This window comes from Stenotrophomonas sp. 1L-E-5-B-C3, from assembly GCF_057292075.1.
Window position 1 is genome coordinate 1 of the sequence record NZ_JBXAWS010000018.1, and the last position, 57,059, is coordinate 57,059.

Annotated in this window: 48 protein-coding genes and 1 tRNA gene (1 of these 49 running past the window's edge); 24 read left to right on the forward strand and 25 right to left on the reverse strand. The window is 67.0% G+C overall.

All coding sequences use genetic code 11. The features are described from left to right. Window positions 1-114: 114 nt before the first annotated feature. Window positions 115-1,425, reverse strand: coding sequence for a PQQ-dependent sugar dehydrogenase (locus AC0Z6F_RS18705; protein ID WP_485617432.1), 1,311 nt, complete (start codon window positions 1,423-1,425; stop codon window positions 115-117). Next, window positions 1,418-1,858, reverse strand: a complete 441-nt coding sequence (locus AC0Z6F_RS18710; RefSeq protein WP_012512368.1) for a DUF2231 domain-containing protein — start codon at window positions 1,856-1,858, stop codon at window positions 1,418-1,420. The genes AC0Z6F_RS18705 and AC0Z6F_RS18710 overlap by 8 nt, the downstream gene beginning before the upstream one ends. Window positions 1,859-2,168: 310 nt before the next feature. Here AC0Z6F_RS18710 and AC0Z6F_RS18715 point away from each other — a divergent pair, with 310 nt between their 5' ends. Beyond that, window positions 2,169-3,935, forward strand: a complete 1,767-nt coding sequence (locus tag AC0Z6F_RS18715; RefSeq protein WP_049400824.1) for a S8 family serine peptidase — start codon at window positions 2,169-2,171, stop codon at window positions 3,933-3,935. After that, entirely contained in the window at window positions 3,935-4,528 is a 594-nt protein-coding gene (locus tag AC0Z6F_RS18720) for a S8 family serine peptidase (protein ID WP_485617430.1), read from the forward strand. Before AC0Z6F_RS18715 ends, AC0Z6F_RS18720 begins: the two co-directional genes overlap by 1 nt. Before the next feature lie 126 nt (window positions 4,529-4,654). On the opposite strand, the gene AC0Z6F_RS18725 is transcribed toward AC0Z6F_RS18720, so the two are convergent. The 5 genes from AC0Z6F_RS18725 to cyoA all read right to left on the reverse strand — a co-directional run bounded on the left by AC0Z6F_RS18725 (window position 4,655) and on the right by cyoA (window position 9,323). Then, window positions 4,655-5,326, reverse strand: coding sequence for an SCO family protein (locus tag AC0Z6F_RS18725; protein ID WP_032973547.1), 672 nt, complete (start codon window positions 5,324-5,326; stop codon window positions 4,655-4,657). Window positions 5,327-5,469: 143 nt separating this feature from the next. Continuing rightward, window positions 5,470-5,802 carry a cytochrome o ubiquinol oxidase subunit IV gene (gene cyoD / locus AC0Z6F_RS18730; RefSeq protein WP_006399830.1) on the reverse strand — a complete coding sequence of 111 codons (333 nt, stop codon included), beginning with the start codon at window positions 5,800-5,802 and terminating at the stop codon, window positions 5,470-5,472. 1 nt (window position 5,803) lies between these two features. Beyond that, window positions 5,804-6,439 carry a cytochrome o ubiquinol oxidase subunit III gene (cyoC, locus tag AC0Z6F_RS18735; protein ID WP_012512371.1) on the reverse strand — a complete coding sequence of 212 codons (636 nt, stop codon included), beginning with the start codon at window positions 6,437-6,439 and terminating at the stop codon, window positions 5,804-5,806. Then, a complete protein-coding gene (gene cyoB / locus AC0Z6F_RS18740; RefSeq protein WP_180837690.1) occupies window positions 6,436-8,412 on the reverse strand; it encodes a cytochrome o ubiquinol oxidase subunit I in 1,977 nt (658 codons plus the stop codon). The genes cyoC and cyoB overlap by 4 nt, the downstream gene beginning before the upstream one ends. 5 nt (window positions 8,413-8,417) lie before the next feature. Then, complete coding sequence (gene cyoA, locus AC0Z6F_RS18745; RefSeq protein WP_485617426.1) at window positions 8,418-9,323, reverse strand: ubiquinol oxidase subunit II; 906 nt, start codon at window positions 9,321-9,323, stop codon at window positions 8,418-8,420. 183 nt (window positions 9,324-9,506) lie between these two features. On the opposite strand from cyoA, the gene AC0Z6F_RS18750 reads away from it, so the two are divergent. Genes AC0Z6F_RS18750 through AC0Z6F_RS18765 form a run of 4 tightly spaced genes read left to right on the forward strand, consistent with a single transcriptional unit; the run spans window position 9,507 to window position 13,378 of the window. Then, window positions 9,507-10,922 (forward strand): aminotransferase-like domain-containing protein, encoded by a 1,416-nt coding sequence (locus AC0Z6F_RS18750; protein WP_485617425.1) that lies wholly within the window; start codon window positions 9,507-9,509, stop codon window positions 10,920-10,922. A 54-nt stretch (window positions 10,923-10,976) separates the two neighbouring features. Then, window positions 10,977-11,255, forward strand: coding sequence for a hypothetical protein (locus AC0Z6F_RS18755; protein ID WP_005414763.1), 279 nt, complete (start codon window positions 10,977-10,979; stop codon window positions 11,253-11,255). After that, window positions 11,255-11,854, forward strand: a complete 600-nt coding sequence (locus tag AC0Z6F_RS18760; protein WP_012481503.1) for a DUF6436 domain-containing protein — start codon at window positions 11,255-11,257, stop codon at window positions 11,852-11,854. The genes AC0Z6F_RS18755 and AC0Z6F_RS18760 overlap by 1 nt, the downstream gene beginning before the upstream one ends. 9 nt (window positions 11,855-11,863) lie before the next feature. After that, a complete protein-coding gene (locus tag AC0Z6F_RS18765) occupies window positions 11,864-13,378 on the forward strand; it encodes an aminotransferase-like domain-containing protein (protein ID WP_485617422.1) in 1,515 nt (504 codons plus the stop codon). A 78-nt stretch (window positions 13,379-13,456) separates the two neighbouring features. On the opposite strand, the gene AC0Z6F_RS18770 is transcribed toward AC0Z6F_RS18765, so the two are convergent. Continuing rightward, the gene (locus tag AC0Z6F_RS18770; RefSeq protein ID WP_012512374.1) at window positions 13,457-14,758 is read right to left on the reverse strand and encodes an aminotransferase class V-fold PLP-dependent enzyme; all 1,302 of its coding nucleotides are present in this window, start codon (window positions 14,756-14,758) and stop codon (window positions 13,457-13,459) included. Further along, a complete protein-coding gene (locus AC0Z6F_RS18775) occupies window positions 14,758-17,160 on the reverse strand; it encodes a TonB-dependent receptor plug domain-containing protein (protein ID WP_012512375.1) in 2,403 nt (800 codons plus the stop codon). Before AC0Z6F_RS18775 ends, AC0Z6F_RS18770 begins: the two co-directional genes overlap by 1 nt. 240 nt (window positions 17,161-17,400) lie before the next feature. Between AC0Z6F_RS18775 and AC0Z6F_RS18780 the strand changes: the two genes are divergently transcribed. Next, window positions 17,401-18,072 carry a VOC family protein gene (locus tag AC0Z6F_RS18780; protein ID WP_485617420.1) on the forward strand — a complete coding sequence of 224 codons (672 nt, stop codon included), beginning with the start codon at window positions 17,401-17,403 and terminating at the stop codon, window positions 18,070-18,072. A gap of 25 nt (window positions 18,073-18,097) precedes the next feature. Here the strand turns inward: AC0Z6F_RS18780 and AC0Z6F_RS18785 are convergent, their stop codons facing one another. Together AC0Z6F_RS18785 and AC0Z6F_RS18790 are read right to left on the reverse strand one after the other, a co-directional pair. Beyond that, entirely contained in the window at window positions 18,098-19,945 is a 1,848-nt protein-coding gene (locus tag AC0Z6F_RS18785; RefSeq protein WP_012512377.1) for a M3 family metallopeptidase, read from the reverse strand. Between the two features lie 73 nt (window positions 19,946-20,018). Then, entirely contained in the window at window positions 20,019-20,531 is a 513-nt protein-coding gene (locus AC0Z6F_RS18790) for a hypothetical protein (protein WP_012512378.1), read from the reverse strand. An 82-nt stretch (window positions 20,532-20,613) separates the two neighbouring features. Here AC0Z6F_RS18790 and AC0Z6F_RS18795 point away from each other — a divergent pair, with 82 nt between their 5' ends. After that, entirely contained in the window at window positions 20,614-21,231 is a 618-nt protein-coding gene (locus AC0Z6F_RS18795) for a YiiX/YebB-like N1pC/P60 family cysteine hydrolase (RefSeq protein ID WP_012512379.1), read from the forward strand. Window positions 21,232-21,285: 54 nt separating this feature from the next. Here the strand turns inward: AC0Z6F_RS18795 and AC0Z6F_RS18800 are convergent, their stop codons facing one another. The 3 genes from AC0Z6F_RS18800 to ubiA form a co-directional block, all read right to left on the reverse strand. After that, window positions 21,286-21,447, reverse strand: coding sequence for a hypothetical protein (locus AC0Z6F_RS18800; protein ID WP_167796845.1), 162 nt, complete (start codon window positions 21,445-21,447; stop codon window positions 21,286-21,288). Between the two features lie 273 nt (window positions 21,448-21,720). Next, on the reverse strand, window positions 21,721-23,145 hold the full coding sequence (locus AC0Z6F_RS18805; RefSeq protein ID WP_012512380.1) for a short-chain fatty acid transporter: 1,425 nt from the start codon (window positions 23,143-23,145) through the stop codon (window positions 21,721-21,723). 372 nt (window positions 23,146-23,517) lie between these two features. Further along, the gene (ubiA, locus tag AC0Z6F_RS18810; protein WP_041864600.1) at window positions 23,518-24,411 is read right to left on the reverse strand and encodes a 4-hydroxybenzoate octaprenyltransferase; all 894 of its coding nucleotides are present in this window, start codon (window positions 24,409-24,411) and stop codon (window positions 23,518-23,520) included. A gap of 149 nt (window positions 24,412-24,560) precedes the next feature. Between ubiA and AC0Z6F_RS18815 the strand changes: the two genes are divergently transcribed. From AC0Z6F_RS18815 to AC0Z6F_RS18825, 3 genes are all read left to right on the forward strand, one after another. Beyond that, window positions 24,561-24,637: transfer RNA gene (locus AC0Z6F_RS18815), tRNA-Arg, on the forward strand. Between the two features lie 49 nt (window positions 24,638-24,686). Further along, window positions 24,687-25,841, forward strand: a complete 1,155-nt coding sequence (locus AC0Z6F_RS18820) for a helix-turn-helix transcriptional regulator (protein ID WP_232053991.1) — start codon at window positions 24,687-24,689, stop codon at window positions 25,839-25,841. Between the two features lie 82 nt (window positions 25,842-25,923). Next, window positions 25,924-27,801, forward strand: a complete 1,878-nt coding sequence (locus AC0Z6F_RS18825; RefSeq protein ID WP_485617417.1) for an aspartyl protease family protein — start codon at window positions 25,924-25,926, stop codon at window positions 27,799-27,801. A gap of 43 nt (window positions 27,802-27,844) precedes the next feature. On the opposite strand, the gene AC0Z6F_RS18830 is transcribed toward AC0Z6F_RS18825, so the two are convergent. The 4 genes from AC0Z6F_RS18830 to AC0Z6F_RS18845 all read right to left on the reverse strand — a co-directional run bounded on the left by AC0Z6F_RS18830 (window position 27,845) and on the right by AC0Z6F_RS18845 (window position 36,296). Then, the gene (locus AC0Z6F_RS18830; RefSeq protein ID WP_012512384.1) at window positions 27,845-28,252 is read right to left on the reverse strand and encodes a hypothetical protein; all 408 of its coding nucleotides are present in this window, start codon (window positions 28,250-28,252) and stop codon (window positions 27,845-27,847) included. Window positions 28,253-28,406: 154 nt separating this feature from the next. Then, window positions 28,407-29,762 carry a Gfo/Idh/MocA family protein gene (locus AC0Z6F_RS18835; protein WP_012512385.1) on the reverse strand — a complete coding sequence of 452 codons (1,356 nt, stop codon included), beginning with the start codon at window positions 29,760-29,762 and terminating at the stop codon, window positions 28,407-28,409. Window positions 29,763-29,827: 65 nt separating this feature from the next. Next, on the reverse strand, window positions 29,828-32,803 hold the full coding sequence (locus AC0Z6F_RS18840; protein ID WP_485617415.1) for a TonB-dependent receptor domain-containing protein: 2,976 nt from the start codon (window positions 32,801-32,803) through the stop codon (window positions 29,828-29,830). Between the two features lie 133 nt (window positions 32,804-32,936). Continuing rightward, window positions 32,937-36,296 carry a TIM-barrel domain-containing protein gene (locus AC0Z6F_RS18845; RefSeq protein WP_485617414.1) on the reverse strand — a complete coding sequence of 1,120 codons (3,360 nt, stop codon included), beginning with the start codon at window positions 36,294-36,296 and terminating at the stop codon, window positions 32,937-32,939. Between the two features lie 322 nt (window positions 36,297-36,618). Here AC0Z6F_RS18845 and AC0Z6F_RS18850 point away from each other — a divergent pair, with 322 nt between their 5' ends. The 6 genes from AC0Z6F_RS18850 to AC0Z6F_RS18875 all read left to right on the forward strand — a co-directional run bounded on the left by AC0Z6F_RS18850 (window position 36,619) and on the right by AC0Z6F_RS18875 (window position 44,034). Further along, entirely contained in the window at window positions 36,619-37,773 is a 1,155-nt protein-coding gene (locus AC0Z6F_RS18850; RefSeq protein WP_153676154.1) for an SIS domain-containing protein, read from the forward strand. Next, a complete protein-coding gene (locus AC0Z6F_RS18855; protein WP_006399924.1) occupies window positions 37,766-38,704 on the forward strand; it encodes an ROK family protein in 939 nt (312 codons plus the stop codon). The genes AC0Z6F_RS18850 and AC0Z6F_RS18855 overlap by 8 nt, the downstream gene beginning before the upstream one ends. Window positions 38,705-38,720: 16 nt before the next feature. Beyond that, window positions 38,721-40,055 carry a D-tagatose-bisphosphate aldolase, class II, non-catalytic subunit gene (locus AC0Z6F_RS18860; RefSeq protein WP_485617412.1) on the forward strand — a complete coding sequence of 445 codons (1,335 nt, stop codon included), beginning with the start codon at window positions 38,721-38,723 and terminating at the stop codon, window positions 40,053-40,055. Between the two features lie 34 nt (window positions 40,056-40,089). Then, complete coding sequence (locus tag AC0Z6F_RS18865; RefSeq protein WP_012512390.1) at window positions 40,090-40,866, forward strand: DeoR family transcriptional regulator; 777 nt, start codon at window positions 40,090-40,092, stop codon at window positions 40,864-40,866. Beyond that, window positions 40,863-41,990: an N-acetylglucosamine-6-phosphate deacetylase gene (nagA, locus tag AC0Z6F_RS18870; protein WP_012512391.1), complete on the forward strand. Its 1,128-nt coding sequence runs from the start codon at window positions 40,863-40,865 to the stop codon at window positions 41,988-41,990. The genes AC0Z6F_RS18865 and nagA overlap by 4 nt, the downstream gene beginning before the upstream one ends. A gap of 241 nt (window positions 41,991-42,231) precedes the next feature. Beyond that, window positions 42,232-44,034 carry an MFS transporter gene (locus AC0Z6F_RS18875; RefSeq protein ID WP_012512392.1) on the forward strand — a complete coding sequence of 601 codons (1,803 nt, stop codon included), beginning with the start codon at window positions 42,232-42,234 and terminating at the stop codon, window positions 44,032-44,034. Between the two features lie 52 nt (window positions 44,035-44,086). On the opposite strand, the gene AC0Z6F_RS18880 is transcribed toward AC0Z6F_RS18875, so the two are convergent. The 5 genes from AC0Z6F_RS18880 to AC0Z6F_RS18900 all read right to left on the reverse strand — a co-directional run bounded on the left by AC0Z6F_RS18880 (window position 44,087) and on the right by AC0Z6F_RS18900 (window position 47,959). After that, a complete protein-coding gene (locus AC0Z6F_RS18880) occupies window positions 44,087-44,557 on the reverse strand; it encodes a SecDF P1 head subdomain-containing protein (protein ID WP_041864601.1) in 471 nt (156 codons plus the stop codon). Further along, entirely contained in the window at window positions 44,554-45,105 is a 552-nt protein-coding gene (locus AC0Z6F_RS18885; RefSeq protein ID WP_012512394.1) for an HdeD family acid-resistance protein, read from the reverse strand. The genes AC0Z6F_RS18880 and AC0Z6F_RS18885 overlap by 4 nt, the downstream gene beginning before the upstream one ends. Window positions 45,106-45,163: 58 nt before the next feature. Further along, window positions 45,164-45,859 carry a ComF family protein gene (locus AC0Z6F_RS18890; RefSeq protein ID WP_012512395.1) on the reverse strand — a complete coding sequence of 232 codons (696 nt, stop codon included), beginning with the start codon at window positions 45,857-45,859 and terminating at the stop codon, window positions 45,164-45,166. A 97-nt stretch (window positions 45,860-45,956) separates the two neighbouring features. Next, on the reverse strand, window positions 45,957-46,619 hold the full coding sequence (locus tag AC0Z6F_RS18895) for a hypothetical protein (RefSeq protein WP_012512396.1): 663 nt from the start codon (window positions 46,617-46,619) through the stop codon (window positions 45,957-45,959). Then, a complete protein-coding gene (locus tag AC0Z6F_RS18900; protein WP_012512397.1) occupies window positions 46,616-47,959 on the reverse strand; it encodes a chloride channel protein in 1,344 nt (447 codons plus the stop codon). Before AC0Z6F_RS18900 ends, AC0Z6F_RS18895 begins: the two co-directional genes overlap by 4 nt. A gap of 341 nt (window positions 47,960-48,300) precedes the next feature. Here AC0Z6F_RS18900 and AC0Z6F_RS18905 point away from each other — a divergent pair, with 341 nt between their 5' ends. The 6 genes from AC0Z6F_RS18905 to bioC all read left to right on the forward strand — a co-directional run bounded on the left by AC0Z6F_RS18905 (window position 48,301) and on the right by bioC (window position 54,703). Continuing rightward, window positions 48,301-49,707: a hypothetical protein gene (locus AC0Z6F_RS18905; RefSeq protein ID WP_012512398.1), complete on the forward strand. Its 1,407-nt coding sequence runs from the start codon at window positions 48,301-48,303 to the stop codon at window positions 49,705-49,707. Between the two features lie 158 nt (window positions 49,708-49,865). After that, window positions 49,866-50,909: a biotin synthase BioB gene (gene bioB, locus AC0Z6F_RS18910; RefSeq protein WP_006400133.1), complete on the forward strand. Its 1,044-nt coding sequence runs from the start codon at window positions 49,866-49,868 to the stop codon at window positions 50,907-50,909. Window positions 50,910-50,976: 67 nt separating this feature from the next. Continuing rightward, on the forward strand, window positions 50,977-52,200 hold the full coding sequence (bioF, locus tag AC0Z6F_RS18915; RefSeq protein WP_012512399.1) for an 8-amino-7-oxononanoate synthase: 1,224 nt from the start codon (window positions 50,977-50,979) through the stop codon (window positions 52,198-52,200). A 17-nt stretch (window positions 52,201-52,217) separates the two neighbouring features. After that, a complete protein-coding gene (gene bioH / locus AC0Z6F_RS18920) occupies window positions 52,218-52,997 on the forward strand; it encodes a pimeloyl-ACP methyl ester esterase BioH (RefSeq protein ID WP_012512400.1) in 780 nt (259 codons plus the stop codon). Window positions 52,998-53,026: 29 nt separating this feature from the next. Beyond that, entirely contained in the window at window positions 53,027-53,806 is a 780-nt protein-coding gene (locus AC0Z6F_RS18925; protein WP_012512401.1) for an SDR family oxidoreductase, read from the forward strand. Between the two features lie 12 nt (window positions 53,807-53,818). Continuing rightward, window positions 53,819-54,703 (forward strand): malonyl-ACP O-methyltransferase BioC, encoded by an 885-nt coding sequence (bioC, locus tag AC0Z6F_RS18930; RefSeq protein ID WP_012512402.1) that lies wholly within the window; start codon window positions 53,819-53,821, stop codon window positions 54,701-54,703. A 154-nt stretch (window positions 54,704-54,857) separates the two neighbouring features. On the opposite strand, the gene AC0Z6F_RS18935 is transcribed toward bioC, so the two are convergent. Together AC0Z6F_RS18935 and AC0Z6F_RS18940 are read right to left on the reverse strand one after the other, a co-directional pair. Further along, a complete protein-coding gene (locus AC0Z6F_RS18935) occupies window positions 54,858-55,502 on the reverse strand; it encodes a YdcF family protein (protein ID WP_041864602.1) in 645 nt (214 codons plus the stop codon). Further along, the gene (locus tag AC0Z6F_RS18940) at window positions 55,487-56,449 is read right to left on the reverse strand and encodes a pyridoxal-phosphate dependent enzyme (protein ID WP_012512404.1); all 963 of its coding nucleotides are present in this window, start codon (window positions 56,447-56,449) and stop codon (window positions 55,487-55,489) included. Before AC0Z6F_RS18940 ends, AC0Z6F_RS18935 begins: the two co-directional genes overlap by 16 nt. A 159-nt stretch (window positions 56,450-56,608) precedes the next feature. On the opposite strand from AC0Z6F_RS18940, the gene AC0Z6F_RS18945 reads away from it, so the two are divergent. Then, window positions 56,609-57,059, forward strand: partial view of a hypothetical protein gene (locus tag AC0Z6F_RS18945; RefSeq protein ID WP_012512405.1) — the 5' portion only. Its footprint extends 35 nt past the window's final position; only the first 451 of its 486 coding nucleotides appear in the window; its start codon is at window positions 56,609-56,611; the stop codon falls past the right edge of the window.

Here is a 57,059-nt window from a genome sequence, read left to right on the forward strand (position 1 = left end):
TGTCTTTTGTGGGGGTCGACCCGGTTTTGCTTTTTGCGGAAAAAGGCGGTGGGGCTTGCCTCGACTCTACACAGGCCAGTTCAAAGCAGCCGAGCGTGGCTCGACTCTACAGAGCTACTTGGCTGACACCCGCCACACCACGTCGCCCACGTCGTCGGCGACCAGCAGTGCGCCTTCGGCATCCATCGCCATGCCTACCGGTGCGCCCATCAAGGTCTTCTCGTCCTTGGAGGCGAAGCCGCTGACGACGGTCTGCGGCCGCCCGGTCGGCTTGCCGTCCTTGAACGGTACGTAGACCACTTCGTAGCCGCTCAATGGTGAGCGATCCCAGCTGCCGTGCTCGCCGATGAAGGCGCCGCCGTGGTACTGCGCCGGCAGTGCCTGGCCGGTGTAGAACAGCAGGCCCAGCGGTGCCACGTGCGAGCCGATGGCGTAGTCCGGCGTGATGGCTTTCGCCACCAGGTCCGGCCGCTGCGGCTGCACGCGCTCGTCCACGTGCTGGCCGCAGTAGCTGTAGGGCCAGCCGTAGAAGCCATCCTCCTTCACCGAGGTGAGGTAATCAGGCACCAGGTCGGCACCGATTTCATCGCGTTCGTTCGCTACGGCCCACAGCGTGCCGGTGCTCGGCTCCCAGTCCAGCCCGGTCGGGTTGCGGATGCCCGACGCATAGATGCGGCTGCCACGGGTGGCCACGTCCACTTCCAGCACCACTGCGCGGCGGTATTCAACGGCCAGGCCATTCTCGGTGATGTTGCTGTTGGAGCCCACGCCCACGTACAGCTTGCTGCCATCGCGGCTGGCCAGCAGTTCCTTGGTCCAGTGGTGGTTGATGGTGCTGGGCAGGTCGGTGAACTCGCGGCCCTTGTCGGACATGCGGGTTTCGCCCGGCACGTAGTGGTACTGCATGATGTTGCCGGTGTTGGCCACGTACAGCGTGTCACCGATCAGTTGGATGCCGAACGGCGAATGCAGGCCTTCGATGTACACGTGCTGGGTCCAGGTGTTCGTGCCCGGTGTGCGGCGCAGCAGGGTGACCCGGTTGCCGCCCTTGCCGGCCTTGCCCGAGCGCGCCTTCACCTTGCCGGCGATCCACTGCTTGGGCGTGGTGACCGGTTCTTCACCGGGGCCATTGCCTTCCACCACCAGCACATCGCCGTTGGGCAGGGTCAACAATCGCCGCGGATGCTGCAGGTTGGCGGCGATGCGTTCGATCTTCAGGCCTTCGGCCACGGTGGGTGACTGGCCGTCGGCCCAACCCACGCCTTTGGGCACCTGCATCGGCGGCATCAGGAAGTTCTTCGGTGCCGGCAGAGGCGGCTTCGCACCCGACTGGTCGGTGGGGTGGTATTCGGCCTTGCCGGCACAGGCCGACAGCATCACGACCAGCGCCAGGGCGCCCACGGTAGGCAGGATGTGCTTAGCCATGACGACCTCCCTGCAGCACCGGCGGCTGCAGCGACAGCAGGATCAGGCCCAGGGCGATCAGGGCCACGGTCAGCGCCGACAGGATCGTGCCCGGCACCGCGACGGCATACGCATCGCGGCTGTGCACGAAGGCGTTCCAGATGGCCAGCAGCACCGCGACCAGGTTGAGGAAGAAGTCGATGCGGTCGATGCGGGTGGCGGTGCCGTTGCGGCGCCAGACCGCGAACAGGTTGATCAGGCGCGGAATGATGGCGATCAGCAGGCCGAAGGTGATCAGCCAGGCGGCGGACTTGCCCCACATCACCTCGGCGCTGTTGAGGTAGATCGCGTCGAAGATCAGCGCGCCGACGAAGAAGCCGAAGGGTATCGGGTTCAACAGGCTGAACAGCGTAGTGCCGAGGCCGCGATGGGCCTGGGCCAGAGGGTTGACCATCATCGTGCTCCGATGCGGAAGGGTGCACGGGCTGTAGTAGCACAGCCGGATGTGAGGGCGCGCGATGACACCGGGTAGATCCACGCCATGCGTGTATACGCGTGCCAACCAAGGTTGGCACCTACCAGATGCGGGACACGGCAGTCGTCATTCCCCCACGACATAAGTGTTTGTGACGCAATCGGCACATCTGCAGATTGGTTCCGTGAAGAGGTAGGGGGTTCTTCGTTGTGTCGCGTTTGGCTCGTTGCGATGGGGCAGTTCCGCCCCGCCGTCCTGCCATGCCGATTCACAACAGAAGGATTCGTGTATGAAGCGACACACGCAACGCTCCGCGCCACCGCGCTCCGCGCGCCTGGCCCTCGCCACTGCCCTGGTGCTGGGCAGCCTGGCCGTCACCGCCCAGGCCCAGCAGGCCGATCCGCTGGCCGGGCGTCAGTGGCATCTGCTCAACACCGGACAGGCCGTACTGGGCGATACCCTGCCGGTGGCTGGCAACGATCTGAACGTGGATGGCCTGTTCCGCAATGGCATCCGTGGCCAGGGCGTCACCATCGCCATCGTCGATGACGGCCTGCAGATCGCCCACCCGGACCTGGCCGCCAACGTCGCGGCGGTCGCCGGCAAGAACTTCGCCAACCAGAGCAACAACCCTTCACCGTCCAATCCCGACCGCGACAATCACGGCACCATGGTCGGCGGCATCGCCGGTGCGGTCGGTGCCAACAACCTGGGCGTGCGCGGCGTAGCCTCAGCGGCCACACTCAAGGGCTTCAATTTCCTGGCCTCCAATGCCCAAGGCAATTCGAATTCCAACATCGAGTACTCGTGGTGGGACGGCGCCGAAGTGGCCGACGTGGGGGTCTTCAACAACAGCTGGGGCTCCAGCCCGGGCAACCCCAACCTGCCGCTGGCCTACAGCCAGAACGACATCGCCGCCTATGAGCAGGCCATGTCCGGCACCCGTGGCGGCCGCGGTGGCATCTACGTGAAAGCCGCCGGCAACAATCACAACAACGGTGCACGCTCGGATGGCACCGACATCTGCTCGGCAGACACCAAGAACCGCAACACGGGTTGCATTCCGGCCGGCCGCGACCCGCGTAACAACCTGTTCAACGTGATCACCGTTGCCGCCGTGCGCGCCGATGGCGTGCGCTCGTCCTACTCGTCCACCGGCTCGGCGCTGTGGGTGTCCGGCTTCGGCGGTGAGAATGGCTGGCAGCGGCAGGTCGTGCCGGGGCAGCTGGCGATCCGCTACGATCCGGCCATCCTCACCACCGATGTCACCGGCTGCGCGCAGGGCAGCAACAAGAACACGAGCCTGCGCAACACCTTGGACGGCGACCAGTCTGCCATCGACAGCACCTGCAACTACACAGGAAAAATGAACGGCACCTCGGCGGCCACGCCGATGGTGTCGGGCGTGGCGGCGCTGCTGCTGGAGACCAATCCGAACCTGTCCTACCGCGATGTGAAGTACATCCTGGCCACCACCGCCACCCGCACCGATCCGAACCGGGCAGCGGTGACCCACTCCGACGGCCGCGTGCTGGTGCCGGGCTGGACGGTGAATGCCGCCGGCCGTGCCTACAGCAACTGGTACGGTTTCGGTGTGGTCAACGCGGCACGCGCGGTACAGGTCGCAGAAGACTTCCAGCCGCTGGGTGCACTGGTGGATAGTGGCTGGCGCAACACGACGCGTACCGTGGCCATCGGCAATACCTCGGCGGCCGCGGCGCGCCTGACCTTCCAGCTGGCCAACGGTGCGCGCAACATCGAGAGCGTGCAGCTCGGCTTCCGCGTCAACCACAGCAACACCCGCCAGCTGCAGTTCGTGCTGATCTCGCCCAGCGGCACCCGCAGCGTGGTGCAGCCGGCATTCACCGCGATCGGCTCTGGCCTCAATGGTGTGCAGCGCAACTTCACCAACTGGGACCTGCTGTCCAGCAATGCCTTCCTGGATGAGAACGCCACGGGCACCTGGACACTGGAAGTAACCGACCTGGGGCAAGCCGCGAACGCAGCATCGCGTGGCAACCTCGAATTCTTCAAGATCCGCGTTCTGGGGCACTGATGATGAAGACGACCATTCTGTTGAGCACCCTCGCCCTCGCGGCGATGACCACCACCGCCTGGGCACAGAGCTCGGGCCAGACACCTCCGGCGAAGACCTTGTCGACCGTAGACACGCAGCAGTTGAAGGCGGAGGCCACCGGCCGTTCGTTCAATGTCGGCGGCTCGCGCTTCCAGCTGGCGCCGTCGGCAACCGTGCGGCAGGCCAGCGGCGGCCAGTTCAGGATCACCACCGGGGCTGATGCCAGCGCGGCGGCCGTCGGCACCCGCAGCAAGCGGTCCACGGATGCGTCTACCGGTGTGGCCGCACGTGCGGATGCCGGTGCCAGCAAATTTGCGGCCGCCGTCTCCAACGATGGCGCACCGGTCGTGGCGACCTCGCGGGTCAAGGTGTTCTTCACCGATGCGGCCTCCGCCCAGCGTGCGGCCACCGCCACCGGCGGCACCGTGGTGAAGGTGTCCAAGGCCTCGGGCCGCGCGATTGTGGAGTACCCGTCGGTGAATGCTGCACTGGATGCGACCACCAAGCTGCTGTCGACCGCCGGCATCAAGGCGGCCGAGCCGGACGTGGTGCAGTGGGAAGAAACCAAGTAAGGCGTTGAGTGGTGCCCCTGGCCGGTTGGCTCTCCTGGCCGGCCGGGGGATTGGTGTGTGGGGGTGTGCCGACCAACAGTCGGCACCCACCAGATTCATTCACTGCGTGTCGACCAAGGTCGACCCCTACCGGGCGGCGAGCGTGTCGCTGTGCTTGAGGTGGCAGCTGGCCAATGCATCGTTGCCGGCGGCCGGGTGGCCCGGCTCCAGCAGCAGGCGCTGCACGTCGGAGAACAGCTTGTCCACCGGCATGCCGTAGGGTGCGAACAGGCGGAGGCGGCCTTGACGATCAAACACGTAGCCGCCGGCGATGTGGCTCATGGTGTAGGTCTCCGGCACCTGGCCGGGTTCCTTTTCGTAGAACGCCTTGAAGTCGCTGGCCATCGCGGCCAGTTGCGCTTCGTTGCCGACCAGTGCGATCGCCTTGGGGTCGAAGGCTTCCACGTAGGTGCGCGCAACCTCCGGCGTATCACGCGCTGGGTCGACACTGACGAACACTACCTGCAACTGGTCGGCATCCTTGCCCATCAGGTGCTTGACCTGGCTGAGCTCGACCATGGTCGTCGGGCAGACGTCCGGGCAGCTGGTGAAGCCGAAGAACAGATAGGTCACCTGCCCCTGCAGGTCCTTCGGCCCACGCACGGTGCCGTGGCTGTCGGGCATCGACCACTGCTGGCCGAGCTCTTCGCAGGCGATGTCCTTGGAATAGAAGTCCATGCGCGACTGCGCACTGCAGCCGGCCAGCAGGCCAATGGCCAGGCCTGCCAGCAGCGGCAGGCGGAAACGGGGAGAGAACAACGAACGGACAACAGCAGCAGGACGCTTCACGGGTACCACCAACGCAGGTGCGGGCGGGGTCTCGGTCAGGCCTGCCCTTGGGGAGAAAGAGGACGGAGGTGCCGGGGTGATCGTGCGGTCCATGCCGATCACCCCGGCCACGGTCAGTTGATCATCATGTGGTAGTGCATGCTCCAGATGATCCAGACCGACAGTGCGACGACGATGAACAGGATCACCAGGGTGAACACGAAGCTGGCCAGGTTCCAGCCACCTTCGGACTTGCGGTCCATGTGCAGGAAATAGACCAGCTGCACCAGGATCTGCGCCACCGCGAAGCCGACCAGCAGGAACAGCGTGAGCGGCCGCGACAGCACCGGGTTCATCACCAGCGCGAACGGCACCACGGTCAGCAGCGCGCACAGCACGAAGCCGATCAGGTAGGACTTGGTGGAGCCGTGCGCATTGCCGGCGCGCGAGGTTTCGACGTGGGCCATGTCAGAAGGCTCCGATCAGGTAGACGAAGGTGAAGACGCAGATCCACACCAGGTCCAGGAAGTGCCAGAACAGGCTCAGGCACGACACGCGGGTGATGTTGGTCGGGGTCAGGCCGCGGCTGTAGACCTGGTGCATGACCACCGCCATCCAGATCAGGCCGCTGGCCACGTGCAGGCCGTGGGTGGCGACCAGCGCGAAGAACGCCGACAGGTAGGCACTGGTGCTGGGGCCCGCGCCTTCGTGGATCAGGTGCGAGAACTCGTAGATCTCCATGCCGATGAACGAGGCACCGAGCACGAAGGTCACGCCCAGCCAGCGCAGCACCGCCGAGGTGTCGTGGCGATGCATCGCCAGCACGGCCTGGCCGTAGGTGATGCTGGAAACCAGCAGCAGGAAGGTCTCGGCCATCACGAACGGCAGCGAGAACAGGTCCTTGCCGGTGGGGCCGCCGGCGTAGGCGGTGCTGAGCACCGCGTACGAGGCGAACAGCGAACCGAACAGCACCAGGTCGGACATGAGGTAGACCCACATGCCGAACACCTTCATGCCGCCCTGTTCGTGGCCATGGTCGTGTTCGTGGTGGTCCTCGTGCGCCTGCGTGTCGCTGGCCAGCTCGGGGCGGGTCAACAGGTTCATGCGCGTACCTCCTTCAGCTTGGCAAGGTTGGCCGCTTCGGTGCGCGCCACCTCTTCGGAACTGACGTAGTAGTCCACGTCCTCGTCGTAGGACCGCACGATCAGGGTGACGATCATCGCGATGAAGCTGGCCGCGGCCATCCACCAGATGTGCCAGACCAGGGCGAAGCACAGCACCAGGATCCAGATGTTGAGGATCAGCGGTACGCCGGTGTTTTTCGGCATGTGGATAGGCGCGTACTTCTTCGGCGGCGGCGGCAGGCCACGCTTCTTCGCTTCGTGGAAGGCATCCAGCTCATCGGCCTTGGGCACCACGGCGAAGTTGTAGAACGGCGGCGGCGACGGCGTGGCCCATTCCAGCGTGCGTGCATTCCACGGGTCGCCGGTCACGTCCAGGTTGCGCTTGCGGTCGCGCACGCTCACGTAGATCTGCACCAGCATCAGGATGATGCCCGCGAACACGAACAGTGCACCGATGAAGGCAGCGATCAGGTACGGCGTCCACGCCGGGTTGTCGTACTGGTTCATGCGGCGGGTCATGCCCATGAAGCCGAGCATGTACAGCGGCATGAAGGCCAGGTAGAAACCGATCACCCAGCAGGCGAACGACCACTTGCCCAGGCGCTCGTTGAGGGTGAAGCCGAACACCTTCGGGAACCAGTAGGCGAAGCCGGCCAGGTAGCCGAACAGCGCGCCGCCGATGATGGTGTTGTGGAAGTGCGCGACCAGGAACAGGCTGTTGTGCAGCAGGAAGTCCGCACCCGGGATGGCCAGCAGCACACCGGTCATGCCACCGATGGTGAAGGTGACCAGGAAGGCGATGGTCCACAGCATCGGCACGCTGAACTCGACGCGGCCGCCGTACATGGTGAACAGCCAGGTGAAGATCTTCACGCCGGTGGGGATGGCGATGATCATCGTCATGATGCCGAAGAAGGCATTGACGCTGGCACCGGAGCCCATGGTGAAGAAGTGGTGCAGCCAGACGATGAACGACAGGATGCCGATCGCCAGCGTGGCACCGACCATCGACTTGTAGCCGAACAGCTTCTTGCGCGCGAACGTGGCAGTCACTTCAGAGAAGATGCCGAACGCCGGCAGCACCAGGATGTACACCTCCGGGTGGCCCCAGGCCCACACCAGGTTCACGTACATCATCGGGTTGCCACCCAACGTGTTGGTGTAGAAGTTGAAGTCCAGGTAGCGGTCCAGGGTGAGCGCACCCAGTGCCACGGTCAGGATCGGGAAGGCGGCGATGATGATCACGCTGGTGACCAGCACGGTCCAGGTGAACACCGGCATCTTCATCAGGGTCATGCCCGGTGCACGCATGCGCAGGATGGTGATGAACAGGTTGACGCCGGTCAGCAATGTGCCGATGCCCGAAGCCTGCAACGCCCAGATGTAGTAATCGACACCCACGCCTGGACTGAACTCGATGCCCGACAGCGGCGGATAGGCCACCCAGCCGGTCATGGCGAATTCGCCGACACCCAGCGAGATCATCATCAGCGCTGCGCCGACCACGAAGATCCAGAAGCTGAAGGCGTTGAGGAACGGGAACGCCATGTCGCGCGCGCCGATCTGCAGCGGCACGATGATGTTCATCAGGCCGACCACGAACGGGGTGGCCACGAAGAAGATCATGATCACGCCGTGCGCGGTGAAGATCTGGTCGTAGTGCTCAGGTGGCAGGAAGCCGTCACTGCCCGGGCCAGCCGCCGCCAGCTGCGCGCGCATCATCAGCGCATCGGCAAAGCCACGCACCAGCATGACCAGCGCCACCACCACGTACATGATGCCGATCTTCTTGTGGTCCACGGTGGTGAACCAGTCACGCCACAGCGGGCCCCACAGCTTGAAGTACGTCACCGCGCCAAGCAGCGCGAGGCCACCCAGCACCATGGCCGCCAGCGTGATCACCACGATCGGCTCGTGCAGTGGCACGGCCTCCCACGTCAATTTACCCAACATGTTCGTTACTCCTGGGAAACCTGGGCACCGCCGGCGGCACCCGCAGGGGCCGCAGCAGCGGTGTTCTCACCGACGCCGATGAACTGGTCGATGACCTTCTTGAACAGCAGCGGTTCGACGCTGGAGAAGTGTTGTACCGGCGCGTTGCGCGACGGCGCGGCCAGCGCCTTGAACTCCGCGAAACTGAGTGCGTCCGGCGCGCTGCGTACCTCGGCCACCCAGCGCTCGAAGTCTTCGTTGCTGCTGGCGGTGGCAATGAACTTCATGTTCGAGAAGCCATGCCCGCTGTAGTTGCCGGACATGCCACGGAACTGGCCAGGCTCGTTGGCGATCAGGTGCAGCTGCGTGCGCATGCCGGCCATCGCGTAGATCTGCCCACCCAGCTGCGGGATGAAGAAGGTGTTCATCGTCGAGTTGGAGGTGATGTTGAACGCCAGCGGGCGGTCGACCGGGAAGTTGAGCTGGTTGACCGTGGCGATGCCGAGGTCCGGATACACGAACACCCACTTCCAGTCGGTGGCGATCACGTCCACATGCAGCGGCTCACCGGCCACGTCCAGCGGCTTGTAGGGGTCCAGCTCGTGGGTGGACTTCCACACGATCACCGCCAGCACCGCGATGATGATCAGCGGCACGCCCCAGACCACGATCTCCACCTTGGTGGAGTGCGACCAGTCAGGCATGTATTTGGCTTTGGTATTGCCGGCGCGGTAGCGCCAGGCGAACACGAAGGTCAGCACGATGGCCGGTATCACCACGATCAGCATCAGGCCGATGCAGATCAGGATCAGGTCGCGCTGGGCGATCCCGACCATGCCTTTCGAATCCAGCAGCACCCAGTCGCAGCCCGTCAGAGCGATGCAAGCCAGGGCGACCAGCGCCAGGCGGATGCGGTTCCAGCAGATATTCATTGGAGGTCAACCCTGTTGAAGAAGCGCGCTTGACCGGCTCGCCTGCGCGCAGCGCCCGGGCGTGGAGCGGCTACACTGTGGGTACGAGGTCGCCTACAAAAAGGTGAACCACTCCAATCAAGCCCATACAAGATACAGCATTGTATGGAATTGTGCATCTGCACGTATGGAAAAAACTGACCGATGACGCCACCTGCCGCCGGCCGCCGCCTGAAACACCCCAATCGCACCTGGGTTCGCCCCTTCCGCGAGGGCGCCGGCCCGCTGTATCTGCAGATTGCCCAGCAGGTGCGCGAGGCGGTGGATGACGGCGTGCTGCGCCCGGGCGACCGCCTGCCGCCGCAGCGCGACCTGGCCCAGCAGGTGGGCGTGGACCTGACCACGGTCACCCGCGCCTTCGCCGAGCTGCGCCAGGCCGGCCTGCTCGATGCCCAGGGCGCCGGCGGCACCTTCATCGCACTGTCGGCCGGCAACCGCAGCACCTCGGTCGACCTGAGCATGAACATCCCGCCGCTGCTGGGCAGCGCGCCGTTCGCACAGGGCATGGAGACCGGCTTCCAGCACGTCGGCCAGCAGCTGGGCCAGGGCGAATTGATGAGCTACCACGTCGGCGCCGGCACTCGCGAGGACCGCGCCGCCGCGGTGCAGTGGCTGGCGCCGATGCTGGGCACGGTGGGTGCCGACCAGGTGGTGATCTGCCCCGGCGCGCAGACCGCGCTGTGCGCGCTGATCCTGGCCCGCACCCAGCCGGGCGAGCTGATTGCCGCCGAGCAGCTGACCTACCCAGGCCTGTTGGCTGCCGCGCGGGTGCTGCAACGGGGCGTGGTGCCGGTGGCGATGGACGCCGAGGGCATGCTGCCGGAGGCGCTGGAGGAGGCCTGCCAGCTGCGCCGCCCGCGCCTGCTGTACCTGGTGCCGACCATCCAGAACCCGACCACGGCGACGATGTCGGCACAACGCCGGCAGGCCCTCCTGGCCGTCGCGAAATGCCACGATCTGACCGTGATCGAAGACGATCCCTACTGGTTGCTGGCCGGGGACGCCGCACCGCCGCTGGCCGCCCACCGCGACGCAGGCTGCCCGGTGTACTACATCTCCACCCTGTCCAAGTGCCTGGCACCGGGCCTGCGCACCGCCTACCTGGTGGTGCCGGCCGGCGAACCGATGGAACCGGTGCTGGACGCCCTGCGTGCGATCGCGCTGATGCCGACCCAGTCGATGGTAGCGGTGGCCTCGCAGTGGATCCGCAGCGGCCAGGCCCAGGACATGGTGCAGCGCTTCCAGCAGGAGCTGCGCGAGCGCCAGGCCATTGCCGCCCGTTACCTGCCGGCCCGCGCCCAGGCGCATCCCGCCGGCCTGCATGTGTGGCTGCCACTGCCGCCGCGGCTGGACCAGTACCGGTTGATCCAGGCCGCACAGGAGCAGGGGCTGGGCATTGCCAGCTCGGACGCCTTCAGCGTGGAAGAGCCGCCACCGGGCAACGCGATCCGCCTGTCGTTGGGTGGCGCGGTTGACCAGGGCGCGCTGGCCGGGGCGCTGGCCAAGCTGAACGAGATCCTGTCTGAAGCTCCCGAGGCCCGGCACAACGCCATCGTCTGAACGGGTGCATGGCGCTTTATCCATACAAGATGATATTTTGTATGCAATGTATGGATGAAGGGACGTGCATCGATGCGCGCCGAGAAACTGAAGTTCCACCTGGTGATGGCCGGGTGCGGTGGCTTTGTGGTGCTGATGCTGGCCGCGCTGGCCTGGGTCTGCCTGCAGCCACAGACCGTGGACGTACAGGCCGCCGAACGCCACGCCATCGAGCAATGCGTGCAGCGCAGCGAGGATCCGTCGCGTAGCGAGATCCAGCGCCGCGCTCAGGCCGATTCCTGCCGCGAGATGCGCAAGCAGTACGTGCACAAGTTCGGCCGGGAAGATTCCTGATGGGCGCAGCCGCGCCGCGTCGCCGCTGGCTGCTGCCGACGATGATCGCCCTCGCCTGCCTGTTCATGGCCGGCGTCGCGGCTGCGCTGTGGCAGTACTTCGGCTACAGCGCGCAGTCCACCTTCACCGAACAGGCCATCGTCTTCGACGATTCGCAGCTGCGCCTGCCGGCCGACCTGGCCGGTGATACCGGCCGCATCCGCGTGGTGCATTTCTGGGACCCGGCCTGCGGCGTGTGCAATCGCGAGACCGGTGCGCACCTGAGCTACCTGATCAGCATGTACCGCCGCGCCGGCATCGACTTCTATGCCATCCGCCGCCCGGGTACGCAGGGCGAGCTGCCCGAGCCACTGCGCAACAAGGTGATCAACCTGCCGACCATCGACGGCATCGAACACATTCCGGCCAGCCCCGCCGTAGCCATCTGGGATCGCCAGGGCCACCTCGCCTACGCAGGACCGTACAGCATCGGCATGGTCTGCAACTCGGCCAACAGCTTCGTCGAACCGCTGCTGGACAGACTGGTGCGCGGCGAGACCGTGCGCCCGAAAGGACTGCTTGCCGTGGGCTGCTACTGCCCCTGGCAGGCCAAGCGCTGAGGACGCGCAATGACATCACTGACGCTGGCCGGTGTGGCCGCCGCAAACAACAACGGCGGTCACCTGTCCGAACCGACCGATGGTTATGGACAGGCTCCCGCCGTTGGAAGCAACGATACGCCCCGACATGCTCCGTACATGCCGCGACCGGATGTCGCAGCCCGCGAATGGGTGCAGGACGTACTCGCGCACAGCGGGCCGATCTACCTGCGCATCGTCAACTCGCTGGAACGCACGGTGCGCCGCGGTGGTCTCGCACCGGGACAGCGCCTGCCCTCGCAGCGCGCGTTGGCGCAGCAGCTCGGTATCGACCTGACCACGGTCACCCGCGCCTTCGATGAAGCACGCAAGCGTGGACTGATCGAAGCACGCGGGCCACAGGGCAGCTTCATCGCACCGCCCAAGGCGGGTTTTGACCAGGCCGTCGATCTCAGCATGAACGTGCCACCGGTACCCGACGCCGATGCACTGGCGGAAATGCTGCGTCGAGGCGCAGCGGCGGTGCTTGCGCGCAGCAGTGCACCGAACCTGATGACCTATCACCTGGGCGGTGGCAACCCGACCGACCGCCACGCCGCGGCGCGCTGGCTGCAGCCGATGCTGGGCACGGTGGACGATGCTCGCCTGCTGCTGACCGAAGGTGCGCAGGTGGCGCTGGCCGCGATCCTGCTCAGCCAGGGGCGCGAGGGCGATGCGATCCTCTGCGACCGGCTGGTGTATCCGGGTCTGCTGCAGGCGGCCGCCGCACTGGGACGGCGGCTGGTCACGGTGGAGGGCGACGAGCACGGCATGTGCCCGGAGGCGCTGGCCCGCCGGGCGCGGGAATGTGGCGCGCGCCTGGTCTACCTCAACCCAACCTGCCAGAACCCGACGGCGCTGACCGTGCCCACTGCGCGGCGCGAGGCGCTGGCGCGGGTACTGGAACACGAAGGCCTGCTGGCGATCGAGGACGATCCGTACTGGCATCTGGCCGTCACCGCGCCCATTCCGTTGGCGACGCTGGCACCGCGACACGTGTTCCATGTGGCCACGCTTTCAAAGGTGATCAGCCCCGGCCTGCGTACCGCGTTCGTGCAGTGCCCGGGCGCCGCCCATGCCGAGGCGATGGCCACTGCACTGCGTGCCACACGGTTGATGGGCCATCCGCTGGTCTCTGCGCTGGCCAGCCAGCTGCTGCTGGATGGCTCGGCGCAGGCGCTGCTGGCGCAGGTCCGCGAGGAAGCGCGCGAGCGCACGCGGATGGCGCGGTATCTGCTGGCACCCTCGTTGCTGGAGCGCGCCGATGGGCTGCACGCATGGTGCCGGGTGCCAGCGCCGTGGACCGATGCCACGCTGGTGCGTACGGCGCAGCTGCAGGGCCTGGCGATCGCGCCTTCATCGGCGTTCTGTCCGCCGGGCGCGCCGTTCGCGAGCGGGGTGCGGCTGTCGCTGGGATTGGCTGCCGACCGGCGGCAACTGGAAAACGCGCTGCGGCGGATCGATCGTTTGTTATTGTCCGATGCGTTGCCGGCGATAGAACGGTAGCGCCGGGCCATGCCCGGCGGAAGATTCCCCGGCGCGGACGGAATGTGCCAACCAAAGTTGGCGCCTACCAAAGCAGGATCAGGCCAGCGCGGCCAACGCCTGCACCAGCGCATCCATCTGCCCGGGGCGGGTGAACACCGATGGTGTCACCCGCACGCAGGCGCCGGAGTCCAGGCCATCGCGATGGGTGGTGAATATCCGATGTTCATCCAGCAGCCGTTTCTGCAGCGCCTGGTTGTCTTCCACCGAGGCATGGCCACGCAGGCGGAAGCTGGCCAGTGCACTGGCCAACGCCGGATCCGGCGACGACAGCACCTCGATATGCGCCATCTGCCGCGCCGCCACCGTCCAACGCTCACGCAGGTAGCGCAGCCGCGCCTGCTTGTTCGCTGCGCCGATACGCTGATGCAGCGCGATGGCCTCGGGCAGCGCCAGATAGGCGGCGAAGTTGACCGTGCCGGTGTGCACGCGACTGCCCAGGCGGCCGTCGTCGGTCTCACCCATGTACGGATCCAGGTCGGCCACGCGTCCTTTGCGCACGTACATCGCGCCCACGCCCACCGGTGCGCCGATCCACTTGTGCAGGTTGATGCCAACGAAATCGGCCTTCAGGTCCGGCACCGCGTAGTCGATCTGGCCAAAGCCATGTGCGGCATCGACAATCACATCGATGCCGCGTGCCCGCGCACGCTCGGTGAGCTCGGCCACCGGCAGCACCAGCCCATGGCGGTGGCTGACCTGGGTCAGCAGCACCAGTTTCAGGCGCGGCAGGCGCGCGAACGCCTCATCGTAAGCCTGCAGGATCTGCTCATGGGTGGGCACCACAGGCAGTGCGATGCGCTCGACCTGCACGCCACGACGCTGCTGCAACCAGCGCATCGCGTTGATCATGCTGTCGTAGTCGATGTCGGCGTACAGCACCTGGTCGCCCGCGGCCAACCGGTTGTAGCCACCGATCAGCGCCAGCATCGCTTCGGTGGCGCCACGGGTCAGCGCGATTTCGTCGGCGCCGACGCCAAGCATGTCGGCCACCTGCCGATGCACGGCCAGGTACTGCGCCGGGAACGCGTGGCGACCGTACCAGGCATTGCCCCGGTTCACCTCGGCGGTATGCCGCTGGTAGCTGGCCAGGGTCTGCTTGCCCATCGCGCCCCAGTAGCCGTTCTCCAGGAGGTTCACTTCATCGGTGATGTCGAAGTGGCTGGCGACGGCGGACCAGTACGACTCGTCACGGGCCAACACATCCGGCGTCGTGGAAGGTGCAGGAATGTCCATCGGCACAGCGTAGCGCGCGGCTGCCGGAGCAGCCAGCGCGGCAAGCGCTGCACTGGCCGGCAACAGCGCACCTGCGCGCAGCAGGGAGCGACGGCTGCGGTCCATCAGAAGCTCAGCCGGTACTGCGCGTACACATTGGCACCATCGGTATCGTACGGCGCGTTGCGCGAATAGATCAGGCCACGGCTGGCCTGGAACGTGGCTTCGTCCGGGTAGCGGTCGAACACGTTGTCGGCGCCCACGCTCAGGCTGTGGTGTTCGTTGATGCGATAGCCCACGGCCAGGTCGAGGAAGGTCATCGCACCGAACTGCTGGTAGATATCGCCGGTGGCATTGCCGGTGGAGTCGGTCCACTTGCCGTAATAGCGCACGCGTGCCATCAACGACCACGCGCCGATGTCCCAGCTGCCGGTGAAGCTGCCCTTGTGCTCGGGCAGGCGGTCTTCGAACAGCACGCGCTGGGTTTCGTTCGTGGCCACCGAGGTGCTGCCGTTGTCAACGCGGGTCTGGTTGTAGTTGTAAGCCAGGGTCAGCGTCATCCGCCCCGCGCCGAGGTCGCGCAGGTAGTTGCCGACCACATCCACGCCGGTGGTGGTGGTGTCGAAATCGTTGGTGAAGTAGTTCACCGAGGTATAGCCCAGCGGATTCGGCGTGCCGGCCGGAATGGCGAAGCTGGCCGACTGGCTGAAGCGGTCGCTGAGCGTGATCCGGTAGACATCGACCGACCCGGACAGGCCCAGGTCGGTGCGCCAGGTCAGGCCCAGCGAGGCCGTGCGCGATTCTTCCGGGGTCAGCGGCTTGGCACCCAGCAGCTGCGCCAACGGATCGCTGGGCGACAGGCGGCCACTGGTGAAGATCTGCAGCGTGCGCGTGTCCAGGCCCTGGGTGGTGCTGGTGGTGTTGAGCTGGGCCGGCGTGGGCGCGCGGAAGCCGGTGGAGAGCGTGCCGCGCAGCGCCACGTCCGGGGTGATCGCAAAACGTGCCGACAGCTTGCCATCCACCGTGCTGCCGAAGCTGGAGAAGTCTTCATAGCGACCGGCCGCGCCGATGCTCCAGCGCTCGCCCAGTGGCACTTCCATGTCCACGTAGGCGGCCTTGCTGCGCTGGCTCCACTGCCCGGCCTGGCTGGCCGAGAAGCCCGGCGCGCCGTTGGAATTGGCTTCCAGGCCCGCCGCAGCGCCACGACCCACCGCATACGAGGCCGGGTCGCCGGCGCGCACCTGGTAGGTCTCCTGGCGGAACTCGGCACCGAAGGCGATGTTGACCGGCTTCGGCAGCGCAGCCACATCCCATTCGTAGTTGAAGTCCGCATTGGCGTTCTTCTCGGTCTGGGTCAGCCGGCCGAGGTCGAAGGAGGTCGGGCTGTCCGGGCCCAGCGAGGCGTTGATGGAGTTGTCCAGGCTGTAGTCGATGGCATTGCGGCCATACGAGGCGCTCAGGTCCCAGCGCAGCTTGGGCGTGATCTCACCACGCAGGCCCGCGACCAGCTGCAGGTCGTTCTGGGTGTTGCCGTACTGCGGGCTGAAGCCCACCGGATACAGCGAGCGCAGGTTCCAGCCCGGGAAGATACTGGTCGTACGGTACGCGCCGGTGGTGGTATCGGGGTTGCGCCAGTTGAAATCGCTGACGCCGTCGCTGTGGCTGTACAGGCCGAAGACATACAACTCCAGGGTGTCGCTGGCATTGGCCTTCAGGTTGAAGCCCACGCGGCGGCTTTCCAGCTCCGGCTGGCCCCAGCGCTGTACCGGGTTGGGCACGTCCAGTTCGGGATGCGCGGCCTGGAAGGCGATGGCGTCGGGACGCTGGCGCGTGCGTGAGGTCGCGTCGGAGTTCGACGATTCGGCGAACAGGGCGAGGCTGCCGTAGTCGCCCAGCGCCCAGCCGGTACGCGCACTGAAGTCGCGCGAGCCGCCGTCGCCCTGCGCGTACTGCGAATAGCCCGCAGTGATCTCGGTGCCGGGGCTGTCCTCCAGGATGATGTTGATGACACCGGCGATGGCATCCGAGCCGTACTGCGCCGACGCGCCATCGCGCAGCACTTCGATGCGCTTGATGGCGCTGGTCGGAATCTGCGCCAGGTCGGCGGCCTGTGCGCCGCGGTTGCCCAGCAAGGCACTGCGATGGAAGCGGCGGCCATTGACCAGCACCAGCGTCTGGTCCGGCGACAGCCCACGCAGCGTGGCCGGGCGCACGAACACCTGGCCATCGGCCATCGGCAGGCGCTGCACCACGAACGACGGCACCAGTTGCGCCAGCACGTCCTTCAGATCGGTCGACTCGACGGACTTGATGTCTTCCTTGGTGAACACGTCCACCGGCGCCAGCGTTTCGAACTGGGTGCGGTTGGAGGCGCGGGTGCCGGTGACCAGCATCGCGTCGAGCTGGGTGGGCGCCGCACGGCTGCTGCCCGCGGCATCGACCGCATCGGCCTCCGCTGCGATCGCGCCTCCTGCGCTGGCCATGGAAAGGGCAAGGAGGATGGAACGCGAAAGCTTCGAACGATGCACGGCAGGGCTCCGGGAGGACGCGACAGGGCCAGCACCTGTGCGGACACAACAGGCCTGGACAAGGCGCGCAGTCTCGGCGCGATGTGTGAAGGAGCCATGACGTCAGTACGACAGCTTGATGCTGCAAGGGCGCACGCGCAGGCAGTGGACGCAGCGCTGCGGCGATTTGGCCTGTCCCTGCGGTAGTGGCCGCCGGGCATGGCCCGGCGCTACAGTGGGTTCGTCCACGGAGGATCGATCATGCGTCTGCTGCACCTCACTCTGCCGGTATCCGATGTCGGTACCGTGGCCAGCTACTTCCGCGATGTACTGCAGCAGCGCGTGGTCGGCAATCATGTGCACATCGGCTGGAGCACGATCGAACTGCAGCCGGCCGGTGATCATCCGGTCGGTGGCGTGCACCTGGCCTTCAACGTACCGGACAACCGCTTCAGCGAGGCGATGACCTGGCTGCGCGAACGTACACCCCTGCAGCGCAACCCGGAAGGGTTGGACTACTTCGCGCTGGAAAGCAGCTGGCAGTCGCAGTCCGTTTACTTCACCGGTCCCGACGGCCTGATCCTGGAACTGATCGGCCGCCGCCGCTTGCCGGCCAGCGCGCGCGAAGGCGCGTTCCATGGCAGCGAGCTGACCTGCCTGAGCGAAGTCGGCCTGCCCAGCCACGACGTCGACACCGTGCGGGCACAATCAAAACAGCGTTTCGGCCTGCAACCGATCAGTACGCCCTCGCCGCAGTTCGCGCCGATGGGCGACGACGAGGGCCTGCTGATCGTGGTCGCTGCCGATCGCCGCTGGTTCCCCGAACAGAAGGACCTGCCCAATGCACAGGGCCTGCAGCTGCGGGTGGGGGATGTCGCCGGCATCGGCGAACTCTGCGACGACGCACTGGGCTGGCGCGTTGCCTCGACCTGAGGCGACGCGCCAAGCGTGACGCGCGCTACTGCATGCGCGCGCCCTGCCCTGCCTCGATCTGCGCATGCAGCGCCTGCAGCTGCGCCGCCGTCTGGTTGAACACCTGCAGATCGGCATCCACCAGGGCCGCCCAGTCAGGTGCGTGCCCCAGCAGTTGCGCCACCTGCTCGTTCGGCGCGCGGTCGAAGCCCTCGCCAAGCACGGCAAGATAGCGCTCACGGAACCCTTCGGGGTCGCGCTGGTCCTGCACATACAGCTGCACGGCCAGCAGCCCCGCATACAGGTAGTTCACCAGATAGTTCGGGTCTTCATACATCAGGCGCTTGCCGATCCAGCTGTTGCGCAGCTGCGGATAGCGCTCCGGTTGCTGGCCGAAACGCGCCAGCACCTGGCCGGTCAGCGCGTCCAGGTCATCGGCGGTGCCCAACGTGCCCGCGGCCACGCCCCGATAGATCGACTGCTCCAGCTGCGCTTCCTCGGAAGAGGTGAACAGCTGCAGCACCATGTCGTCCAGCAGCGACTTCAGGTAATAAGCTTTGGCACGCGGATCCTGTGCCTGCTGGTAAAGCTGGTCGCGGAAGCGCAGCTCGTTGTAGATCGCGAACGCCTCGGTCAGCCACTGGCTGCCATTGCGCTGCAGCGGTGACGCATGGCCGCGCTGCATCCACTCGCCGTGCACGGCATGACCGGCTTCATGTGCGATCTCGACATCGCTTTCCAGATCACCGCTACGCACGCCAACGAACAACAGCGCCGGCACACCGGGAGCGCTCACCGAGAACGCGTCCTGGCTGCGGTCACCGCGTTCGGTGGCCAGATCCATGCGCTGGTTGGCCGGATCGAGCAGCGCGCGCAGTTCGGCGACGTACGCAGGCCCCAGATGCTGCATGGCATCGGCGGCGTTGTCGCGCAGCTGCACCAGCGTCAGCACCGGTGGCGTGTATCCCGCATCGGGCAGCGTGGTGTCCCAGACCTGCGGCGCGTCGATGCCGGATCGCGCAGCGTGGTGCAGCAGCATGTCCTGATAAGCACGACGGTCGCCGGCGTGCTGTTCGATCGCTACCAGCGTTGCATCCACTGCGGCGGTATCCAGGCCCATGCGCTGGTAGCCACGTGCCGGCGCCGAACCATCGCCCTGCAGGCGTGCGGCGGCATCGTTCACCTGCACCAGCCCCAACAGCACCGAGGCCATCGGCTCACGGCGCGACTGCAGCCCCTGCCAGTAGCCCTTCCACCCCGCTTCGCGCAAGGCGCGATCCGGCTGCAGGGCCAATGCCCGCTTGTCGTGCCCGGTGTCCCAGCGCCGACCATCACGCTCGATCTGCGGGTACTCGGCACTGCGCAGGATCTGCCCACGCAGGCGCGCGAAACCATCCAACGCCGGATCGGCCAACGCGTCCACGGCCTCGTCCAGCACAGCGTTGGCCGGGGTGGCAGCCTCCTTCAGCGCCCGTGTGCGCAGGAAGCCATACGGTGCTGCCCACGCCGCATCTGCAGGCGCCTCGCGCAGGGCGGCACGACCACTGCGGGCGATGCGGCTGCACAGCCCCATTGCCTGCTCCATCGCCTGTGCCGGGCGAAGATCGCGCGCGTTGCGGGCGGACTGCAGATGCAGGTAGCCGAGATGACGCAGGCATTGCGCCTCCAGTGCCTCGGCCTGCTGGAAGCGTTCTGCCGGTGCAAGATTGGACGCCTGCTGCAGGGCTTCAACACGCTTGCCCAGCGCTTCACGCGTAGCCTGTTCGGCGGTGGCGTTGGCGAAGTAGGCGCGGTCATCGGCATGCACCGACTGTGCCTGGACGCCGCTGAAGGGGGCCATCGCCAATACAGCGACGACGGCGGTGGTGGTGGCGTGCTTCCTGAAAGCCTGCATCGGCGTCTCCCTGCCTGGACCAGGCCTCGAGCCTAGCAGCCGCTGCCCCGCCGTGCCTGTGCCGGATCAGGCTTCAGATCGACTCGTCCTCACGTTTGACCAGCAGCCAGCAGGGCGACTGCGCGAAGGTGTAGGTCTGCTGGTCGCTGCTGTCCGGCGTGCGGATCTGCACCTGGCGTTGCCCGTCAGCCAGCGTGCTGATCTGCATTTCGCGGCCCTGCCCGGCCAAGGCGGCGGGATCGGGCATCACCGGCCACTCGACATCGGCCCGCGCCAACCGGCTTTCCACCTTGCGCGGCTCCGGCTCGGCCTCGGCATCGATGTAGCTGTCCAGCAGCGGATCGGCGGTGGCCTTTTCCTGCAGGGTGATCTCGTTGCCGAAGTGCTTGAGGAACGCATCGAATTCCGGGTAGGGGCATTCACTGCTGGCAGGTACCGATGCGGGTTGGACCGCTGCCGCCGTGGACGACGGCGCGGGAGGTGCAGGTGCGGTTTCCGTGGGCGTCGATTGCGGAGCAGGTCTGCAGGCGACCAACGCTACGCCAACGGCGAGCACCAGCAGTGCCTGGAAGCGATATCGACGCATGGGCTCATCCTGAATCCGTTTCAGTCGCCCCATGCTACCGCGCGTCCTACAATTCCGGCATTCCGCCTGTCCGAGACGCCCCATGCACCGCCTCCTGCTCCTGATCGGCCTGCTGCTGCCCGCGACGGTGGCGATGGCCGTCGATGTCCGCCAAGGCGATCTGCTGTTCGTCACCGCCGGCCACAGCGGCCTCAGCGCCGCCATCGACGATGCCACCGGCAAGCAGGGCGCGCCCAGCTTCGATCACGTCGCGCTTGTCGCTTCCGCGCCGAAGGGCTGGGAGGTATTGCATGCCGACGAGAAGGGATCGCGGCGGCAATCGCTGTCCGAGTTCCGCCAGGACGCGAGAGCAAAGCAGCGGCAGATCGTGGTCTATCGCCTGCGCGCACCGCAGCAGGCGGCAATCAAGGATGCAATCGCCACCGCGCGCACGATGCTCGGCAAGCCGTACAACACGTCGTATGTGTTGAACGATGACAGCTACTACTGCTCGGACTTCATCGAACGTGCGTTCCGTGCGCACCACGTGTTTGCGCTGCAGCCGATGAACTTCCGCAACCCGCAGACCGGGGAGATTTCCCAGCACTGGATTGACCTGTATCGCGGCATGGGAATGGAGGTGCCGCAGGATCAGCCCGGCAGCAATCCCAACGACATGTCGGCGGCACCGGTGTTGCAGCGCATTGGCGTGCTGGAATAAGCGAAGCCCCGCACGTGGCGGGGCTTCACCGGTCACTCCGCATGCACGGCGCAATCATTCTTCTTCGTCGTTGCCGCCCTGCTGCTGGTTCTGGTTGCGCTTCTGCTGTTCCTGCTGCTGTTGCTGCTGCTGGTCACGGCCACGACCCTGCTGCTGATCCTGCTGGTTCTGCTGGCCCTGTTGCTTCTGGTTCGGGTTCTGGTTCTGCTGTGCCATGTCCGATCTCCAAAGCCACTCGCGGAATGCGGTGGACGTGGCCATCGTCTGCAGCGAATGGTTAATCACGCGTGGGTGGGCGGCTACATCTGTGTGTACGCCTGTGAATGAACGCGCAGAAGCCCTTGTGGCACAAGCGGCTGAAGGATTCATGCGGGTTCGGCATGTGTTCATGCCATCGTCGACGGTGCGCGCATTCATGGCGTTCGCAGCCGGAAACACGCGCTGAACGAGGCTGGCTTCCCGACCCGCGCAGGGAAGCCAGCCCTGCATTCAGGGCATCACCGGCGGCACATAGGCCAGGGTCATGCCCAGCAGCCACAGCAGGCCCAGCACCAGCGGGATGTGCACCAGCAGCTGGATGAAGGTGAAGCCGACGATGTCGCGCGCCTTCAGGCCCAGCACGCCCAGCAATGGCAGCATCCAGAACGGGTTGATCAGGTTCGGTAGCGCTTCGGCCGCGTTGTAGACCTGCACCGCCCAGCCCAGGTGTGCCTTCAGTTCGTTGGCGGCCTGCATCACGTACGGCGCTTCGATGATCCACTTGCCGCCACCGGAGGGCACGAAGAAGCCCAGCACCGCCGAGTAGACGCCCATCACCAGCGCGAACGTATCGGTGCTGGCTACGTGCACGAACAGGCTCGACAGCCGGTGCGCCAGCGTCTGTCCATCGCCGCCGGCAGCGTGGGTGAGAATCATCGCGATACCCCCGTACAGCGGGAACTGGATCAGCACACCGGTGGTGCTCGGTACCGCCTTGGCGACCGCGTTGAGGAAGCTGCGCGGCCGCCAATGCAGCAGCAGGCCCAGCGAAATGAACAGGAAGTTGTAGGTGTTGAGGTTGGCGATGGCCGTGACCAGCGGCTTGTTGGCGAACTCGTTGAACAGCCAGCCGAACGCCAGCAGTGAGAGCAGCACGGTCAGCAGCGGGCTGTATTCCAGCCATTCGCCCGGGCGCGTGCGGCGCTGCAGTGGTTCCGGCTCGGCCTGCGCGGCGCCGGGGAAGTCTTCAGCGGTGCGCGCACTGCCGGCCGCCGGCGCGGTCAGCCAGGCGATCAACAGCGAGACCAGGATCAACACCGCGGTCAGTGCGATCGACTGCCACAGGAAAATGGTTTCGGTGAACGGCAGGACGCCGGTGATCTCGACCAGCCCCGGCGGCATGCTGGCCGGGTTGGCCTGCAGCTGCGCGGCCGACGAGCTCAATCCCATCGCCCACACCGCACCCAGACCGAGATACGCCGAGGCACCAGCCGCGCGGTAGTCCATGCGCAGCTCGGTACGGCGGGCCAGCGCGCGCACCAGCAGGCCGCCGAACACCAGCGAGAAGCCCCAGCTGAGCAGCGAGGCCAGCATGCTGACCAGGCCCACGTACACCACCGCACCACGGCCGGTACGCGGCACCCGGGCCAGGAAATCGATGAAGCGTGCGACCACCGGTGCAGTGGCCACGGCATAGCCACCGATGACCACGAAGGCCATCTGCATGGTGAAGGGAATCAGGCTCCAGAAGCCATCACCGAAGGCGCTGGCGGTGGCCTGCGGGGTCGAGCCGAAGCCCATCGCGGCCAGCGCGACGATGACCACGCCCAGCACCGCAAACACGTACGCATCGGGGAACCACTTTTCCGCCCAGGCGGCCGAGCGCAGCGCAGCGCGCGCCATCCAGCCGTCCTGTACTGCTGCCGTCGAGGCCATCGCCTACCCTCCCAGGTTCGATGGATCGATTCTGGGCGGTGAGGTGCAGGCTGTCAGCCACCTATTGGTCGTAGGTGGCGGAATGGTAGTGCCGGCCGCTGGCCGGCAACCTCGGGACCGCATGCGGCTGCAGCCGGCCAGCGGCCGGCTCTACCAGATCCAAGGATCGTCGTAGGTGGCGGAGGCTGGTAGTGCCGGCTGCTGGCCGGCAACCGCGGGATCGCATGCGGGTGCAGCCGGCCAGCGGCCGGCTCTACCAAACTCAAGGATCGTCGTAGGTGGCGGAGGCTGGTAGTGCCGGCCGCTGGCCGGCAACCTCGGGACCGCATGCGGCTGCAGCCGGCCAGCGGCCGGCTCTACCTCACCCTGGGCTCAGCGCAGCGCGAGGTCCACGGCGATGCCGGCGAACAGCGCGGCACCCACCCAGTTGTTGTGCAGGAACGCCTTGAAGCACGGGCCGCGCTCGCGGTTGCGGCAGATCCAGAACTCGTACACCACCAGTGCGGTGGCCACGGCCACGCCCACCAGGTAATAGCCACCCAGCCCGCCGCGCACGCCGACCAGCGCCATGGTCGCCAGGAACAGCGCGTACAGCACGCCCTGGATGACCAGGTCGAGATCACCGAACAGGATCGCGGTGGAATGCGAGCCCATCTTCAGATCGTCCTCGCGGTCGACCATGGCGTACCAGGTGTCGTAGGCGGTGGACCACAGGATGTTGCCGGCATACAGCAGCCAGCCCAGCAGCGGCACCTCGCCCTGCACGGCGGCGAACGCCATCGGGATGCCCCAGCCGAACGACATGCCCAGGTAGACCTGCGGCAGATGGGTGTAGCGCTTCAGGTACGGGTAGCTGGCGGCCAGGAACACACCGATGAAGCTGAGGCCAATGGTCAGCCCGTTCAGGGTCAGCACCAGGCCGAACGCCACCAGCATCAGCACGGCGAACAACGCCAGCGCAGCGCGGCCACTGATCGCACCGGTGGCCAGCGGGCGCGCCTTGGTGCGCTCCACGTGCGGATCCAGCCAGCGGTCGGCGTAGTCATTGATGACGCAACCGGCCGAGCGGGTCAGCCACACGCCGGCGGTGAACACGAACAGCGTCCACAGCGGCGGCATGCCGCCCGCAGCCAGCCACAACGCCCACCAGGTGGGCCACAGCAGCAGCAGCGTGCCGATCGGGCGATCAGCGCGCATCAGACTCCAGTAATGCCGCCAACGCGGCGTCGCCGGCGACTGCGGCGAAGTGAGGGGGGTATCAGCCATGGCGATAGGATACTCCTGCCCCTCTGGCAGGGCTTTGCCCATGGGGGGAGATTTGTTCGGCGAAACTGGATAGAATGCCGGTCCCGCACCGCTTCATGGCGCTGCGATGCCCGCTCCGGCACTGGTCGGTGGCGCGGCGGTTCTACAACGCGCCCGTAGCTCAGCCGGATAGAGTAGTGGCTTCCGAAGCCATTGGTCGGGGGTTCGAATCCCTCCGGGCGCGCCATCTTCCCCTCTTGTTGCCTGCACACTGCCAGCCCGCGCTGGACGATGCCGTGCGCTTCATCAACACTGCGCGCATGACGCCACCGGATCTGCTGAAGCTGGCGGCAGGCGCTGCGATTCTCGGCCTGGCCGCGTTGTCCACCGGAGTGAGCTTCGGCCGCGCCCGGCGTGGCAACCACCTGCTCACCACCTTCTTCGCCTGTTTCGCCGCCGCCAACCTGTTCGGACTGGTGCTGTTGGGTGGGCAAGCCTGGCTGTCGGCCGACGCCGTGCGCTGGCTGCGGGTCATCGAGGTGCCACTGGTCTATCTGCTGGGTCCGCTGCTGTACGGCCATGCGCGTGCGCTGCTGGCGCCGCTGCATCCGCGCGCGCAGCCGTTGCCGCTCGCGCATCTGCTGCCGGCCATGCTCGCGTTCGTCATTTCCCTGTTGAACGCTGTTGCGCCTTTCGAGGCTTCGCCGTTGGGCCATGCCCTGTTCCGGCTCAGCTTCCATGGCTGGCTGCTGCAGGGCGTGCCCTATCTGCTGGCCACGCTGTGGCTGTCATTCCGTACGTCCTCGACCACACAGGGAACGGCCATCCAGCGCAGCGGATTGCGCGGGCTGGCAGTTGTGATGGCCAGTTGCTGGCTTGCCAGCGCGATGAACCGGTGGCCGCCGGATGCCGCTCCGCTGATGGCCAGCATCGGGCTCAGTCTGCTGACCACGGCCGGCATGTACCTGCTGGCGTGCCGAGTGGTGCGCCAGCAACTGCGCGCGCCAGTGAGCATCGCCGCACCGGGCGTGGGGAATCTCATCCCCGCGCCCATCGAAGACGTCGCCGTCGCACGTTACGAGCGCTCGGGCATCGACGCAGTGCAGTGCGCGGCCATCGCCAGCGCGCTGACCGCATTGATGCAGGGCGAACGCCTGCATGAGGCCCCGGGACTCGACCTCCAGGGCTTGAGCCAGCACAGCGGCTGGTCACCCAACCAGGTCTCGCAGGCGCTCAACCAGGGTCTGGGCCAGAGCTTCTCCGAGTTCGTGACCGGCTTCCGCATCACGGCCGCGAAGTCCCTCCTCTCCGATCCGGCTGACCCACGCAGCGTGCTGGACATCGGCCTTGCCGCCGGCTTCGGCAGCAAGTCCACCTTCAACAGTGCGTTCAAGCGCGCCACCGGGCAGACACCCAGCGAGTACCGCCGCAGCCGCGCCACGTCCGGCTGAACGTCCAATCCTTCACGCCCGGTCGAACGACGCCCGGCGCTGCGTTGCCATCAGCGCTCGACCCGACGAAGAAGGTGATGCAATGCGATGGCAACGGATGATGTTCGGCCTGCTGTGGATGCTGGCGGTTCCTGCGCAGGCTGCGGTGGGGGATGCGGCGGGTGTGCTGGCCCGGGCCCGTGCAGCCAGTGGCGGCGAGCCGTGGCTGTCGGTACAGCGCCTGCAGGCTGAGGGCGAGCAGTCGGTCGGTGGCTTGCAAGGCCGCTGGCAGCTCAACCAGGACCTGCGCGCCGGGCGCTATGCCGAACAGGCGCAGCTGGGGACCTTCACCGTTGCGCAGGGTTTCGACGGGAAGCTGTCGTGGCGCCGCGACTACGGCGGCGAAGTAGGCCTGCTGGATGGCACCGTGCCACGCCGCACTGCCCGCACGCAGTCGTGGCTGGCCACTCGCGCCTACTTGTCCAGCGCGTATCCGGCCTCGCGCTTTGCAGGCCCACGTACCGAGGTCCACGACGGACAGCGCTATGACGTGCTGTCGACGACGCCGGAGGAAGCGGACCCGATCGAGCTCTGGTTCGACGCGCGCAGCGGCCTGCTCGGCCGGGTGGTCATCGCCTCCCCCCGCACACCCACCGCCACCACGCTGGAGGACTACCGGGCGGTCGATGGCCTGCTGCTGCCCCATCGCATCATCACCGATACGCTCGATTCCCAGGGCCGAGCCGATCCGCGACTGCGCAGCCACGTGCAGGTGCAGCGCTACCGGGTGGACAGCCCTGTGCCGGATGCGCTGTATGCACCACCGGTGATGGCCGACGACAGCTACATCGACGATGCCAGCGGCACAACCCACGTCCCGTTCGATCTGATCAACAACCATGTCTACGTCGAGGCCGAGGTGGACGGCCAGCCGGCACGCTTCCTGGTGGACACCGGCGCCATCAACCTGCTGACACCGACTGCCGCCAAGCGTCTGGGGCTGACCGCCAACGGTCGCCTGAGCGTGCATGGTGCCGGCGACAATGCCAGCGACCTGGGCCTGGCACAGGCCCGCCACCTGCGCATCGGTGGCGCGCACCTTGCAAACCCGGTGTTCCACATCATCGACCTCGGCCAGCAGATCAACTCGATGGGCGTACCGCATGATGGCTTCATCGGCTACGAGACCTTCCTGCGCTTCGTCACCACCTTCGACTATGGTGCGCGCGTGCTCAGCTTCACCCGGCCGGGCCACTACCATCCACCCGCCAACGCGGTGGCACTGCCGTTCGAGCAGGACGACCGCGCACCGGTACTGAATGGCGAACTGGACGGCATCCCGCTGCGGCTGTGGCTGGACACTGGCTCACGCAACTCGCTGAGCCTGAGCAGCCCATTCGTGCGTGCTCATCATTTGTTGGAGAAGTACCACGCCAGCGAGGAGGCGGTGCTTGGATGGGGCCTCGGTGGCCCGGGCCGCGCGCGACCGGCCCGGCTCGGTGTGCTGCGCATGGGCAGCATCAAGGTCAGCGACCTGGTCGGTGATCTATCCACCACCGACAAAGGAGCGCTGGCCCTGGCCGACTACGGTGCGATTCAGGGTGGCGGCGTGCTGCGTCGCTTCTCCATGGGCATCGACTACGACGCCAAACGCCTCTATCTGGTGCCCAACGCTGAAAGTACGCAGGCCGATGCCTTCGACCGCAGCGGATTGTGGCTGCAGGCCGAGAACGACGCATTGCGGGTAGCGGATGTAGCGCCGACCAGCGCCGGGGCGCGTGCGGGGCTGCGCAAGGATGACCGCATCATCATGATCGACAGCGAGGCAGTGGCCACGCGGATACTGGGTGACTGGCGTGCGCTGCTGCGCGAGCGTCCCGTTGGAACCCGTTTGAGCATCCGCTATCTCCGCGACAGCCGGCAGGTGGATACCGAGCTGGTGCTGGCGGACCGGGTGAAGGAGCGGTGGCCTGCCGATTGAGCCAGGACGGATGCGAACACCGTGGAATATCCATCGACAGCCATCATGGAATGCCGCTGCGCGGCGCCGGTTCTGCGGTGCCGCCGGTGGATGGTCCGCCCGGCCTGCGCGCGTAGCTGTAATCGGGATCCCGGCAGGCGCGCATGATCGGACTTCGTGCGTGCCTGATTACGCCGGGGAACCAGCACAACGCCAGCACCACGGCCCAGATCACAGCCAACCAGAACCATCGGCCCAAGGCATAGGCCCAGATCATGGGCAATGCAGCCAGCAGCACGATGATCTGCGTATACAGCAGGTAGAGCGTGTGCAGGCCCAAGCGGGGATCCGAGCGCAGCATCACGCCACATCCCCTGCATGCCGTCTTCGCCTGCCGTCTCGATGCGGAAAGCAGCGGGAATCGCTGCCCGGCAGCGCCGCAAAGTGGACAGGTGAAGGTCAGCAGGCGCATCAGGCAAGCTCCTCTCTGTCGATTGACATCAACTGCCGGGCACGAAGCCGAGCCTAGCATGGGCCTGTTAGGGGGCGCCGCAAACAGCAACGCCGGGCATGGCCCGGCGTTGTGTTCAAAACAGTCGAGCATGGCTCGACTCTACAAGAGCGAATCAATACTTCCCGTCGAACGCGAAGATCGGCTTGCGCTGCTTCCACGCGCCAGCGGTGAAGTCCGGGAACTCCAGCGTCTGGAAGCTGTTGGCGATGGACTGCTCGCTCAGCGGCGTGATCGCACTCCAGGTCACTGCGTCGTAGATGTCGATCGGCATCGGCGCCTTGGCCTTCAATGCTTCCACGAAGGCGTGGATGACGAACCAGTCCATGCCACCATGACCAGCGCTGGCAGCGGTCTCGGCATTCTGCTTCCACAGCGGGTGCTCGTACTCGTCCTGGTACTTCTTGAACTCTTCCCACTGGTGCGGCGGGCTGCGGCCTTCGATGTGGATCGAATGGTTCACGTCCATCCACAGGCCCTTGGTGCCCTGCACGCGGAAGCCCATCGAGTACGGGCGGGGCAGCGAGGTGTCGTGCTGCAGCAGGATGGTCTCGCCGTTCTCGCAGGCCAGCGTGGTGGTCACGATGTCACCCAGCTTGAACTTCACCTTGGTGCTGGGGTGGGTGGTGCCGCCACTCTTGGCCACGGTGTACTCGTGCAGGCCGCGTGCCTTGGTCGCGAAGGCGTTGATGTGGGTGAAGCGGTTGCCGCGATTGATGCCGGTGTACATCGCGCACGGGCCGATGCCATGGCTGGGGTACAGCTCACCATTGCGCTCCACCGAATGCTCGGTGCGCCAGCGTGCTTCGCTCCAGCCCTTGGGACCGAACTCCACGCCGCTGTCGTAGGGCTGGTTCGGGTCGCCGGAATTGAACTTCACGCCGCGCAGGTCGTGCTGGTAGCCGGCCTGCAGGTGCACCAGCTCGCCGAACAGGCCCTGGCGCACCATCTGCAGCGCGGCCATCACGTCGCGGCGGTAGCAGACGTTCTCCAGCAGCATGTACGGGGTGCCGGTGCTGAGCTGGGTCTTCAGCACGTCCCAGTGATCCTGCAGGGTGATGCCGGCCACCACTTCGCAACCCACCGCCACGCCGGCCTGCATCGCGGCGATCGCCATCGGCGCGTGGTACTCCCACGGAGTGGCGATGATCACGCCATCGATGCCCTTCTGTTCCAGCAGACGCTTCCAGGCATTGGTATCGCGACCCTGGCCGTAGGTCTTCGGTGCCGGCTTGCCGGCCTTGCTGACCATCTCCACGGCGCGGCCGAGCATGATCGGCTCGATATCGCAGACGGCGACAACCTCGACGTCGTCGCGGCGCACCAGTTCCTTCAGCAGCACCAGGCCACGCATGCCGGTACCGATCATGGCCAGGCGCACCTTGCGCCCGCGTGCCCATGCCGGGGTCTGCGGCAGCAGGCTGCTGGCGGCGACAGCGGCGCTGGCCGCGATGAATTCCCTACGCTTCATGGCAAACATCTCTCCTCTTGGCAGCGTGCCGGCCGAAGCCGGCACGCCAGGTCACGCAAACGGAATTACTTGAACCGATAGCCGATGGTCACACTGTAACCACGACCGAAGATCGTTGCGTAGTCACTGGAGTCACCCAGGAAGCTGTTCGGGTCGTAGAACGGCAGGCGGTTGAACAGGTTCTTGACCGTGAAGCTCAGGTTCCACGCATCATCCGGGCGCCAGGTGACGCTCATGTTGGCGGTCCACCACGACGGTGCACCATCACACTTGCTCTTCTGCAGGGCCAGGTAGCCGCCGGTGCAGGTTTCCTTGTTGTTGCTCTTTTCGTCGACCTGGTCGGTGGCCCACTTGGTGCCGCCCACATAGTTGACGAACATGCTGGTGGTCACCTGCTTGTAGGTCCAGTCGGCATTGAGCGTGGCACGCAGGCGCGGGTTGTTGTAGTAGCCCACCACATCGCCGTAGTACCAGCCGCTCGCTTCGTCCATGTAGAAGCGGTTGCGGTTGGCGATGGTGGCAGCCAGACCGATGTTCAGGTTGCCCCAGTCACCCAGCGAGAAGCGGCTGCGCGCGTCGATGTCGAAACCGTCGATCAGGGTCTTGCCACGGTTCTTGTACTGGCCCACCACGCTGGCCACGTTGCCGGCGGAGTAGCCTGGCAGCGTCGAGGGGCAGTTCACGCCGCTGGCCGGGTCGGCGCACATCGCCGCCAGCTGCGCCAGGTTGGCCCGGTCGCTGTCGGTGATCGGCGAACGCGACGAGGAGATGATGTCTTCCATGCGGCGGTAGTCCGGCGCAACGATCTCATTGTCACGGTAGATGAACCAGTAGTCGGCCGACACCGACAGCCAGGTTGCCGGCTCGTAGACGAAACCGAGGGTGGCGATCTTCGCCTTCTCCGGCTTCAGGTCCTTGTTCGGCTGGGTCATGCGCGCCACGGTGCGGCTGCAGTCGACGTTCAGCAGGGTCTTGCCGAGATCGACGTCACCCGGGCGCTGCGACCTCAGCAGCAGGTTGGCGATGGCGTTGGTCTCATTGCAGCGCAGCTCGTCACGGTAGCCGCCCAGCTGCGCGAACACGCCGCCGTTGCCGGACTCGGCCAGGCTCGGTGCACGGAAGCCGGTGGAGTAGGTGCCGCGCAGCATCAGCTGATCGAACGCCTGGTACTTGAAGCCGATCTTCGGCGCGATGTTGGCACTGAAGTTCGGGTACTTGTCCACGCGCACCGCCGCATCCAGTTCCAGCTTGTCAGTGATCGGCGCCACGGTCTCGGCGAACAGCGCGTAGGTGTTGCGCTTGCCGTCGAACCAGGAGCCGCCCTGCTGGGTGATCAGGCCGTTGGCCGCATCGGCGTTGCCCGGGGTGTAGAAGGTTTCGCGGCTTGCATTGAAGCCGAACGCGGCGCGCATCTCACCGGCCGGCAACTGGAACAACGGGCCTTCGATCTTGCCGTCCAGGGTGTGCAGGCGGGTCCACGACTGGATGTCGAAGGTCGGGAACGCTTCACGGATCAACGCAGCGTTGGCTTCGCTGATCTCGCCGAACTTGTACGCCGGGTGGTCGGAGATGATCACGCGGCCGGTACCCGGATCGATCGTGTAAGGGCCGAAGGCCTTCTCGAAGCCCTTGGTGTTGACGTTGATCGTCTGATAGGTGGTGGAGTGGGTACCCGCACTGGCGAACGCGGTCTCCCAGTTCCAGTCACCCCTGCTGCCGCGTGCACCGGCCAGCACGCGGTAGCTCTTGTCGGTGTTGCGCTGGCCGAAGTAGTTGGCGCCGGCATCCTGCAGCAGGTAGTTCAGGCCGACCACGCCGCCCATCATCGCCTTCATTTGCGGGCTGGCGTGGTTGTACTCGTTGTTCGGGCCCAGGAACGGGTACAGGAACTGGTTGACGTTGTTGCCGGTGTTGCGCGAGAACCAGCTGGTCGGGTTGCCGGTGGTGGTGCCGTAGGTGCGCGGCGTGCCGCCGTTGGCGCGCAGGTCGATGTCGGTGTAGGTCGCCTCGGCGAAGATCTCGGTGCTCTCACCCACCAGGAAGGTGCCGTTGAGATAGGCGGTGTTGCGCTCGGACTTGGCGCCGGCATCGATCTCGTTGTTCATCCAGGTTTCCCAGACGCAACGCGGACCGGCCGCCTCACTGGTCAGCACGTTCTTGCAGCCCGGTGCGGCTTCCTGCACGCGGCGGCCGGTGACCGGATCGAAGGCGAAATAGCTGCCCGGGTTGAACTCGCCCGGCTTGCTGCCCACGCCCAGGCGCAGGTCGTTGAGATAGTTCGGCTTGTTGACGTAGTACTGGTCAGGCCGCTTGTCGTAGAAGTCGCTCAGCGGAATCGCGTCGCGGCGGTACATGTTCACCGCGCCGTAGATGTTGAAGCGGTTCTCGGTCAGGTCGCCGAAGCCGGCGGTGATGCTGGCCTGGCGCTCGCCATAGGAGTCGATGCGCGAGGAGGTATCGTTGGTGAAGCTGACCTCGGCGCCCTGGAAGTTGCGCTTGGTGATCACGTTGATCACGCCGGCCACCGCATCGGTGCCGTACACCGCCGAGGCGCCGTCGGTCAGCACTTCCATGCGCTCGATGGCCGCAGCCGGGATCGCATCGATGTTGACGAACTGGGTCTGGAAGCCTGCCGGCGCACCGTAGTACGACAGGCGACGGCCGTTCAGCAGCACCAGCGTGCCCTGTGCACCGAGGCCACGCAGGTTGGCCTGCGATGCGCCATCGGAGCCGGTGAACAGCGAGCGCGAATCCTGCTGCGCTGGCCGCGCGGCCGGCAGGTTGTCGAGCACCTGCAGCAGCGTGCGCGCACCCATGTTCTGGATGTCCTGCTTGCTGATCACCTGCACCGGCGACGCGGTTTCAACGTCGGTACGGCGGATGTTGGAACCGGTGACCTCGATGCGGGCCAGGTCGGTGGCCTTGTCCTTGCTCTCTTGGGCAACGGCAGGAACGGCGACCGACAGCAGCACGCCGGCGATGGCCAGCGACAGCGGAGCGATCGAACGACAGGGGGGGCGGTGGTGGTGGGCGGGCAACATCGGGGTTCTCTCCTGGCAGGGGTGCGGCGCAACTGAGTGAGCGCGTGGGCGTTCGGCGGGCAAAACGCTCCCGGGCCACGGCCATGAGGGCCGTAGTCGGAATGGGCGGGGGAGGAGCGGTGTTACGTAGGGGTCATGGGGCGACGATGCTGGCGGAGTCGCCCTCCTGGCCGATCAGTACGGCGTTGGCCCAGTTGGCGCAGACCTGGGCGGGTTGGCTGCCCTGCGCACCCAGCGTGCGCAGGCTCAGGGTGGAAAGGCCACGGATGTCCAGCTCCGGCTTGACCACGCCGGGCGCCTTCACCAGGCCGCTGTCGTACAGCAGGCGGTTGTCACCCCAGACCTGGAACTGCAGGCCACCGGCGCTGCGACAGGCGTCGTCGATGCCGAGGTCGGCACGCAGCAGGTGCCAGCCGCCCTGCAGGCGCAGGTCGATGCGGCTGTTGGCGCCGACACCCAGGCCACGGCGGAACTGCAGCCCGTTCATGCGCATGCCGGCGCCGCCACGGAACGACTGGTCGGTGCGCAGCTGGCTGGCCAGCGCGGCCGGCACCGGCAGCTCGGAGAGATAGCGCTGCCGGGCCGGACGCTCCGGTTCCTGGTGTTCGAGGATGTGGAAGGTGGACAGCGCGATCGGGCCGACGTCGCGCGGCTGCAATGCATCGAACGCGCGAGCGCTGCCCTGTGCGGCAGTGACCATCGGGTCGGCGCTGCTGGCGCCGTCGCCTTCGGGGTTCTGCACGCTCAGCACGCGGAAACGCAGCAGGCGGCCGGCGTGGGCCGGGAAGTCGATGCGCTGCATGCCTTCCTTCAGCTGCAGGCGGCCGCGGGCGATCGGCTCGCCCCACTCGCCATTGCTGTCGCCGAGGTAGACCTCGTAGTCGCGTACCTGGCCGTGCTTCCAGTTCTTGTCGTTGCGCGGGGCAAGCTCGATGCCGTCGATCATCCTGCGCTCACCGAAGCCGATCACCCACTCATGTGCACCGGTGCGCACGGCCTGGTTGCGCACGCTGCGGAACCAGGTGCCCGGGTCATCGTCGAAGGCATTTTCCAATGCGTGGCCGGGCTCTTCGGCCGGGCGGTTGACCACCAGCAGGCTGTCGGCCGGCAGTTCGCGGCCCAGCACCGGCGCGGCCGGATAGGCATCGTCGGCAGCAGCGACGGCCACCGCAAAGTCCAGCTGCAGCTGCAGCGGCTGGCGGATGTCCTGCGTAGCGGTGCGCACATGCAGCGTGCCACGGCGCTCCTGGGCATCGAAGTACCAGCCTTCGGGCGCGTTGTTGAACGCAGCGGCGTCGGCCAGCGCCGGCAGCGCGCGGCCACCGGCCTGCACCGCGCGTGGCGCCTGGCGGCTGAGCACGCGCAGGCCATAACGACGCTGCGCCAGCTGGCCGTTGTACTGGCCCTGCACGGCATCAATCTGCACCTGCACCGGGCCGCTGCCCTGCGCCGGCGCCTGCACGCGGATTACCTGCGTGCTCGATTCGCCCTGCTGGTAGCGGCGGGTGTTGCCATCGTCTTCGTACAGCGTGTACTGCGAATCACCCTGCGGGTACAGGTCGAACGTCACTTCATCCAGCGGATTCTCGCCGTCGAACAGCATCGACGGGTACATCGGCAGGATCGCACCGGCACGCACGAACACCGGCAGCGTGGCCAGGTCCACCTGGCGGTCGAGCTGGCGACCGTCGGCGGCGGCCTGCACGCGGCGGCCATCCCAGTAGTCGATCCAGCCACCAGCCGGCAGATGGATGTCGCGGCGCCAGCCACGGCTGGCCGCCTGGCTGCGGTACACCGGCGCCACCAGCAGGTCGCGGCCGAGCAGGAACTGGTACTTGTAGGTTTCATCCTGCGCATGCGGATCGCGCGGGTTGTCCCACATCAGGCCACGCACCGGCGGTGCACCGGTCTGCGCGGCCTCGTGCACCAGTCCGTACATGTACGGAGTCAGGCGCATCTTCAACTTCAGGTAATCGCGGTTGATGCTGCGGTAGGGCTCGTCGTACCACCACGGGTGCTTGCGCGCGTTCGACGACCAGCCGCTCATGCCCATCAACACCGGGGTGAACGCCTTCCACTGCAGGTCGCGGGTGAAGGTCTCGGCGCTGCCGCCGAAGATCGCATCGACATCGCCGCTGGCGTAGGCCATGCCGGACAGGCCCGAACCGACCAGGGTCGGCACGTGCCAGCGGATGTAATCCCAGCTGCTGCTCTGGTCGCCGGTCCATGCCACCGCATAGCGCTGGATGCCGGCCCAGCCCATCACCGTCCACAGGAACGGGCGCGAATCGGAATTGTCGAGGATGCCATTGAATGCCTGGCGATTGGCGTCCATCGCGAACTGGTAGCCCTTGCCGGTCCAGGCCACGTCCAGCTTCTGCACGCGGCTGCCGGCCTTGCCCACTTCCCAGGCGATCTTGTCGACGCCGTTCTCGGTCCACAGACCGGTGCGGAAACCATAGCCGGCCAGGCCCTTCACTGTTTCCGGCAGCTGCTTGTAACCGCAGCCGTAGCCATCGTTCGGCAGGATCCAGCCACCGGGCATGTCGTTGGCGCGGTACTGCTTGGCCACGCTGTCGATCACATCCGGGGTGGTGCCGGTCGGGCCGTCGCTCCAGCCTTCGGGCACGGTGCCGGGCTTCTTGCTGTTGTCGCCGTCGTTGTAGCAATCGGCATCGCCGTAGGACAGCGCCCAGCGCGCGACCATGTTGGGGCGGCCGGTCAGCTGGGTGTAGCGCTCGATCAGTTTCGGCAGGTCGGCGCCGACGAAGTAGTACGCATCGAAGCGGTCTTCGCGGTGCAGCAGCGTGGCCTGGTCAGCCTCGCGCAGGTCGTAGCTGCCATCGCTCCACGTGTTGCGCAGCATGCCCCAGCCGCGGCTGCTCAGCAGCATCGGTGCCGGGCTGGGGCGGTCGCCCTCTTCCCAGCCGCCGGAATAGGACACTTCCAGCTCGCGGCCCTTGAACTGGTAGCGGCCATTCTGCTGGCCACCACCGTAGTAGCCTTCATCGGCCTGCGAGGACAGCACCTGCACGCTCTGCGTGGCATCCAGGTCCAGCGGCTGCAGTTCCTGCCACAGCGCGGTGGGCTGACCGTTGTCCAAGCGCTCCAGGCGCAGACGCAGCGGTTGCCGCTGCACATGCAGCACCAGCGCATCGGTGCGTACGCGGATTTCCTGCGCGTCTTCTTCCAGCTGCGCCTGCACGTTCGCCTTGGGCTGCGGCAGCACGATCGGCGCGGCCTTGTCGCCTGCACCGGTGAGCTTGCCGTTGCGGCCGGCCTGCACGCGGATGATGTCGGTGGCCGGCAGTTCGATGCGGATGCGCGCGCCCTTGTCGGTCTGCAGGTCCCAGCCCTGCACGCCGTCGCGGCTGGCGCTGGCGCTGACCGAACGCAGGTTGCCGACCGGCTCGGCCTGGGCCGGCATGGACGCCAACATCAATGCCGGCAACAGGGCCAGCATCAGCGGCGAGCGACGAACGCAGATTTCCACACGGACTCCCAACCCGTTCACCGGGCGTTTCGAAAGCGGTTGGGCCGACTCTAGGGCAGCGATTCGAAAGATGTCAACAAATTGAAAGAAAAAAGGAAGATATATTCCTTTGAAACGAAAGTTGTTGCGTTGCAATACTTTGTGTAAGCGCTTGCAGACCCCTGTTAAGCGTTGTGCGATACGGCATTTACCCACCCCTTTCGTTTTCCCGGGGCACCCGCCCGTGGAAAAGGCGCCAGTCCTTTTTCTTTCTTTTTACTTTCGGTATTTGACATTTCGAAAGAAAACACAGATCGTGCGCTGGCCCAACTGGAACCTCTGAATGGACGTCACCCTGCTTTCCGATGTGTCCGCCTGGCAGCGCCTTGGCGGAGCCGATACCGCTACCGAAATCGCGCAGCAGCCTGCGCTGTGGGAGGCCCTCGCACAGGACCTGTCGCGTGCCCGCGACCGCCTGCAGGCCTTCCTCGGCGACAGCCTCAATGATCCCAACCAGCGCGTGCTGTTCACCGGCGCCGGCAGCTCCGGCTTCATTGCCGAAATGGTGGCCGATGCAATCAACGCGCAATGGCCGGCCGATGTGCGCGTGGTGCATACCACCAGCCTGCTGACCCACCCGGCGCTGTACCTGCAGCGCGAGCGCCCGACCCTGCTGGTCTCGTTCGGCCGCAGCGGCTCCAGCCCGGAAAGCGTGGCGGCGGTGGACCGCGTGCGCAGCGACGTGGATGACGCGCGCTTCCTCGACATCACCTGCAATGCCGATGGCGAACTGGCCCGTCGTGGCGCCGGCCGTGCCGATACCTGCACCCTGCTGATGCCGTCGGCCAGCTGCGACCGTGCCTTCGCCATGACCAGCAGCCTGACCTGCATGCTGCTGGCCGCACTGACCGTGTTCGATCGTTCGCCGTGGGATGCGCGCGTGGCGCGCCTGAAGCAGATTGCAGCGCTGGCCAGCGAAGGCCAGGCACAGTGGGATGCTCCGGTGGCGGCGCTGGCGCAGCGCCCGTTCAACCGCATCATCTATCTCGGCAGCGGCCCGCTGGAAGCGCTGGCACGCGAGTGCGCACTGAAGGTGCTGGAGCTGACCGCCGGCCGCGTGCTGGCGCTGGCCAACACGCCGCTGGGCTTCCGCCACGGCCCGAAGTCGACGCTGGACGGCAACACCCTGGTGGTGGTGGTGCGCAGCGTGCAGCCGCTGGCGCGCCGCTTCGAACAGGACCTGCTGGAAGAACTGCGCCGCGATGGCGTGGCCGGGCAGGTACTGGCGATCGGCCCGCATTCGGATATCGGCGCCGATGACGAGTACACCCTTACCGTACCGGCACTGGATGATCCGTGGCTGGCGCCGGTGTGGCTGGGCTTCGCGCAGCTGTTCGCGCTGCAGCGCTCGGCTGCGCTCGGCCTGACCCCCGACAACCCGTTCCCGGACGGCACCGTCAACCGCGTCGTCAAGGGCGTCACCATCCACCATGGCTGAGCTGATCGCCCACGCCTGCTACGGCATCGACATCGGCGGCACCAAGATCGAGCTGGTGGCGTGCGATGCGGCGATGCAGGTCACCTGGCGCCGCCGGGTGGCCACGCCGCAGGGCGACTACGACGGTTTCCTGCAGGCGGTGGTGACCCTGGTCGCCGAGGCCGATGCCGCGCTGGGCCGCAGTGATGCGGCCATCGGCATCGCTCTACCCGGCGTGCGCGACCGCCGCAGCGGCCGCCAGCTCAGCGCGAACGTGCCTGCGTTGACCGGGCACAGTGTGGCCGCCGACCTGCAGGCACGCCTGCAACGTCCGCTGCATTTCGGCAATGACCTGCAGTGCTTTGCCCTGTCTGAAGCACACGGCGGTGCGGCCGACGGCTATCCCAGCATGTTCGGCGCCATCCTCGGCACCGGCGCGGGTGGTGGTTTCTGCCTGCAGGGCCGCCTGCTGTCCGGTTTCAACGGGCTGGCCGGCGAATGGGGCCACTGGAGCGTGCCCGGTCATCTGCTGCAGCGCCACGGCCTGCCGCTGATCGACTGCGCCTGTGGCCTGCAGGGCTGCGTGGAGCGCTATGTGTCCGGCAGTGGCGTGGCGATGATCGAACGCCACCTCGGTGGCAGCGCCGCCGATGCCAGCGCGGTGATTGCATTGGCCGAAGCCGGCGACGCCCGCGCGCGCAAGGCGCTGGACATCCATCGCGACCTGCTCGGCCATAGTCTGGCCGCGCTGGTGCTGGCGCTGGACCCGCACGTGATCGTGCTCGGCGGCGGTCTTTCGCAGTACGCGCCGCTGTACCAGCAACTGCCCGACGCCATCGCCGCCCATCTGTTCAAGGGTGTGCAGGTGCCACCGATCGTGCCACCACGCTTCGGCGATGCCGGTGGCGCACGTGGTGCTGCCCTGCTCGCCTGCCAACCCTCGTTTTCCTGATGTCCGGAGCCTGACCATGTCCCCGTTGCAGACCCTGCTTGCTTCCCACCGCGCCGGCCATAACGTCGGCCTGTACAGCGTCTGCTGCAGCAACGAGCAGGTGCTGCGCGCGGCCATGCACGTGGCGCTGGCACACGGCACCGTGCTGCTGATCGAGGCCACCTCCAACCAGGTCGACCAGTTCGGCGGCTACACCGGCATGACCCCGCCGGAGTACCGCGATTACGTCGGCACCCTGGCCGATGAGGAAGGCTTCCCGCGCGAACGGCTGATCCTGGGCGGTGACCACCTCGGCCCGAATGCCTGGCAGAAGCGCCCGGCTGCCGAAGCGATGACCCACGCGCGCGTGCTGATCGAGGCCTACGTCGCTGCCGGCTTCCACAAGATCCACCTGGACTGCAGCATGTCCTGCGCCGATGACCCGGTGCCGCTGCCCGATGCCACCGTCGCCGCGCGTTCGGCCGAGCTGGCCGAGATCGCCGAACGCACCGCCGCCGAGCACGGCCTGCCGCCGCCGGCCTACGTGATCGGTACCGAAGTGCCGATTCCCGGTGGCGAAGCCTCGCTGGCCGAAGGCCTGCAGGTGACCACGCCGGCCGCCGCCGCGCAGACCCTGGCCATCCACCAGCAGGCGTTCGATACGCCGCAGCTGCGCCAGGCGTGGCAGCGCGTGATTGCGATGGTGGTGCAGCCGGGCGTGGACTTCGACCACAGCAGCGTGCACGAGTACGACGCGGCCGCCGCCAGCACGCTGGTCGGCTTCCTCGAACAGCAGCCGCGCATCGTGTTCGAAGCGCATTCCACTGACTACCAGCGCGAAAGCGGCCTGCATGCACTGGTGCGCGACCACTTCGCCATCCTCAAGGTCGGCCCGGCCGCCACCTTCGCCTACCGCGAAGCACTTTTCGCGCTGGCCGCGATCGAGGCTGAACTGCTGCCGGCCGCACAGTGCTCGCGCCTGCCGCAGGTGCTGGACGAGGTGATGGTGGCGCAGCCGAAGTACTGGCAGTCCTATTACCAGGGCGATGAGGCCGCGCTGCGCCTGTTGCGCAGTTACTCCTTCAGCGACCGCTGCCGCTACTACTGGGGCGAGCCGGCGCTGGTGCAGGCGGTGCAGACTCTGTTCGCCAACCTGGAGCAGCATGCGCCGCCGCTGGTGCTGCTTAGCCAGTACCTGCCGGAGCAGTACCGCGCCGTGCGCGAGGGCCGCCTGGCCAACACGCCCACCGCACTGGTGCAGCACCGTATCGGCCTGTGCCTGGGCGAATACGCCCGCGCCTGCAGCGCCAACCAAGCCGGAACCCGCGCGCAGAACGCAGGTTCGGCTGCCGCCGTTGCTGCGAACGGCTAATCTCCCCCCTTTCCCCGCGAAACCGAGAATGGCCATGCGCAACACCCGCTCCCGCCGGCAACAGATCCTGCAGCTGCTGATCGAGCACGGCTCGGTGCAGGTGGCCGATCTGGTCGAGCGCTTCGGCGTGTCGGCGGTGACCATCCGTGCCGACCTGACCCACTTCGAGTCGCAGGGCCTTGCCAACCGCACCCACGGCGGCGCCACCCTGGTACGCACGCCGCCACAGGAACAGGACATCCACGAGAAGGACGCGCTGAACCTGCCGCTGAAGGAATCGATCGGTGCGCGCGCCGCGCGCCTGGTACAGCCCGGCGACAACATCATCATCGATTCCGGCTCGACCACGATGACCTTGGCCCGCCACCTGCGCGCGCATCGCGATGTAACGGTGATGACCAACGGCCTGAACATCGCCTGGGAACTGGCCAATGCGGCCGGCATCACCGTGCTGCTGACCGGTGGTCTGCTGCGCCAGCAGTCGCTGTCGCTGCAGGGCAGCCAGGCCGAAGCCAGCCTCAACTCGTACAGCTTCGACACCCTGTTCCTGGGCGTGGATGGCCTGGACCTGCAGTTCGGCCTGACCACCCACGATGAAGCCGAAGCCCGCCTCAACCACCGCATGGTCGAGCGCGCACGCCGTATCGTGGTGCTGACCGACGCCTCCAAATTCGGCCGCGTCAGCCTGCACCGCATCGCCCTGCTGGATCAGATCCACGCCATCATCACCGACGCCGGCATTGACGACGCAACCCGTGAGGGGCTGCAACGGCTGGGCATCGAAGTGATCATCGCCGAGCCCGCCGCATGACCGACACCCGCACCCTGCATGGCCGCATCCTCACCCCGCTGGGTTGGCGGCGTGGCTACGTCCACTTCGATTCGCAGGTGCGCCAGCTGCAGGTGGATGACCACAGCGGTGCTGACGACCTGCAGCTGCCGGTGATCCTGCCCGGCTTCATCGACCTGCATGTGCATGGCGCGGCCGGCGTGGACCTGATGCAGGGCGGCGACGTGGCACGCACCATCGCCCGCACCCATCTGCGCTTCGGTACCACCACGCTGCTGGCGACCACCATGACCGCCGGGCTGGACGAGATCGAGCACGCGCTGCAGGGCGTGGCCGCCACCATGGCGGCACCCGATGCAGACGCCGCCAGCATCGTCGGTGTGCATCTGGAAGGACCGTTCATCAGCCCGCAGCGTCTGGGTGCGCAGCCCAATCGTACGATCGAGGCGACGCTGGCGCTGGTGCAGCAGCTGCACGCACTGGCTCCGATCCGGGTAATGACGCTGGCACCGGAGATCGGCGAGCACACCGCATTGATTCCCGCGCTTTCGGCAATGGGCATCCGCGTGCAGCTCGGCCACAGCGCTGGCACCTACGAGGAAGGCGTGGCCGCGCTGCAGGCCGGTGCCTCCGGCTTCACCCACCTGTTCAACGGCATGACCGGCGTCGATCACTATCGCCCGGGCATTGCGGCGGCGGCGCTGGCACATGCGCAGTACGCCGAGATCATTCCCGACCTGCAGCACATCCACCCCGGCGTGATCCGCCTTGCCGCGCGAGCGATTCCGCGCCTGTACGCGGTGACCGACGCCACCGCCGCCACCGGCATGCCCGATGGCGAGTACGCCTTGGGCGAACAGCGCGTGCACAAGTGCGGCGGCTGCGTGCGCCTGGCGACCGGCTCGCTGGCCGGCAGTGCACTGACCATGGACCAGGCGCTGCGCAACCTGGTGCGTGTGGGCCTGGAGCTGGCCGATGCCTCGCAACGTGTTTCCACCTTCCCGGCCGCGTATCTCGGCATGGACGATCGCGGCCGCATTGCGCCCGACGCCCGCGCCGACCTGGTGGTGCTGGATGCCGAACTGCGCCTGCAGCAGGTGGTGGTGGGCGGGCGGGTAGTTGATTTGAACGCCGCAAACGCCTGATATCTGCGTTTTTGTAGAGCCGAAGGCAATGGCAGGAGCCATTGCCAACGTCGCTTGCGACGGCCCGGAAGGTGCCGATCAGGACGATCGGCATAGCCATGCTCGGCTCACCGCGCGAAGCGCGGCATGGAGAACCTCAATATCGGAACGGAAAGCAGCCGAGCATGGCTCGGCTCTACATGAAGCGCGCAAGCGCAATGCCTCAGCCCCGCACCATCCCCGTTATTCCAGGAATACGCCGATGACCGCAGCCGCCGCACCTGCCGTACCCGCTTCCACCGCTCCGCGCTGGCCCGTACGCTACCTGCTCTTCATCGGCGGCCTCGGTGGCCTGCTGTACGGCATCGACATCGGCATCATCGCGGGCGCCCTGCCCTATCTTGAAGCCACCGCCAGCCACGCCTGGCAGCTCAGCAGCCAGCAGCTCGGCTTCGTCGTGGCGGCGGTGCTGCTGGGCAGCGTGCTGTCCTCGCTGTTCGCCGGCATGGTCGCCGACCTGATCGGTCGCCGCGGTGCGATGCTGCTGGCCGGCCTGCTGTTCACCGCCTCGATCCCGATCATGGCACTGGCCTCCGGCTACACGCCGCTGCTGCTGGGACGCCTGCTGCAGGGCATCAGTGGCGGTTTGATCGGCGTGGTGATTCCGCTGTACCTGGCCGAAGTGCTCAGCCCCGAGCGACGCGGGCGCGGCGCGGCCATGTTCCAGCTGCTGCTGACCATCGGCCTGGTGCTGGCGGCGCTGATCGGCCTCTATCACGCGCATGCGGTGGATGCCGCCGCTGAAGCCGTGCGCTCATTGCCGGTGGCGCAGCAGGCGCAGGAGCTGTTTGCGGTGAAGGACCACGCCTGGCGCACCATCTTCTGGACCTGCCTGGCACCGGGCCTGCTGTTCTGCGCCGGCATCTTCTGGCTGTCCGAATCGCCGCGCTGGCTGGTGCGTCGCGGCCGCATCGATGATGCCCGCCGCAGCCTGCAGCGCGTGCTGCCCGCTTCGGAGGTCGAGCCGACGCTCGCACAGATCCAGGCGCCGGAATCCAGCAGCAACAGCGGCAAGCGCGACCCGCTGCTCAGCCGCCGCTATGTGGTGCCGTTCGTGCTCGCCTGCGTGGTCCTGGCCTGCACCCAGGCCACTGGCATCAACTCGGTGCTGGCCTATGCGGTGAACATCCTCAACCAGGCCGGCCTGTCCGGCTCGGTGGCCAATGGCGCCGACGTGGCGATCAAGCTGCTCAACGCGGTAATGACCGTGGTCGCGCTGCTGCTGGTCGACCGCAAGGGCCGCAAGTTCCTGCTGATGCTTGGCAGTGGCGGCATCTGCGTGGCCCTGCTGGCCGCGGCGACACTGTTCTTCCAGGCCGAGCGCGGTCGCACCGACGTGCAGCCGCAGCTGCAGGCGGCGGTCAGCGGCGATGGCCTGCAGCTGGTACTGGACGATGCGCAGTGGCATCGCTTGGGCGCTGGCATCGACAGCGAAGGCCGGCCGATGCAGTTGACCGTCTCCTACGCCTACGGTGACTTCACCAATGTGCGTGCCCTGCGCAGCGACAACCTGATTGATCGCGAGCTGCGCATCGAGCGCGCCGGCACCGTGCAGCCGGACAGTGTGATCGGCGCGTTCTTCCGCAAACTCCATCTGAACCCGTTCGCCGACCCGGCCGCTGCGGCGCAGGCGCCGCTACGCATCGAACAGGCCCGCATCGGCCCGGTGCCGCCACCGGCACACGGCTGGGCAGTGGCCGCCTGCATCCTGGTGTTCGTCGCGTTCTTCGCGGTCGGCCCCGGCGTATGCGTGTGGCTGGCGCTGTCGGAGCTGATGCCGAACCGCATCCGCTCCAATGGCATGAGCATCGCGCTGCTGATCAACCAGTTCGTGTCGACCACCATCGCCGCGATCTTCCTGCCCACCGTGGGCCACTACGGCTACGCCAGCATGTTCGTGTTCTGGGCGGCGTGCACCTTCGTGTTCTTCCTGGTGGCCGCGTTCTGGCTGCCGGAAACCAAGGGCAAGTCGCTGGAAGAGATCGAAGCGCGGTTCGCCCGGTAGCGGTCGACCTGGGTCGACCTCCGCGCGCAGCGCGGGGGTATTGGCGCGCCCGTCATTCGCCCGTGATGTGCCTGGCCAGCTCCCGCGCCTCGGCAACGCTGGACAACCCGCTCAGCATCATCGATTCACCGAACGGCCCCTGCACCGTCGCCACCATCAGCACGCGGCCATCCACGCTGAGCGCCGCACGCTGGCCCACCAAGGCAGCGGTGCCATCGTGGATGCGCTGATGTGCCTCCGGCCGATAGCGGATCTGCAAGCCGGGCTGCTGGCTGGCGTCCAGCACATAGCGCACATCGGCGATGTCGGCACTGCCGGCAATCGGCGGCTCGCGCAGGGCCAGGGTCTCGCCCTGCCACTGCGCCGGCGTACCCTTGCCCGCCGCATCGACCGCACTCAGGCGCACTTCCACGCCGGGGCGTGGCGCATGATCTTTGCCTGCCAACGCACCGGGCGTAGCGCCCGGCATGCATCCGGTCAAGGCCAGCGCTGCGCCCAGCAGGAGCGGACGCGCGCCCCTCACTTCAGCTTCCGCAGCTTGAACGCCACCAGCACCTGCAACAGCCCGTACAGCAGGCTGCCGATACCGATCCACAGCGTGGTCACCGCCACGCCTGCATACGGGTTGGCCGCGAACAACAGGCCCAGCACCACCGCCAGCACGCCACTGAGAATCAGCAGCCACTCGCCCTGGATATGCTTGCGTACGCGGATCGCGAACACGATGCGATAGATGCCGGCCACCAGCAGCCATGCCGCCAGGAACAGCACCAGCACGCTGGCGGTGGCCAGCGGATTGATCACCGCCAGGATGCCGAAACCCAGCGAGGCGATGGCATACAGTGCCAGCCAGCCACGCGAGGCACCGCTGCCGCCGCTGACCAGTGCGAACAGGCTGATGACACCTTCAACGATGGCCATCACGCCCAGCGTCCACGCCAGTACCATCGCCGCCGACAGCGGCCAGCCGATGGCGATGATGCCGAAGCCCAGCGCGACCAGCCCATACAACAGCAGGATCCACCAGCTACGGCCGACCGCCGACAACAAGGGAGACAAGGGGGAATTCATGGCCACTCCTTCGATCCGGAACCGGGTTCATCCTAGCCCCTGGTGATGAAGAGGGCGATCACGGCGCCCGCGCGCAGACCCATACGCGCACCTCGTCCACTCCCACCCACCGCAGCGTCTCCGCAACCTCCATCACCGTGCTGCCGGTGGTCATCACATCGTCCACCACGGTCAGTCGCGGCGGCACCGGACCACGTACATCGAACGCATCGAACAGGTTTTCCCTGCGCTGTTCGGCCGTACGCTCGGACTGCGGCGCGGTATGCCGCCGCCGGTACAGCCCCTGCCAGACCGGCATCGGCAGCAGGCGGCACAGTTCGGCGGCCTGGTTGTAGCCGCGCTGGCGCAGGCGCCGCCTATGCAGCGGCACCGGCACCAGCGGCGGGCACCACCAGGGCGGCGGTGCGCGTTGCATCAACTGTGCGAGCAGGCGACCGGCGGCGAGGTCCTGATGGAACTTGTACCGCACCAGCAGCTGGTCGACCGGCGGCAGGTACAACAAGCTGGCATGGGTAGCGGCCTGCGGTGGCGCTTCCTCGCGGCAGCTGCCGCAGACGATCAGGGCGTTGTCCGGCAACGGCAATGCGCAGCGCAGGCAGGCGCGGCCGGCCCACGGCAGGTCGGCAAGGCAGGTGCGGCACAGGTCAAGATCATCGTGGCCCGGGTCGCCGCAGACCAGACACCGCAGTGGCAGGAGCACGCGAAGCAGCGCTGCGGGCCAATCCGCCGGTAGAGGGAGGTAGGCAAGAGGCATACCCCAACCTGCCCGCGCAACGATGCCGGAACCATCACCGGCAACCACACCGGACGGTCAGGAAAGCGGACGCAGTGCTGTCGGCCGTCTCATCGGGTCAGTCACGCAGGGAGGCCCGCCAGGCCACCAGGGCGGCGGCGGCGCGCTGGGTCCTGTGCTCATCCGGATTGACGCCCATCTCATTGCGGGCCATGCCGGCAAGGGCCGCACACACTTCCTGTTCGCCTGCACCGCGCAGCAGCTGGGACTCGATGCGATCTGCGTAGGCCGCGTACTCGCCACGGCAGTCCGGATTGGCCTGGATGCCTATTGGATCCCATACGTAGTGCAGGACTTCATCCACCGCTCGGCCCAGTGCACCGCGCCTGCGGTCTGCCGCCTGGCGGACCTCCTTCCAGTGTGGCGTGTTGTGCAGTGCCTCGAACGGCATCGGCACTGGCGACAACAGGTAGGAGATGCCGTCTTCGTCCTGCTTGACATGCCAGACGCCAACACCAACATCCGCCATGTGCTCGGACAGCGGGAAAACGAAGGCGGGCAGCCACAACAGCTCGATGCGGCCATCTCCCTGCCAGCCCAGCGCGGTGAACATCCCGGCTGCGGTCTCCCGGTAGGCCTGCGCGGCAGGCTCGCCGACCAGTTGCCCCGGATCCAGCATGAACACCCGGTTGTCGATGTACTCGACCACGCTGCCATGGAACTCGCGCAAGCGCTCGGGCGGATAATCGATGACCTGTTCAGGGGCGATGGTGTAACTCACTTCGTGAAATCCTTTCCGCTGGAAGGCGAGTGCGGCGCCACGGCGGGCATCATCAACACCTCCGCCAGACCACGATAGATCGGCACGCGGCACACCAGCCCGGACACGCCGCGCGCGATCAGCACCGTGGCCAGGATCGGCAGCAGCAGATCGCCGCTGTCGGTCAGCTCCAGCGAAATCACCGCCGAGGTCAGCGGTGCCTGGGTGACGCCGGTCAGATAGGCGCACATGCCCAACAGCACGAACGCACGCGGATCCACACCCGGCATCAGCACCGCGAGGTTGTGCCCAAGGCCGGCACCGACCGCCAGCGCCGGCGAGAACAGGCCACCGGGGATGCCCGCCACGTAGGACGCCAGATTCGCCAGCAGCTTCATCAGACCGAATTCATGGCCCACCATCGCCTGCCCCTGCACCAGGCTGCGCGCCTGCTCGTAGCCGGTGCCGAACGCGCCTTCGCCGAAGACCAGGGCGAGCAGTACCACCACCAGACCGCAGCCTGCGGCCAACAGAACCGGATGCCGCTGCCGCAGTTGCCCGAGCCAACGCGGGCGGCCCGCCGCACTGGCCAGCACTGCGCGTGCGAACAGCCCGCCCAGCAAGCCCGCCACCACGCCGCACAACAGGATCGCCAGCCAGCCCTGGCCCAGCGGCAGGCGTGCGCTCACATGGCCGAAGTAGGTGTAGTTGCCCAGCAGGCCAAGCGACACCACGCCACCAACGATCACTGCGGTCAGCAAGGTGCCGGAAAACCGATGCTCGAAACGGCCGCTGAGCTCCTCGATGGCAAAAACGATACCGGCCAGCGGCGTGTTGAATGCCGCCGCGATGCCTGCCGCGCCACCGGCCAGCAGGAAGTGCGAGAGCTCGCGCGGGTCCTTGAAGCCAAACCAGCGGCCGAACAGGTACATCAGGCTGGCACCCACATGCACGGTGGGCCCTTCGCGCCCGACCGACGCGCCGCCGAGCAGCGACAACGAGGTCAGCAGCAGCTTGCCCGCCGAGACCGCGGGCGAAAGATTGGTCCTGCGGAACGACTCATCCGGCTTGTCCAACGCGGCGATGACCTGCGGAATGCCGCTGCCCCGCGTGGGCTTCAGCACGCCCGCGGTCAACCAGGCCAACAGCGCGAAGATGCCGGGCGTAAGCAGCAGGGCCCACCACGGCGAGTGCGCGGTGATGCGCTGGAACAGATGGAAGGCCGCGTCGCTGGCCTTGGCGAACAGGATGGCCACCAGTGCCACGGCCACGGCGCCGCCCCAGAGCGCGGCACGGCGACGCCAGGCCTCGCTGAGAACCAGCGCGGTGATGCGGCCGCGGAGGCGGTGGAGATCGGTCATGCGGGGCAGTCTGGACGCTGCGGAGGAAGGCGGACAGCGGGTACTGTGGCTGAAGGCCTTGCAGGATGTGGTGAATACGCTCACGCGCCGGGAACCGCATGCTTTGGCAGCAATGGCACGCCGTCCCACATGCGTGAAGGCCGGCCGATTCCTACCGGGTTCGTCCACCGCGCCTCGTGGAGGTAGCATTGCAGCCGCTGCCCTCTGGGGAGGGGTGCAGCTCCGCCGGCAACGAAAGGCCGCCACCGCTCGTCATCGCGGTAGCGCTTGCCAGCACCTGCGTGCCGACATCTGCGTGAATTGCTTCGTTCTCGACATCCTCAATGACAATGGAGTGTGAGATGAATGCCTACGACCCGCTGGATCACATCATCCATCTTCGTGATGGCACGCTGCAGGAATCAGACCTTCGCCGGATTGTCGGTCGCGCGCTGCAGGCCAGGTCACCTTCCGGAATCGTCATCCATGTACATGGCGGCCGTGTTTCGCAGAAGCGTGGACGGCGCATCGCAGAAACCCTGCATGACCCCTATGTGCGGGCACAGGCCTACCCCTTGTTCTTCGTCTGGGAAACGGGTGACATCGAAGCTCCGTTGAACAACCTGGGCGAGATCCTGGGTGCAGTACTCGCCAAACTGCTCTTCAGGAAAGTCCAGGACAAGATCCTGGAAAAGCTCGGCGGTGAACAGGCATTCACGCCCGGCATGAAGATCCTCAACGCCGCGCCACCCGACGAGGAAAGCCTTTCGGCAGATCTCGCACAGGAGTTCGCTGAAGATCCCGAGGTGAACCAGGCCCTTGCCGAGGCCCGGGAGGATTACAGGGAGGCGACGCTGACGCCCGTAAACAAGATGCTGGCACATGAACCGCCAGCCGAACACGCGGCCATCGTCAACGAGCGCACGGCAATGGAACTGTTTGGCACTCCGTCACCCAACAAGGCCGTAGCATTGAACTGGATCGCGCTGGCCATCAAGGTGGCCAGACTGGTGATACGCGTATGGCAACGCCAGCACAGTGGCCGGGGGCGGCCAGGTGCCGTCTCCGCCGTGATCGTGGAAGAAGTACTGCGAGAGTTCTATCTCGATGACGTGGGGCGCATCGGCTGGTGGAATCCCATGAAGAAGGATGCACAGGATTCATTCGACGGCCCGGCATCGGGTGGCGTCAGATTCCTGCGCGAGCTGCACAGGCAGTTGCAGTCCGAAGCCTCTGTTCCCCGCATCACGCTCGTCGGCCACAGCGCCGGCAGCATCTTCCTGTGCGAGCTGTTGGACCAGGCAGCGCAGATCCTTCCGGATCTGACGTTCGACCTTATTCTCGAAGCGCCTGCGGTGACGTGTCGTCGGTTCGCGCATGCCATCTCGAAGCACGAGAACCGCATCGGGAGGTTCCGGCAATTGGCGATGAGGGATGCCGACGAAGCCAGCGAGCGTTCACTGTTCTTTCCCGGTTCGCTGCTCTACATCGTGTCCAACATCTTCGAAGATGCTGCCGATGAGCCTCTGCTCGGCATGGAACGCTTCTTCACCCGGGAGAGCGTCTATAGCAACTCTGCGGCGTGGGCAGACATCTCGGCCTGCCAGGCGTTCTTCGCCCGGAAAGGAGAAAGCGCGGTGAGCTGGTGGACCCTTGATGACCTCAATGCCGACCAGCGCGAAGGTTGGGGCCACGGCTACTTCGATGACGGTCCCTTCATCCTCGGCAAGGTGACCGCGTTGATCAGCGAAACACCGCACACGCCTTGATGCCGATCACTTTTCGCGCTCGACGACAGAAGCAACGCGCCGGGCGGGATCGCCCGGAGTGCAAACACTGTAAACCATGTGAACATGAATATTGTTGACAGCCTGCGCACGCCCACCCACACTGCCGCCCTCGCTCCACTCGTACCCAGGGTCCCGCCATGGCTGCTGCCATCCGCCACGACTGGCAACACGACGAACTGCAGGCGCTGTTCGATCTGCCGTTCCCCGAGCTGCTGTTCCGCGCCGCAGCGGTCCATCGCGAGCACTTCGACCCAGCCCAGGTGCAGGTCTCCACGCTGCTGTCGGTGAAAACCGGTGGTTGCCCGGAAGACTGCGCGTACTGCCCGCAGGCGCAGCGCTACAACACCGGGGTGAACGCGCAGAAACTGATGGAGACCGACGCAGTGCTGGCCAAGGCACGCCAGGCCAAGGCCGCCGGTGCCTCGCGCTTCTGCATGGGTGCCGCGTGGCGTTCGCCGAAGGACCGCGACATCCCGAAGGTGGCGGCGATGATCGCCGGGGTGAAGGCGCTGGGCCTGGAGACCTGCGCCACGCTGGGCATGCTCAGTGGCGGGCAGGCGCGTGCGCTGAAGGATGCGGGACTGGACTACTACAACCACAACCTCGACACCGCGCCGGACTACTACGATTCGATCATCCACACGCGCCAGTACCAGGACCGCCTGGATACGCTGGAGCACGTGCGCGATGCTGGCCTGAAGACCTGCTGCGGCGGCATCGTCGGCATGGGCGAGACGCGCGCGCAGCGTGTCGGCCTGCTGCTGGCGCTGGCCACGTTGCCGGCGCATCCCGATTCGGTACCGATCAACAAGCTGGTGCAGGTGGCGGGCACGCCGCTGCATGGCAGCGCCGAACTGGACCCGTTCGAGTTCGTGCGCATGATCGCGGTGGCACGCATCGTCATGCCGCGCTCGATGGTGCGGCTGTCGGCCGGTCGCGAGGCGATGAGCGATGAACTGCAGGCGCTGTGCTTCGTCGCTGGTGCCAATTCGATCTTCTACGGCGACAAGCTGCTGACCACCGGCAACCCGGAGAGCGAGCGCGACCTGGCGCTGTTCGCGCGGCTGGGACTGCAGCCGATGGCGGTGCAGGTGGATGCCGAGGGCCACGACCACGGCGGTACCGTGCACGCCGATATCAGCGCCGATGCGCCCGGCTGTGGCTGCGCTCACGCGGCCTGAGACGGGACACAGGCAGGCGTCGCGGCAACGCGCTACCCTAGCCGCCCCGTCGTCGCATTCAGCCACCATGGCCCGCCCCGACCTGACCGCCCGCCTCCACGCCCAGCGCGCCCTGCGCGATGCCCAAGGCCGTCGCCGCACGCGGCGCACGGTCACCCGTCGTGATGGCGTACGCCTGGAAGTGGACGGCCAGTGGCTGACCGGCTTCTGCAGCAACGACTACCTGGGCCTGGCCCAGCAGTTCAGCGTGGTCAACGCGTTGCAGGACGCCGCCGCACGCGAAGGCGCTGGCGCCGGTGCCTCGCACCTGGTCTGTGGTCACCACGCCATGCACGAAGCGCTGGAACGCGAAGTGGCCGAGTGGCTGGGCTATCCGCGTGCGCTGCTGTTCGGCAGTGGCTTCGCCGCCAACCTGGCGGTTCAGCAGGCACTGCTGAGCGAAGAGAACGACGTCTGCGTGCAGGACAAGCTCAACCACGCCAGCCTGCTCGATGCCACGCGGCTGGCCGGTGCACGCCTGCGCCGCTATCCGCACCTGGATACCGAAGGTGCAATGCGTCAGCTCAAGCACGCGCCCGATGGCGCGGCCATGCTGGCCACCGACGGTGTCTTCAGCATGGATGGCGACATCGCACCGCTGCGCGCTTTGTCGCTTGTGGCACGCCTGCAGCAGGCGCTGTTCTACGTCGATGACGCGCACGGTGTGGGCGTGGTCGGTGATGGTCGCGGCGCCGTCGCGGCCGCTGGCCTGAGCGTGGACGATGTGCCGCTGCAGCTGGTCACGCTGGGCAAGGCACTGGGCGGTTCCGGCGCGCTGGTGCTGGGCCGCGACGACCTGATCGAGCATCTGGCCGAAACCGCACGTCCCTACATCTACACCACCGCCGTGCCACCGGCGATGGCAGCGGCGGCCCTGGAAGCAGTACGCCTGGCGCGCCGCGACCACTGGCGCCGCACCAAGCTGACCGACCTGATCGCGCTGTTCCGCAGTGAAGCGCGTCGCCATGGCCTGGACCTGATGGCTTCGGAAACGCCGATCCAGCCGCTGCTGTGCGGTGATGACCATACCGCCGTGGCGATGTCCACGGCGCTGGAACAGGCCGGCTGGCTGGTCGGTGCGATCCGCCCGCCGACGGTGCCGGAAGGCAAGGCACGCTTGCGCGTGACGCTGTCCGCGCTGCATACGCCGGAACAGGTGCGTGGCCTGGTGGAGGCCATCGCCAACGCGCGCGATCGCGTGACCCTGGCCGTGCGTGAAGCCGCGCCACCGCCGCTGCCCGCCTTTGCCTGAGTTCCGTGTAGTTCCCCATGCATATTGAAGTGACCGGCCGTGGGCCGGACCTGGTACTGATCCATGGCTGGGCCCTGCAGGGCGGTGTGTTCGCGCCGCTGGTGCAGCGCCTGGCGGACCAGTTCACCCTGCACCTGGTCGACCTGCCCGGCCATGGTCACAGCCGCGACGACACCACGCCGCTGCGCCTGCCGTTCGTGGTCAATGCCATTGCCGCGGCCACGCCGCCGGCGGTGTGGTGTGGCTGGTCGCTGGGCGGCCTGTTCGCGCTGCATGCGGCGGCCACCCTGCCGAAGGTGCGCGGGCTGGCGATGATCGCCGCCACGCCGCGCTTCGTGCGTGGCGAAGACTGGCCGCACGCGGTGGAACCGGCGGTGTTCGAACAGTTCGGGCGCGAGCTGGCCAGCGACTTCGGTGGCACCCTGGAGCGCTTCTTGGCGCTGGACGTGATGGGCTCGGCGCACGCCCGCGAGGAGCTGCGCACATTGCGCCAGCGCCTGGTCGAGCGCGGTGCACCCACCGAGCGCGCGCTGCTGGAGGGCCTGCGGCTGCTGGAAAGCACCGACCTGCGTGGCGCGCTGCCGACGCTGGGCAAACCCAGCCTGTGGATCGCCGGCCAACGCGACCGGCTGGTCTCACCGGCAGCGATGCAGGCCGCCGCGGCACTGGCCCTGGGCGGGCAGGCGCTGACCATCGCCCACGGCGGCCATGCGCCCTTCCTCGGCCATGCCGACGAAGTGGCCGCCGCCCTGCAACACTTCGTTGCCGGCCTGTCACCGGCCGATGGCGGACAATGAGCGCCTTCCGAATTCCGCAGGACTGACGCATGGATCTGGGTATCAATGGCCGCTGGGCACTGGTCTGCGGCGCAAGCAAGGGGCTGGGCCTGGGCTGCGCGCGTGCGCTGGTGCGCGAGGGCGTCAACGTGGTGATCATGGCTCGTGGTGAAGCTGCGCTGCAGGTCGCCGCTGAAGAGCTGCGCGCGCTGGCCGGCGCCGCCGAGGTACGCGCGGTCGTCGCCGACGTCACCACCGAGGCCGGCCGTACCGCAGCGCTGGCCGCGTGCCCGCAGGTGGACATCCTGGTCAACAACGCCGGTGGCCCGCCGCCCGGTGATTTCCGCACCTTCGAGCGTGACGACTGGATTGCCGCGCTGGACGCCAACATGCTGGCGCCGATCGCGCTGATCCGCGCCACCGTCGACGCGATGATCGAACGCGGCTTCGGCCGCATCGTCAACATCACCTCATCGGCGGTGAAAGCCCCGATCGACATTCTGGCGCTGTCCAATGGTGCGCGCAGTGGCCTGACCGGCTTCGTCGCCGGCCTGTCGCGCCGCACCGTGGCCCACAACGTCACCATCAACAACCTGCTGCCCGGCCAGTTCGACACCGACCGCCTGCGTGCCAACTTCGCCCACAGTGCCGGCAAGGACGGCGATGCTGGCGAAGTGGCCGAACGCCGCCGCCAGCAGATCCCCGCCGGCCGCTTCGGCACGCCGGATGAATTCGGCGCCGCCTGCGCGTTCCTTTGCAGCGCACAGGCCGGTTACCTCACCGGGCAGAACCTGCTGATCGATGGCGGCGCCTACCCCGGTACGTTCTAAGAGACTTTCGCAATGCCGTCCCACTTCGATGCCCGCCATGTCCGCCGCGCGTTCGCCCGCGCCGCCAACAGCTATGACGCCGCCGCCGCCCTGCAGCGCGAGGTGCAGTCGCGGCTGATCGAATCGCTGGACTACCTGGAGGCACGCAAGCCCGAGGTGGTGCTGGACATCGGTGCCGGTACCGGACACGCCAGCGCGCTGATGAAGAAGCGCTGGCCGAAGGCGCAGGTGATCGCGCTGGACGTGGCGCTGCCGATGCTGGACCAGGCCAAGCGCCAGGCCGGCTGGTGGAAGCCGTTCCAGCGCCTGTGCGGTGACGCCGCCGCGCTGCCGCTGGCCGACAACAGCGTGGACGTGATCTTCAGCAACCTGTGCCTGCAGTGGGTGGACGACCTGCCGGCGGTGTTCGCCGGGTTCCGTCGCGTACTCAAGCCGGGCGGCCTGCTGGTGTGTTCCACCTTCGGCCCGGAAACGCTGGTCGAGCTCAACGAAGCATTCGCCGCTGCCGATGACCGCCCGCACGTGAGCCGCTTCGCGCAGATCGCCCAGTTCGGCGATGCGCTGATGATGGCCGGCTTCCGCGACCCGGTGCTGGACCGCGACCTGTTCACCCTGACCTACGACGACCTGCCGTCGCTGATGCGCGAACTGCGTGCGATGGGCGCGACCAATGCCCGCGTCGACCGCCGCCACACGCTGACCGGGCGTGGCCGCTTCGCTGCTGCTGCGGCCGCCTACGAGCCGATGCGCCGCGCCGACGGCAAGCTGCCGAGCAGTTGGGAGGTGATCTATGCCCACGCCTGGGCGCCGGACCCGGGCGCGCCGATCCGCGAAGGTGGGCATGACGTGGCATCGGTGCCGGTGTCGGCGATTCCGATCCGGCGCAGGCAGACCTGATCGTCCGGTAGTGCCGGCCGCTGGCCGGCAACCTAATGATTCCATGGTGGGCATCTGCCGGCCAGCGGCCGGCACTACCGCATGCCACGCCGTACGCGAATCGCTCTGGTAGGTGCCAACCTTGGTTGGCACTCACCCAAGGCAGTCTTCCGCCTCAGGTATTGGCCGGCGAACTCAGCGGCGGGCGCACCAGATCGCGGTGGAAGAAGTAGATCTCCTGCACCAGGAAGCGCCAGCTGGTGTGGAAGCTGCGGAAGCGCGTGCTGGGCGTGGACGAGGCCAGCGCGTCGATCCCCAGTGCCTTGCTCAGGCGCAGCGCGCGCGCCATGTGCAGCGGGTCACTGACAATGATCACCCGGTGCAGGTCACGCTGCTCCATCAACCGCTTGGCTTCGACCAGATTCTGCACGGTGTTGCGCGAGGCGGTCTCGATCAGGATCGCATCGTCCGGGATGCCGTGCTTGAGCGCGTAGCGTCGCGCCACCTGTGATTCGGAAAAGCGTGCACCGGTGCCGCCATAGCCACCGGTGAAGATCAGCAGCGGCGCGTAGCGGGCCTCGTACAGGTCCAGGCCATGGCGGATGCGTTCTTCGAACACCGGTGATGGCTTGGCGTCATAGGCCGCCGCACCCAGCACGATGATGGCGTCGGCCTTGGCGGCCTGGTCGCGTTCACCAACCCACACGATCCACGCGGTCACGCCCAGCAGCCAGATCACCAGCAGGACAAACAGCCGCCACAGCCAGCCCAGCAGGCCGGTGCGATGCCGCTGCCGGTCGCGGCTCACGGCGCCCCCCAGCGCAGCGCTGGCAGGTCGACGTTGCCGCCGGACAGCACCAGCCCGACGCGCAGCCCTGCAAAGCGCTCAGGTTGCGCCAGCACTGCGGCCAGCACGGTGGCCGAGGACGGTTCGACCACCTGCTTGAGGACCTCCCACAACAGGCGCATCGCGGCCATTGTCGCCACGTCGTCGACCACGATCACTTCGGCGCCGGCCGCGCGCAGCAGCGCGAAGTTGGGTGCGCCGATCAGGGTGCGCAGTCCATCGCAGATCGTGTCCGGGGTGAACGCGCCCAGACGCTCGCCTGCAGCCAGCGAGCGCGCGGTGTCATCGGCGCCGGCCGGTTCGGCCAGCACCAGCCGGGTCTGCGGGCTGGCGTGCTGCAGGGCCAGCGCAGTGCCGCTGGCGAGGCCGCCGCCGCCCACCGGCACCACCAGCACGTCGAACGGGCCGTCGCTGTGCAGCAGTTCCAGGGCAGCAGTGCCCTGCCCGGCCATCACCGCCGGATCGGTATAGGGGTGGACCAGGGTCGCGCCGGTATCGGCCTGCACCTTGGCGCAGGTGGCTTCACGGTCGGCGATGGTCGCCGGGCAGTGCCAGAGCGTGGCGCCATGCCGGGCAATATTGGCCAGCTTGGCCGCCACCGCGCCTTCCGGCACCACCACATGGCAGGGAATGCCCCGGGTGCGCGCGGCCAGCGCCAGCGCGGCGCCATGGTTGCCGGAGGAATGGGTCACCACGCCGGCACCGGCGCGGCCGGCATCCAGCGACCACACCGCATTGCAGGCACCGCGGAACTTGAACGCGCCACCACGCTGAAGGTGCTCGGCCTTGAAGGCCAGCTGTGCCCCGGCCAGCGCATCGAGCGTGTGCGAGCGCAGCACCGGGGTCACGCTGGCATGCGGGGCGATCCTCGCGGCAGCAAGCAGGACGTCGTCGGCGCGGGGCAACAGTGAATCGCTCATGACGCAAGATTAACGTATGCCCCCGCGCTGGCGACCGGGGCACAGGTCATGCCAGCATGCGGGCCTTCACCTCCATTCATCCTGGCCGGTGGAATTAAGGGTCGATTCAATGCCCGCGCACGAAGCTGACTGCACACCCGTCCTCTGGGGGGACCCACCATGAAAACGCGCTTGATGCTTGCCGGTGGCCTGATGCTGGCCCTGACCGGCTGCACCACCTACGACTACGTCGGCGGTGGCCGCGGTGGCGGCTACTACCACGGTGCGCCGTCGGTGGAATACCGCTACCCGGCCGGCTATCCCTACAACTCCGGCTACCCGTACTACGGCGGCTATGGCGGTTACTACGGTGGCTACGGCAATCCGTACTACTCGCGCCCGATCTACCGCCCGCCGCACAACCACCGCCCGCCGCCGCGTCCGGGCAATGGTGGCGAGAACCGTCCGCCGCCGTCGCGCCCGTCCTACAACGGGGGTTCGCCGTGGCGGAACATGGATTCGATGCGACGCCCGCCGCAGTCCAACGTGCAGCCGTCGGCGCCCCCGCCGCAGGCCCGTCCGGCGCCGGCGCCGAGCGCACCGAGGATGAACGGTTCCCCCTGGCGCAACA

Coding starts and splice junctions, on each gene's coding strand:
- AC0Z6F_RS18805 (WP_012512380.1), bottom strand. CDS start 23,145: ATGGCCTCGACGGCAGCAGTACAGGACGGCTGGATGGCGCGCGCTGCG.
- AC0Z6F_RS18940 (WP_012512404.1), bottom strand. CDS start 56,449: ATGAGCGATTCACTGTTGCCCCGCGCCGACGACGTCCTGCTTGCTGCC.
- ubiA (WP_041864600.1), bottom strand. CDS start 24,411: ATGGCTGATACCCCCCTCACTTCGCCGCAGTCGCCGGCGACGCCGCGT.
- AC0Z6F_RS18860 (WP_485617412.1), top strand. CDS start 38,721: ATGTCCCCGTTGCAGACCCTGCTTGCTTCCCACCGCGCCGGCCATAAC.
- bioF (WP_012512399.1), top strand. CDS start 50,977: ATGGCCCGCCCCGACCTGACCGCCCGCCTCCACGCCCAGCGCGCCCTG.
- AC0Z6F_RS18710 (WP_012512368.1), bottom strand. CDS start 1,858: ATGGTCAACCCTCTGGCCCAGGCCCATCGCGGCCTCGGCACTACGCTG.
- AC0Z6F_RS18850 (WP_153676154.1), top strand. CDS start 36,619: ATGGACGTCACCCTGCTTTCCGATGTGTCCGCCTGGCAGCGCCTTGGC.
- AC0Z6F_RS18800 (WP_167796845.1), bottom strand. CDS start 21,447: ATGGCACAGCAGAACCAGAACCCGAACCAGAAGCAACAGGGCCAGCAG.
- AC0Z6F_RS18835 (WP_012512385.1), bottom strand. CDS start 29,762: ATGAAGCGTAGGGAATTCATCGCGGCCAGCGCCGCTGTCGCCGCCAGC.
- cyoD (WP_006399830.1), bottom strand. CDS start 5,802: ATGGCCCACGTCGAAACCTCGCGCGCCGGCAATGCGCACGGCTCCACC.
- AC0Z6F_RS18765 (WP_485617422.1), top strand. CDS start 11,864: ATGACATCACTGACGCTGGCCGGTGTGGCCGCCGCAAACAACAACGGC.
- AC0Z6F_RS18785 (WP_012512377.1), bottom strand. CDS start 19,945: ATGCAGGCTTTCAGGAAGCACGCCACCACCACCGCCGTCGTCGCTGTA.
- AC0Z6F_RS18925 (WP_012512401.1), top strand. CDS start 53,027: ATGGATCTGGGTATCAATGGCCGCTGGGCACTGGTCTGCGGCGCAAGC.
- AC0Z6F_RS18760 (WP_012481503.1), top strand. CDS start 11,255: ATGGGCGCAGCCGCGCCGCGTCGCCGCTGGCTGCTGCCGACGATGATC.
- AC0Z6F_RS18705 (WP_485617432.1), bottom strand. CDS start 1,425: ATGGCTAAGCACATCCTGCCTACCGTGGGCGCCCTGGCGCTGGTCGTG.
- cyoB (WP_180837690.1), bottom strand. CDS start 8,412: ATGTTGGGTAAATTGACGTGGGAGGCCGTGCCACTGCACGAGCCGATC.
- AC0Z6F_RS18830 (WP_012512384.1), bottom strand. CDS start 28,252: ATGCGCCTGCTGACCTTCACCTGTCCACTTTGCGGCGCTGCCGGGCAG.
- bioH (WP_012512400.1), top strand. CDS start 52,218: ATGCATATTGAAGTGACCGGCCGTGGGCCGGACCTGGTACTGATCCAT.
- AC0Z6F_RS18750 (WP_485617425.1), top strand. CDS start 9,507: ATGACGCCACCTGCCGCCGGCCGCCGCCTGAAACACCCCAATCGCACC.
- bioC (WP_012512402.1), top strand. CDS start 53,819: ATGCCGTCCCACTTCGATGCCCGCCATGTCCGCCGCGCGTTCGCCCGC.
- AC0Z6F_RS18900 (WP_012512397.1), bottom strand. CDS start 47,959: ATGACCGATCTCCACCGCCTCCGCGGCCGCATCACCGCGCTGGTTCTC.
- AC0Z6F_RS18875 (WP_012512392.1), top strand. CDS start 42,232: ATGACCGCAGCCGCCGCACCTGCCGTACCCGCTTCCACCGCTCCGCGC.
- AC0Z6F_RS18755 (WP_005414763.1), top strand. CDS start 10,977: ATGAAGGGACGTGCATCGATGCGCGCCGAGAAACTGAAGTTCCACCTG.
- AC0Z6F_RS18855 (WP_006399924.1), top strand. CDS start 37,766: ATGGCTGAGCTGATCGCCCACGCCTGCTACGGCATCGACATCGGCGGC.
- bioB (WP_006400133.1), top strand. CDS start 49,866: ATGGCTGCTGCCATCCGCCACGACTGGCAACACGACGAACTGCAGGCG.
- AC0Z6F_RS18770 (WP_012512374.1), bottom strand. CDS start 14,758: ATGGACCGCAGCCGTCGCTCCCTGCTGCGCGCAGGTGCGCTGTTGCCG.
- AC0Z6F_RS18795 (WP_012512379.1), top strand. CDS start 20,614: ATGCACCGCCTCCTGCTCCTGATCGGCCTGCTGCTGCCCGCGACGGTG.
- AC0Z6F_RS18840 (WP_485617415.1), bottom strand. CDS start 32,803: ATGTTGCCCGCCCACCACCACCGCCCCCCCTGTCGTTCGATCGCTCCG.
- AC0Z6F_RS18715 (WP_049400824.1), top strand. CDS start 2,169: ATGAAGCGACACACGCAACGCTCCGCGCCACCGCGCTCCGCGCGCCTG.
- AC0Z6F_RS18790 (WP_012512378.1), bottom strand. CDS start 20,531: ATGCGTCGATATCGCTTCCAGGCACTGCTGGTGCTCGCCGTTGGCGTA.
- AC0Z6F_RS18720 (WP_485617430.1), top strand. CDS start 3,935: ATGATGAAGACGACCATTCTGTTGAGCACCCTCGCCCTCGCGGCGATG.
- AC0Z6F_RS18905 (WP_012512398.1), top strand. CDS start 48,301: ATGAATGCCTACGACCCGCTGGATCACATCATCCATCTTCGTGATGGC.
- cyoC (WP_012512371.1), bottom strand. CDS start 6,439: ATGAACCTGTTGACCCGCCCCGAGCTGGCCAGCGACACGCAGGCGCAC.
- AC0Z6F_RS18865 (WP_012512390.1), top strand. CDS start 40,090: ATGCGCAACACCCGCTCCCGCCGGCAACAGATCCTGCAGCTGCTGATC.
- AC0Z6F_RS18825 (WP_485617417.1), top strand. CDS start 25,924: ATGCGATGGCAACGGATGATGTTCGGCCTGCTGTGGATGCTGGCGGTT.
- nagA (WP_012512391.1), top strand. CDS start 40,863: ATGACCGACACCCGCACCCTGCATGGCCGCATCCTCACCCCGCTGGGT.
- AC0Z6F_RS18890 (WP_012512395.1), bottom strand. CDS start 45,859: ATGCCTCTTGCCTACCTCCCTCTACCGGCGGATTGGCCCGCAGCGCTG.
- AC0Z6F_RS18885 (WP_012512394.1), bottom strand. CDS start 45,105: ATGAATTCCCCCTTGTCTCCCTTGTTGTCGGCGGTCGGCCGTAGCTGG.
- cyoA (WP_485617426.1), bottom strand. CDS start 9,323: ATGAATATCTGCTGGAACCGCATCCGCCTGGCGCTGGTCGCCCTGGCT.
- AC0Z6F_RS18780 (WP_485617420.1), top strand. CDS start 17,401: ATGCGTCTGCTGCACCTCACTCTGCCGGTATCCGATGTCGGTACCGTG.